Origin of the sequence: Microbispora sp. CA-135349 (genome assembly GCF_050947365.1) — a bacterium.
GTDB lineage: Bacteria > Actinomycetota > Actinomycetes > Streptosporangiales > Streptosporangiaceae > Microbispora.
The window spans coordinates 3,869,062-3,924,390 of record NZ_CP192001.1 but is presented as its reverse complement, the minus strand read 5'-3'; the positions used below and the strand labels follow the sequence as shown (position 1 = coordinate 3,924,390).

Annotated in this window: 52 protein-coding genes and 4 pseudogenes (1 of these 56 only partly in view); 20 read left to right on the top strand and 36 right to left on the bottom strand. The window is 71.3% G+C overall.

Going from position 1 to position 55,329, the window contains the following annotated elements:
* Together ACQPZZ_RS18225 and ACQPZZ_RS18220 are read right to left on the bottom strand one after the other, a co-directional pair.
* Positions 1 to 735, bottom strand: the 5' end (the start) of a protein-coding gene (locus tag ACQPZZ_RS18225) for a hypothetical protein (RefSeq protein WP_432933555.1). The gene continues 1,374 nt to the left of window position 1, outside the view; only the first 735 of its 2,109 coding nucleotides appear in the window; it begins with the start codon at positions 733 to 735; the stop codon falls past the left edge of the window.
* 94 nt (positions 736 to 829) lie between these two features.
* Positions 830 to 1,369 (bottom strand): RNA 2'-phosphotransferase, encoded by a 540-nt coding sequence (locus tag ACQPZZ_RS18220; protein ID WP_432933553.1) that lies wholly within the window; start codon positions 1,367 to 1,369, stop codon positions 830 to 832.
* A gap of 112 nt (positions 1,370 to 1,481) precedes the next feature.
* On the opposite strand from ACQPZZ_RS18220, the pseudogene ACQPZZ_RS18215 reads away from it, so the two are divergent.
* Together ACQPZZ_RS18215 and ACQPZZ_RS18210 are read left to right on the top strand one after the other, a co-directional pair.
* Positions 1,482 to 2,096 (top strand): annotated as a pseudogene (locus ACQPZZ_RS18215) (phosphorothioated DNA-binding restriction endonuclease); the annotation flags it as partial.
* Between the two features lie 118 nt (positions 2,097 to 2,214).
* On the top strand, positions 2,215 to 2,952 hold the full coding sequence (locus ACQPZZ_RS18210) for a helix-turn-helix domain-containing protein (protein WP_432933551.1): 738 nt from the start codon (positions 2,215 to 2,217) through the stop codon (positions 2,950 to 2,952).
* A gap of 21 nt (positions 2,953 to 2,973) precedes the next feature.
* Here the strand turns inward: ACQPZZ_RS18210 and ACQPZZ_RS18205 are convergent, their stop codons facing one another.
* A complete protein-coding gene (locus ACQPZZ_RS18205; protein ID WP_432933549.1) occupies positions 2,974 to 5,307 on the bottom strand; it encodes an SCO7613 C-terminal domain-containing membrane protein in 2,334 nt (777 codons plus the stop codon).
* Between the two features lie 250 nt (positions 5,308 to 5,557).
* Between ACQPZZ_RS18205 and ACQPZZ_RS18200 the strand changes: the two genes are divergently transcribed.
* Positions 5,558 to 5,935, top strand: a complete 378-nt coding sequence (locus ACQPZZ_RS18200; protein ID WP_363637338.1) for a helix-turn-helix domain-containing protein — start codon at positions 5,558 to 5,560, stop codon at positions 5,933 to 5,935.
* 3 nt (positions 5,936 to 5,938) lie between these two features.
* Here ACQPZZ_RS18200 and ACQPZZ_RS18195 read toward each other — a convergent pair whose 3' ends face one another.
* Entirely contained in the window at positions 5,939 to 6,535 is a 597-nt protein-coding gene (locus ACQPZZ_RS18195; RefSeq protein WP_363637336.1) for a ClpP family protease, read from the bottom strand.
* Positions 6,532 to 7,140: a ClpP family protease gene (locus tag ACQPZZ_RS18190; protein WP_432933546.1), complete on the bottom strand. Its 609-nt coding sequence runs from the start codon at positions 7,138 to 7,140 to the stop codon at positions 6,532 to 6,534. Before ACQPZZ_RS18190 ends, ACQPZZ_RS18195 begins: the two co-directional genes overlap by 4 nt.
* A gap of 214 nt (positions 7,141 to 7,354) precedes the next feature.
* Between ACQPZZ_RS18190 and ACQPZZ_RS18185 the strand changes: the two genes are divergently transcribed.
* The 4 genes from ACQPZZ_RS18185 (at position 7,355) to ACQPZZ_RS18170 (ending at position 11,007) form a co-directional block, all read left to right on the top strand.
* On the top strand, positions 7,355 to 7,630 hold the full coding sequence (locus ACQPZZ_RS18185; RefSeq protein WP_363637332.1) for a StsA-related sactipeptide RiPP: 276 nt from the start codon (positions 7,355 to 7,357) through the stop codon (positions 7,628 to 7,630).
* 83 nt (positions 7,631 to 7,713) lie between these two features.
* Entirely contained in the window at positions 7,714 to 9,177 is a 1,464-nt protein-coding gene (gene stsB / locus ACQPZZ_RS18180) for a StsB family radical SAM/SPASM domain sactipeptide maturase (protein WP_432933543.1), read from the top strand.
* Positions 9,178 to 9,188: 11 nt separating this feature from the next.
* Positions 9,189 to 9,500, top strand: a complete 312-nt coding sequence (locus tag ACQPZZ_RS18175) for a PqqD family protein (RefSeq protein ID WP_432933541.1) — start codon at positions 9,189 to 9,191, stop codon at positions 9,498 to 9,500.
* Positions 9,501 to 9,522: 22 nt separating this feature from the next.
* Complete coding sequence (locus ACQPZZ_RS18170; RefSeq protein ID WP_432933539.1) at positions 9,523 to 11,007, top strand: NAD(P)/FAD-dependent oxidoreductase; 1,485 nt, start codon at positions 9,523 to 9,525, stop codon at positions 11,005 to 11,007.
* Between the two features lie 120 nt (positions 11,008 to 11,127).
* Here the strand turns inward: ACQPZZ_RS18170 and ACQPZZ_RS18165 are convergent, their stop codons facing one another.
* The gene (locus ACQPZZ_RS18165) at positions 11,128 to 11,463 is read right to left on the bottom strand and encodes an EthD domain-containing protein (protein WP_204052833.1); all 336 of its coding nucleotides are present in this window, start codon (positions 11,461 to 11,463) and stop codon (positions 11,128 to 11,130) included.
* A gap of 140 nt (positions 11,464 to 11,603) precedes the next feature.
* Between ACQPZZ_RS18165 and ACQPZZ_RS18160 the strand changes: the two genes are divergently transcribed.
* Positions 11,604 to 11,975 carry a MerR family transcriptional regulator gene (locus ACQPZZ_RS18160; RefSeq protein WP_432933537.1) on the top strand — a complete coding sequence of 124 codons (372 nt, stop codon included), beginning with the start codon at positions 11,604 to 11,606 and terminating at the stop codon, positions 11,973 to 11,975.
* A gap of 185 nt (positions 11,976 to 12,160) precedes the next feature.
* Here ACQPZZ_RS18160 and ACQPZZ_RS18155 read toward each other — a convergent pair whose 3' ends face one another.
* Positions 12,161 to 13,240, bottom strand: a complete 1,080-nt coding sequence (locus tag ACQPZZ_RS18155) for an amidohydrolase family protein (RefSeq protein ID WP_432933535.1) — start codon at positions 13,238 to 13,240, stop codon at positions 12,161 to 12,163.
* A gap of 114 nt (positions 13,241 to 13,354) precedes the next feature.
* Between ACQPZZ_RS18155 and ACQPZZ_RS18150 the strand changes: the two genes are divergently transcribed.
* Positions 13,355 to 13,933 carry a TetR/AcrR family transcriptional regulator gene (locus tag ACQPZZ_RS18150; protein WP_432933533.1) on the top strand — a complete coding sequence of 193 codons (579 nt, stop codon included), beginning with the start codon at positions 13,355 to 13,357 and terminating at the stop codon, positions 13,931 to 13,933.
* A gap of 505 nt (positions 13,934 to 14,438) precedes the next feature.
* Here the strand turns inward: ACQPZZ_RS18150 and ACQPZZ_RS18145 are convergent.
* The 6 genes from ACQPZZ_RS18145 to ACQPZZ_RS18120 form a co-directional block, all read right to left on the bottom strand.
* Positions 14,439 to 15,434: a methyltransferase gene (locus tag ACQPZZ_RS18145; RefSeq protein WP_432933531.1), complete on the bottom strand. Its 996-nt coding sequence runs from the start codon at positions 15,432 to 15,434 to the stop codon at positions 14,439 to 14,441.
* 46 nt (positions 15,435 to 15,480) lie between these two features.
* On the bottom strand, positions 15,481 to 16,746 hold the full coding sequence (locus ACQPZZ_RS18140; protein ID WP_432933529.1) for a cytochrome P450 family protein: 1,266 nt from the start codon (positions 16,744 to 16,746) through the stop codon (positions 15,481 to 15,483).
* A 10-nt stretch (positions 16,747 to 16,756) separates the two neighbouring features.
* Positions 16,757 to 18,085, bottom strand: coding sequence for a TfuA-like protein (locus ACQPZZ_RS18135; RefSeq protein WP_432933527.1), 1,329 nt, complete (start codon positions 18,083 to 18,085; stop codon positions 16,757 to 16,759).
* Positions 18,086 to 18,137: 52 nt separating this feature from the next.
* Positions 18,138 to 19,301: a YcaO-like family protein gene (locus ACQPZZ_RS18130; protein WP_432933525.1), complete on the bottom strand. Its 1,164-nt coding sequence runs from the start codon at positions 19,299 to 19,301 to the stop codon at positions 18,138 to 18,140.
* 132 nt (positions 19,302 to 19,433) lie between these two features.
* Positions 19,434 to 20,246 carry an ABC transporter permease gene (locus ACQPZZ_RS18125; RefSeq protein ID WP_363637310.1) on the bottom strand — a complete coding sequence of 271 codons (813 nt, stop codon included), beginning with the start codon at positions 20,244 to 20,246 and terminating at the stop codon, positions 19,434 to 19,436.
* A 2-nt stretch (positions 20,247 to 20,248) separates the two neighbouring features.
* A complete protein-coding gene (locus ACQPZZ_RS18120) occupies positions 20,249 to 21,190 on the bottom strand; it encodes an ABC transporter ATP-binding protein (RefSeq protein WP_432933523.1) in 942 nt (313 codons plus the stop codon).
* Positions 21,191 to 21,475: 285 nt separating this feature from the next.
* Between ACQPZZ_RS18120 and ACQPZZ_RS18115 the strand changes: the two genes are divergently transcribed.
* The gene (locus ACQPZZ_RS18115; RefSeq protein WP_363637306.1) at positions 21,476 to 21,727 is read left to right on the top strand and encodes a LuxR C-terminal-related transcriptional regulator; all 252 of its coding nucleotides are present in this window, start codon (positions 21,476 to 21,478) and stop codon (positions 21,725 to 21,727) included.
* A gap of 78 nt (positions 21,728 to 21,805) precedes the next feature.
* On the opposite strand, the gene ACQPZZ_RS18110 is transcribed toward ACQPZZ_RS18115, so the two are convergent.
* Positions 21,806 to 22,120, bottom strand: a complete 315-nt coding sequence (locus ACQPZZ_RS18110) for a hypothetical protein (RefSeq protein ID WP_432933520.1) — start codon at positions 22,118 to 22,120, stop codon at positions 21,806 to 21,808.
* A gap of 112 nt (positions 22,121 to 22,232) precedes the next feature.
* On the bottom strand, positions 22,233 to 23,084 hold the full coding sequence (locus ACQPZZ_RS18105) for a siderophore-interacting protein (RefSeq protein WP_432933518.1): 852 nt from the start codon (positions 23,082 to 23,084) through the stop codon (positions 22,233 to 22,235).
* 175 nt (positions 23,085 to 23,259) lie between these two features.
* Here ACQPZZ_RS18105 and ACQPZZ_RS18100 point away from each other — a divergent pair, with 175 nt between their 5' ends.
* The 3 genes from ACQPZZ_RS18100 to ACQPZZ_RS18090 all read left to right on the top strand — a co-directional run bounded on the left by ACQPZZ_RS18100 (position 23,260) and on the right by ACQPZZ_RS18090 (position 26,805).
* A complete protein-coding gene (locus ACQPZZ_RS18100; RefSeq protein WP_432933516.1) occupies positions 23,260 to 23,925 on the top strand; it encodes a GntR family transcriptional regulator in 666 nt (221 codons plus the stop codon).
* 47 nt (positions 23,926 to 23,972) lie between these two features.
* The gene (locus ACQPZZ_RS18095) at positions 23,973 to 25,235 is read left to right on the top strand and encodes an MFS transporter (protein WP_432933514.1); all 1,263 of its coding nucleotides are present in this window, start codon (positions 23,973 to 23,975) and stop codon (positions 25,233 to 25,235) included.
* 247 nt (positions 25,236 to 25,482) lie between these two features.
* Positions 25,483 to 26,805, top strand: coding sequence for a glycoside hydrolase family 6 protein (locus ACQPZZ_RS18090; protein WP_432933512.1), 1,323 nt, complete (start codon positions 25,483 to 25,485; stop codon positions 26,803 to 26,805).
* A 90-nt stretch (positions 26,806 to 26,895) separates the two neighbouring features.
* On the opposite strand, the gene ACQPZZ_RS18085 is transcribed toward ACQPZZ_RS18090, so the two are convergent.
* Positions 26,896 to 27,504: a TetR/AcrR family transcriptional regulator gene (locus tag ACQPZZ_RS18085; protein WP_432933510.1), complete on the bottom strand. Its 609-nt coding sequence runs from the start codon at positions 27,502 to 27,504 to the stop codon at positions 26,896 to 26,898.
* Positions 27,505 to 27,730: 226 nt separating this feature from the next.
* Between ACQPZZ_RS18085 and ACQPZZ_RS18080 the strand changes: the two genes are divergently transcribed.
* On the top strand, positions 27,731 to 28,291 hold the full coding sequence (locus ACQPZZ_RS18080; protein WP_432933508.1) for a hypothetical protein: 561 nt from the start codon (positions 27,731 to 27,733) through the stop codon (positions 28,289 to 28,291).
* A 156-nt stretch (positions 28,292 to 28,447) separates the two neighbouring features.
* Here the strand turns inward: ACQPZZ_RS18080 and ACQPZZ_RS18075 are convergent, their stop codons facing one another.
* The 8 genes from ACQPZZ_RS18075 to ACQPZZ_RS18040 form a co-directional block, all read right to left on the bottom strand.
* On the bottom strand, positions 28,448 to 28,576 hold the full coding sequence (locus tag ACQPZZ_RS18075) for a hypothetical protein (RefSeq protein ID WP_432933506.1): 129 nt from the start codon (positions 28,574 to 28,576) through the stop codon (positions 28,448 to 28,450).
* A 48-nt stretch (positions 28,577 to 28,624) separates the two neighbouring features.
* Positions 28,625 to 29,593, bottom strand: a complete 969-nt coding sequence (locus ACQPZZ_RS18070; protein ID WP_432933504.1) for a hypothetical protein — start codon at positions 29,591 to 29,593, stop codon at positions 28,625 to 28,627.
* Positions 29,594 to 29,608: 15 nt separating this feature from the next.
* Positions 29,609 to 30,103, bottom strand: coding sequence for a hypothetical protein (locus ACQPZZ_RS18065; protein WP_432933502.1), 495 nt, complete (start codon positions 30,101 to 30,103; stop codon positions 29,609 to 29,611).
* 85 nt (positions 30,104 to 30,188) lie between these two features.
* A complete protein-coding gene (locus tag ACQPZZ_RS18060; RefSeq protein WP_432933500.1) occupies positions 30,189 to 30,917 on the bottom strand; it encodes a hypothetical protein in 729 nt (242 codons plus the stop codon).
* On the bottom strand, positions 30,914 to 31,246 hold the full coding sequence (locus ACQPZZ_RS18055) for a hypothetical protein (protein WP_432933498.1): 333 nt from the start codon (positions 31,244 to 31,246) through the stop codon (positions 30,914 to 30,916). Before ACQPZZ_RS18055 ends, ACQPZZ_RS18060 begins: the two co-directional genes overlap by 4 nt.
* A 182-nt stretch (positions 31,247 to 31,428) precedes the next feature.
* The gene (locus ACQPZZ_RS18050; protein WP_432933497.1) at positions 31,429 to 31,797 is read right to left on the bottom strand and encodes an MmcQ/YjbR family DNA-binding protein; all 369 of its coding nucleotides are present in this window, start codon (positions 31,795 to 31,797) and stop codon (positions 31,429 to 31,431) included.
* Between the two features lie 21 nt (positions 31,798 to 31,818).
* Positions 31,819 to 33,234, bottom strand: a complete 1,416-nt coding sequence (locus tag ACQPZZ_RS18045; protein ID WP_432933495.1) for an MFS transporter — start codon at positions 33,232 to 33,234, stop codon at positions 31,819 to 31,821.
* 151 nt (positions 33,235 to 33,385) lie between these two features.
* A complete protein-coding gene (locus ACQPZZ_RS18040) occupies positions 33,386 to 33,688 on the bottom strand; it encodes a hypothetical protein (RefSeq protein ID WP_363637288.1) in 303 nt (100 codons plus the stop codon).
* A gap of 224 nt (positions 33,689 to 33,912) precedes the next feature.
* On the opposite strand from ACQPZZ_RS18040, the gene ACQPZZ_RS18035 reads away from it, so the two are divergent.
* The gene (locus tag ACQPZZ_RS18035; protein WP_363637286.1) at positions 33,913 to 34,350 is read left to right on the top strand and encodes a Fur family transcriptional regulator; all 438 of its coding nucleotides are present in this window, start codon (positions 33,913 to 33,915) and stop codon (positions 34,348 to 34,350) included.
* Positions 34,351 to 34,383: 33 nt separating this feature from the next.
* Positions 34,384 to 36,615, top strand: coding sequence for a catalase/peroxidase HPI (gene katG, locus ACQPZZ_RS18030; RefSeq protein ID WP_432933492.1), 2,232 nt, complete (start codon positions 34,384 to 34,386; stop codon positions 36,613 to 36,615).
* Positions 36,616 to 36,682: 67 nt separating this feature from the next.
* On the opposite strand, the gene ACQPZZ_RS18025 is transcribed toward katG, so the two are convergent.
* From ACQPZZ_RS18025 to ACQPZZ_RS18010, 4 genes are all read right to left on the bottom strand, one after another.
* Positions 36,683 to 37,669: an alpha/beta fold hydrolase gene (locus tag ACQPZZ_RS18025; protein WP_432933490.1), complete on the bottom strand. Its 987-nt coding sequence runs from the start codon at positions 37,667 to 37,669 to the stop codon at positions 36,683 to 36,685.
* A gap of 248 nt (positions 37,670 to 37,917) precedes the next feature.
* Complete coding sequence (locus ACQPZZ_RS18020; RefSeq protein WP_432933488.1) at positions 37,918 to 39,918, bottom strand: erythromycin esterase family protein; 2,001 nt, start codon at positions 39,916 to 39,918, stop codon at positions 37,918 to 37,920.
* A gap of 210 nt (positions 39,919 to 40,128) precedes the next feature.
* Entirely contained in the window at positions 40,129 to 41,685 is a 1,557-nt protein-coding gene (locus tag ACQPZZ_RS18015; RefSeq protein WP_432933486.1) for a serine/threonine protein kinase, read from the bottom strand.
* Positions 41,686 to 41,994: 309 nt separating this feature from the next.
* On the bottom strand, positions 41,995 to 44,355 hold the full coding sequence (locus ACQPZZ_RS18010) for an extracellular catalytic domain type 1 short-chain-length polyhydroxyalkanoate depolymerase (RefSeq protein ID WP_432933484.1): 2,361 nt from the start codon (positions 44,353 to 44,355) through the stop codon (positions 41,995 to 41,997).
* A gap of 415 nt (positions 44,356 to 44,770) precedes the next feature.
* On the opposite strand from ACQPZZ_RS18010, the gene ACQPZZ_RS18005 reads away from it, so the two are divergent.
* Entirely contained in the window at positions 44,771 to 45,478 is a 708-nt protein-coding gene (locus ACQPZZ_RS18005; RefSeq protein WP_432933482.1) for a sulfotransferase family protein, read from the top strand.
* 46 nt (positions 45,479 to 45,524) lie between these two features.
* On the opposite strand, the gene ACQPZZ_RS18000 is transcribed toward ACQPZZ_RS18005, so the two are convergent.
* The 5 genes and pseudogenes from ACQPZZ_RS18000 to ACQPZZ_RS17980 all read right to left on the bottom strand — a co-directional run.
* Positions 45,525 to 45,893 carry a cupin domain-containing protein gene (locus ACQPZZ_RS18000; protein WP_432933480.1) on the bottom strand — a complete coding sequence of 123 codons (369 nt, stop codon included), beginning with the start codon at positions 45,891 to 45,893 and terminating at the stop codon, positions 45,525 to 45,527.
* A 111-nt stretch (positions 45,894 to 46,004) separates the two neighbouring features.
* Complete coding sequence (locus ACQPZZ_RS17995) at positions 46,005 to 46,859, bottom strand: ABC transporter permease subunit (RefSeq protein ID WP_432933478.1); 855 nt, start codon at positions 46,857 to 46,859, stop codon at positions 46,005 to 46,007.
* A complete protein-coding gene (locus ACQPZZ_RS17990) occupies positions 46,856 to 47,599 on the bottom strand; it encodes an ATP-binding cassette domain-containing protein (RefSeq protein WP_432933476.1) in 744 nt (247 codons plus the stop codon). The genes ACQPZZ_RS17995 and ACQPZZ_RS17990 overlap by 4 nt, the downstream gene beginning before the upstream one ends.
* Before the next feature lie 109 nt (positions 47,600 to 47,708).
* Positions 47,709 to 48,020 (bottom strand): RNA-guided endonuclease InsQ/TnpB family protein, encoded by a 312-nt coding sequence (locus ACQPZZ_RS17985; protein ID WP_432933474.1) that lies wholly within the window; start codon positions 48,018 to 48,020, stop codon positions 47,709 to 47,711.
* Between the two features lie 406 nt (positions 48,021 to 48,426).
* Positions 48,427 to 48,495 (bottom strand): annotated as a pseudogene (locus ACQPZZ_RS17980) (helix-turn-helix domain-containing protein); the annotation flags it as partial.
* A gap of 53 nt (positions 48,496 to 48,548) precedes the next feature.
* Here ACQPZZ_RS17980 and ACQPZZ_RS17975 point away from each other — a divergent pair.
* Positions 48,549 to 48,701: pseudogene (locus ACQPZZ_RS17975) on the top strand (transposase); the annotation flags it as partial.
* 107 nt (positions 48,702 to 48,808) lie between these two features.
* Here the strand turns inward: ACQPZZ_RS17975 and ACQPZZ_RS17970 are convergent.
* Positions 48,809 to 49,006, bottom strand: a pseudogene (locus tag ACQPZZ_RS17970) (ATP-binding cassette domain-containing protein); the annotation flags it as partial.
* Positions 49,007 to 49,698: 692 nt separating this feature from the next.
* Here ACQPZZ_RS17970 and ACQPZZ_RS17965 point away from each other — a divergent pair.
* Complete coding sequence (locus tag ACQPZZ_RS17965) at positions 49,699 to 50,820, top strand: FAD-dependent monooxygenase (protein WP_432933472.1); 1,122 nt, start codon at positions 49,699 to 49,701, stop codon at positions 50,818 to 50,820.
* A 134-nt stretch (positions 50,821 to 50,954) separates the two neighbouring features.
* Here ACQPZZ_RS17965 and ACQPZZ_RS17960 read toward each other — a convergent pair whose 3' ends face one another.
* Positions 50,955 to 53,078, bottom strand: coding sequence for a S8 family peptidase (locus ACQPZZ_RS17960; protein ID WP_432933470.1), 2,124 nt, complete (start codon positions 53,076 to 53,078; stop codon positions 50,955 to 50,957).
* A 578-nt stretch (positions 53,079 to 53,656) separates the two neighbouring features.
* On the opposite strand from ACQPZZ_RS17960, the gene ACQPZZ_RS17955 reads away from it, so the two are divergent.
* On the top strand, positions 53,657 to 54,130 hold the full coding sequence (locus tag ACQPZZ_RS17955) for a TIGR00725 family protein (protein WP_432933469.1): 474 nt from the start codon (positions 53,657 to 53,659) through the stop codon (positions 54,128 to 54,130).
* A 48-nt stretch (positions 54,131 to 54,178) separates the two neighbouring features.
* Here the strand turns inward: ACQPZZ_RS17955 and ACQPZZ_RS17950 are convergent, their stop codons facing one another.
* The gene (locus ACQPZZ_RS17950; RefSeq protein WP_432933467.1) at positions 54,179 to 54,985 is read right to left on the bottom strand and encodes an SAM-dependent methyltransferase; all 807 of its coding nucleotides are present in this window, start codon (positions 54,983 to 54,985) and stop codon (positions 54,179 to 54,181) included.
* Positions 54,986 to 55,329 lie beyond the last annotated feature (344 nt).

Here is a 55,329-nt window from a genome sequence, read left to right as displayed (position 1 = left end):
GCCGTCGGAGCAGAGCGCGGCCAGCCGGAGCACGTCTGTCACGGTGTCGACGAGCAGCGACTGCCCGGCGGCCAGCCGCACCTCGTTGATGACGGCCCGGTTCTCTCGTACCGGGACGTGCCCGGGCTGGTCGTCGGCGTGCAGGTCGGCGCAGAAGGCGGCCAGCGCGCGCAGGGCGGCCAGGTCCTCGGCGGCGAGCGGGACCTCGGAGCCGGCCAGCGAGAGGTAGAGGTCTCGCGCTTCGTCCCGCAGGCTCCCGCCCAGCTGCAGCACTGTCACCCGGTCTTTCGCCAGGGGGACCAACTCGGCGTGCGCGGTCAGCAGGTCGGCGTAGGTGTGCTGGTAGCTGCCGTATCGCGGCAGGTCCAGCAGGTTGACGATGCCCGGCTGGATCCGGGCGGCGGCGACCGGGTCGAGCATGGCCTCGCGTAGCAGCCCCGCCCAGAACTCCAGAGTGTCCGGAACGTTTTTCGGAAAGTCGATGAAGTAGGCGTTGTGTTCGACGTGGTCGCCGACCAGGCGGCGTACCGCGGCCAGGACGCGCACGCCGAGGTCGATCACCTGCTCGCCGGGCAGCCCCGCCAGGCGGTCGAGCAACGCCGGCGAGCACGTGAAGCCGACGCTGAGCAGCGCCGCGTCGAGCTGCCGGGCGGCCACCCCGCCCCACCCGGCCGCGTCCTCCCCCAGAGCGTCGACGGGAACGCGCAGGCGCCGGGCGATGATGAGATCTTCCACGCAGGCACGATAGGGATGGATATGCCCGGCTCGCCACCGAAAAAGAGGCGCCTGCCGATGATTCTCACGGGCAGGCAGCCGTCCGCCGGCTGCCTCATCGCCAGCGGATGAAGCCGGGCGGGACGTGGTCCACCAGCCAGACACCGTTGGCGCTCACCCGGAAGTGATGCCCGGCCGCGTGCATCGCGCCCGCGTCCACTGCGAGCACGACCGGCTTCCCTCTGCGCGCGCCGACGCGGGCGGCGGTTTCCCGGTCCGGCGACAGATGGACGTGATGACGTGCCATCGGCCGCAGCCCTTCCGCGCGGATCGCGTCCAGGGCCCGGGCGACCGTACCGTGATAGAGGTACGGGGGCGGCTCGACCACCGGCAGGTCGAGGTCGACAGGCACCGAGTGCCCCTGGCTGGCCCGGATCCGATCGCCGTCGATCACGTACCGCCGCTTGTCGTTGTCGGCGACCACCTGCTCCAGCTCGGCGCGCGAGATCGGGAACCCGTGCGCGGCCGCCGCCGTCAGCAGCACGCCGACATCCACCCAGCCATGCGGATCGAGCTCGACGCCGATGCGCTCGGGCTGATGCCGCAGATGCTTGGCCAGGTATTTCGAGACCCGCACCAACCGCCGTTCGTCCATCGGTCTCCTCCAGTGCCCGCCGCCTCGCCGTTGAACCGGCTCGCATCCGATCCGGCACCCGCGCAGGAGAAGTGAGCCGCGTCGAGGTGAAGATCACTCTATTGTGCCGGTCATGGACTGGGTCGAGCGTGTCGCGAACATCCGGCGCTGGACGCGGCAGGGCGAACGGGCACCGCACAAGCCGCTTCTGCTGCTCTACGCCCTCGGCCGCTTCCAGCGCGAAGGCGGCCGGCCGATCCCGTTCGGCTCCGCCGAGGCGGACCTCAAGGCACTGCTCAAGGAGTTCGGGCCGCCGCGGGACACCAGCCCGGGTTACCCGTTCCATCACCTCACCAGCGACGGCGTCTGGCTCGTCGACACCGTGCACGGACCGGGCAGCCCCGGCTCCGAACTCGGCCGCCTCCGGGAGGCCCAGGCCGCCGGGCGGCTCCACCCCGACCTGCTGCGTGCCCTGACCGACGACTCCCACCTCGTCGTACGGCTCGCGCGGCACCTTCTGGACGCCAACTTCGAGCCGTCCCTGCACCCCGACATCTGCCGTTTCGTCGGCCTCGATCTGCACGACCAGGTCACCGCCGCCGAACAGCTCGTGCCGTCCCCCAGGCCCGGCCGGGATCCGGCGTTCCGGGAGAGCGTGCTCGTGGCGTACGAATACTGTTGCGCCTTCTGCGCCTACGACGGGTGGCTGGACGGCATGGCGGTCGGTCTGGACGCCGCGCATGATCGCCTGGCACGGCCGTCAGGTCTTCCGCGCCCCCGCCCGGCAGGGGCAGCACGTGCAGGGCCAGCACGTGTAGGGGCAGCGCGCCGTCCCCTGGTCCATGAGCCGATAGGCTTCCGGGCCTATGGACAGTTCGATCTTGGAGAAGGTCCGCGAGCTCCGCGGACAGGGCCACTCCCCCAAGCAGATCGCCCGCGCGCTGGGCATGTCGCCTGCGGCGGTCGCGCCGTACGTCCGGGCGGTGGCCGAGCAGACGAGCACGAAGGCATCGGAGCCCGAGCTCGCCGGGTGCTGGATCAACGCCGGCTGGAGCGAAGGGCTGGGCGTCCCGGGCACGGACGGCTGGGGGGACGACGTTCCGGACGGCCAGCAGACCGCGGGCACGGTGAGCGTGGTGGTGGCGCGCAGGCACGGCTGGGACAAGCTGTCGGTCTGCGCCTACCTCGTCGACGTCTACTGCCTGGGCGTCAAGCACACCCGCGGACCCGACGTGATGAGCGAGGTGGAGCTGCACCGCTTCCTCCCCAAGTGGTTCAGGATCTACGCGCACGGGTGGCGGGAGGCGCCGCTCGACCTGGTCCGGCACCTCGTCTTCGGCGCGGTCGACTACGCGCGCGACCTCGGCTTCGAGCCGGCCACGGACTTGGCCGGGGCGGCCGACCACCTCGGGGCGTGGGAGGACAAGTCGGCCATCGTCTTCGGCAAGGACGGCAGGCCCCTCTACCTCGCGGGCCCGAACGAGGACGTCCGGCACGTGGTGAAGACCCTGGAACGGCGGGTCGGGCCGCCGCCCAACTTCGACTTCTTCGCTCCCGTGCCCGAGACGCAGATCTCCCTGGGCGGCCACCGGCTCGCGCCCTGACGCCGACGGCCTGCGGCGCCGCTATCGCAAACCCCGGAAGCCGTCGCGCATCCGGCGGACGTCCTGCAGCCGTGCCTCGTAGGTGGCCCCGATCAGGACCAGCGCCATGCCTCCCGCCGCCACCGGAACCCAGCGAGGCACGGCCGTCACAAGCTGCGCGATCCATGGCGCGAGCTCGTGCACGGCGACCGCGGCCAGCGTGAACCCGCCGAGCGCCACGGGCGCCTGGAGCCGTGATCTCGCGCCGAGCAACAGGACCACGAACGAGGCGGCTCCCAGTGTCAAAGGGCGAATCCAGCCCCCGAGCTGCGCGTAGACCGCCAGGAGGCTCGGCAGGAGGGAGAAGGACAGGCCCGCGCCGTAGGCCGGCCACGACGACGACTCTCGTGCCCGCCGCCGGCCGATCGCGAGCAGCACCAGGGAGAACGGCACCGTGTAGGCCTCCACCAGCTCGACCCGCTCGGCCAGGAGCCGAGTCCAGCCGGCCAACAGCAGGAAGGCGGTTCCGACGTATCCGGCCACCCGCCGGTCCGGCCGTAGAGCCGTACCGATCGCCAGGACGCCGGCCGCAGCGCAGGCCAGGCTGAACATCGGCAGATCCACAGCCAGGAGCAGACCGGCCGACACGAGCGCGTACGCCGTGATCTCCACCGCCACCCGAGGCCCCGCCTTGAGCAGGGCGGCCTTGGGCGGCGCCGCGACGACCATGGCTACGGCGGCCACTCCGAGGAGGACGAAGGTGACGAAGCGCGGCTGAAGGCCGGCAGCGATCCACAGCGCGACCGCTTCACCACCGAACAGCAGCGTCGCCATCACGGCGGCCCCGGTGCGTACGGCCGGCGTACGGGCGACGGGGACGGTCACCGCGGCCGTGACGGCGAGGACCCCCAGCACGACCAACGTGGCCGGCTCGGACACCAGCGCCCACGCGCACACCTCCAGCGCGGCCGCGAGCGCCAGAACGCTCACCAGGGCGGTCCTGGCCGACATCGCGGCGAGGCTGACAGCGAGCGCGAGTTGCACGGCTATCGCCGCCGGGTACGGCAGGCCGAGCGCGACAGGACAGACGGCCACGGTCACCGAGGCGAACGCCAGCCCGGCAACGATCAGCGTACGTTGCCGGGCGCGCGAAACGGCGTCGTCCGTCCTGCCGTGCCGGGCGACGAAGAGCGCGAGCACCGCACAGACGAGTGCGAGCGCCGCGAGCACGACCAGGTCGGGCGGCCCGATGCCGCTCCAGACCCCGCCCCGGTCCGGTGGTCCGGCCATCGGCCCAGCCAGTGTGACGATCACCGGCATCGCCACCGGTGTCGAGAGCAGAGCTGTGGCGATCGCGGCCGTGACCGCCGCAGTGACCGCCGCGGTGACCACTGACGCAGTACGGGAGGCCAGCACGGCGAGCACGGTCACGGCCAGCCCGGCGAGAGGCGCGGGCGCGACGGCCCAAGGGCCCTCCAGCACCACGCGCGCGGGGACCGCGAGCGCCGTGATCAGCGTGATCGCCGAGATGGCGGTGAGCGCTACCGACCACGGCCTCGTCGCGCGGACGGCGACGACCAGCCCCGCCACCACGGCGACGATCAGCGCTCCGGAAAGCGGCCAGGCACTACGCGGTTCGTACGTGTCCACTGCCTCCGCGAGCCCGATAACCACGCCGAGCGGCCACGTGCACCCGAAGCAGACAGCCACCATCCTCCACCGCCCGGCCAGCCAGACCGTCGCGTCGGCGCAAGCGGTGGCGAGCAGGGCCGCGACGAGCCAGAAGACTCCCTCGTCGAACGCCGGCACCGCGAGCGGAAGTTGCATCAGCCCGACAGCCACGGGGATCGGCAACCTGAGCCGGGCAAGCCGGCCATAGATCGCGAAGGCCACGGCGACGACCCCGATGAGTCCGGCCGTGTAAGGCTGTGGACGGATCGCGTCGAGACCGGCCAGCCCGACCTGCCAGGCGGCGTAGCCGTCGAGGAACAGCAGCGCCAGGCCGAGCATGGCCAGGGTCTCCGCCGTCGCGGCCAGGCCACGTCGCCGCAACGGGATCGGGGCCGCGAGGACGAGCCCGGTCAACCCGAGCAGAATCGCCGCCCGACCCCCGATGCCGAGGTGCCCCCAGCTCACCGCCGTGAACACGATCGCGGAGACGACCAGCAGGAGCCCGCCGAGTGCCAGCAGCAGGTTCTGTACCGCTTTCCCCGACAGATCCCTCGGCCGTCCAAGGCTCGGCGCCGGTGACGACAGGGCGCCGGAGTGGCCCTCTGCCCGGTTAGTCCCGGTACGGGCGGTCCGCAACGCCGCGACAAGTTCGTTCCGCCTGGCCGTCAGCTGCGCCTCACGCGTCCTGAGGTCCGCGAGCGCCATGTCGACCCGCCATAGTTCGCCGGCGACAGCGCCTCGCAACGGCAGCGCGCAGGCCGGGCAGACCGCGGGGGGACCGGTGAGAGGCTCACCGCAGTCCGGACAACGGGGATGTGCGCCGGGTTGCATTCCACCAGGATTCCCGAGTCCGATCATCGCCGCCATGCGCCGGACCACTCAGTTACTCATTGGTAACGAACGCTGTCCGCGAACACGCGGTCTGCCCGAGATCCGGACGTGCCAGACTGCGAGCATGACAGTCTCGGGCCGATCGGTGGTCATCGACATTCGGACGCGCCGGGCCGCCAAGGAGCGCGACCCGGCGATCCCCGACGGCCCTGACCCGTTGCTGCGGACGGTGTACGGCGAGATCCTGCGCGACGAGCGGCTGGACCAGGACCGCACGCTCGACGACGTGGCGCGTGCGGTGGGCATGTCGAAGCAGTATCTGTCGGAGGTCGAGCGCGGCCGCAAAGAGCCGTCGTCGGAGATGTTGCATTCGGTGTGCGACGCGCTCGGGTTGCCGATCGAGCAGCTGCTCACCCGTGCCGTCCGGCGGATCAGCGCGTCGCGCCGGCTCGCGACGCGCGGGTCGTCCCGTACGCCACGGGTGGAGCTGCTGGCGGCGTGAGCGCTACGGCGCCTCTCGGGTGAAGATCAGCTCGTCGGCGAGGCCGTACTCGACGGCCTCGCGAGCGCCGAAGATGCGGTCCCGGGCGGTGTCCTCGCGCAGCCGGGCGACGTCGACCCCGGTGTGACGGCTGAGGATCTCCTCCGTCTGCGCGCGCATGCGCATCACCTCGGCCGCCTGCAGGGTCAGGTCGGAGATGGTGCCCTGCCCCTGCGTGGACGGCTGGTGCAGCAGCACGCGGGAGTGGCCGAGCATGAACCGCCGTCCGGGGGCGCCGGCGGCGAACAGCACCGCGGCCGCGGAGGCCGCCTGGCCCATGCAGTACGTCGCGACCTTCGCGCGGATGAACTGCATGGTGTCGTAGATCGCGAGCATCGCGGTCGACGAGCCGCCCGGGGAGTTGATGTACAGATTGATCTCCTGGTCCGGGCTCTCCGCCTCCAGGTGCAGCAACTGTGCCATCACGACGTTGGCGACGCCGTCGTCGATCTCCGTGCCGAGGAAGATGATCCGCTCGTTGAGCAGCCGGCTGAAGATGTCGAACGACCGCTCCCCCACCGGGGTCTTCTCGATGACATACGGGATCGTGTACTGGCTCATGACGAGAACCCCATCCGGTTGGGAGCGGCGTACGGCGCGATGGCGTGGAAGGAGTCGACGATCTCGTCGATCATTCCGTAGTCGCGGGCCTGTTCGGGGGTGAACCAGCGGTCCCTGTCACTGTCGGCGGCGATCTCCTCGACCGTGCGTCCGGTCTCCGCGGCGAGGATCTCCTCGGACTGCCGCTTCATGTACTTGAGGTTCTCCGCCTGGATCGAGATGTCGATCGCCGTGCCGCCGATGCCGGCCGACGGCTGGTGCATCATGATCCGGCTGTGTGCGAGGCTGATCCGCTTGCCGTGGGTGCCGGACGCCAGCAGCACCTGACCCATGCTCGCCGCCATCCCCAGGGCGACGGTGACCACGTCGTTCGGCACCAGCTTCATCGTGTCGTAGATCGCCAGCCCGGCCAGCACCGACCCTCCCGGCGAATTGATGTACAGGATGATGTCCCGCTCGGAATCCGCCGAGGCCAGCAACACCATCTCGGCGCACACCCGCTCGGCCATCTCGTCGTCGACCTCTCCGGTCAACATCAGGGTCCGTTGATGGAACAGCTTCTCGTTCAGCCGGTCCCGGTAACTCCCGCTCGGTGAAACACTCATGACGCTTTTCTATTCGCCGTGACCCCGCGACCTGCCGATGTGTCTGCCGAGGGCAGACACATCCGGGCACACGCCCACCGGCCCTTGGCGGTCACGCGACGCCCATAACCCAGCGGCATCGCGGCTAGCCCACGTTTGTGGGGTTGTCTCACCCACTTCCCACCTGCACATACTCGACGTACACCGCATTCCCGTCAGACAGAGAGGTGAAGGCATGGCCTTCGATCCGAGGGAAGCTCTGCGTGAAGCCGGCATTCTGAACAGCCCGCTGGCCGCCGAGGTCGAGGAGGCGTTCGCCACCTTGACCCGGGAGGAAGTCGACCTGCTCATCTCGCTCAAGGACAAGCTCCCCACCGCGCTGCCCGGTGTGCTGGCGCACGCCGGCACCGGCGGCGAGTGGTCCCGGCCCGAGGTGGAGGCCCACACCGTTCCGGTCGAGAGCAAGTGCCTGTGCGGGGCCTGGTCGGGCTCCGGGTCCGGGGCGAACTAGTCAGGAGGTTCGCGGGTGCGGCTCCGGCCGCGCGTCGCCCACAGAATCTGGGGCCGCACCTGCGGCTGGGAGCGCAAAGGGGAATGATGCCTGGACAACTCGCCCGGAACCGCTCGTTGATCGACGTACCGGCGGACCTGACCTACTTCGTGCACGACGAGAGGTACCTGGTCGTCAACCCGCAGGTGGGCGGCCGATGCGTCCTCGACGCGCGCGAGTTCGCCGTCCTGGCGGCCCTGTCCCGCCCGGGGGCGGGCGGGGAGCCGGCCCCCCTCGACGAGACCGACGAGACCGATCGGGCCCTCGCCAAGCTCATCCTGAACTGCATCGTCTACTACAACGGGAACCGTCCGAGGCTCAGCGTCAAGGAGCCGGCGCTCCTCCAGGTGTATTACGCGATCACCGACGGGTGCAACCTCCGCTGCCCGTACTGCTACGCCTCATCGGAGAAGTGCCTCCCCGGGGAGCTCAGCACCGCCGAGTCGCTCGACCTGGTCTCCCAGGTCGCCGCCATCGGGGCCACGACCATGATCTTCACCGGCGGCGAGCCCATGCTCCGCAAGGACCTGTTCCGGATCGTGGAGCACGCCAACGACAGCGGGCTGACGTCGAACATCGTCACCAACGCCACGATGATCAGGACGCCCGCGCAGGCCAGGCGCTTCGCCGAGCTTTTCGGCATGGTCACGGTGAGCGTCGACGGCGGCACGGCCGAGACCCACGACCGCACCCGCGGCGCCGGCTCCTTCGCCCGGACCCACCGCGCCCTGCGGCTGCTCAACGACGCCGGTGTGGTGCCGCGCATCAACCACATCGTCACCTCAGACAACGTGGACGAGCTGGAGGACTTCGCGAGGTTCGCCGAGGGGCTCGACGTCCACAGCATCCGGTTGATGTACCACAACGACCTGGGCCGGGGCGAGACCGACGAGTACGACTTCGGCTGGGAAGACCACATGCGGATCCAGCGGATCACCTGGACGTCTCCGGCCGCCGGCAAGCTGCTGCCGGACGGCCCGAGGCCGATCACGCCGTGCTCGGTGAAGGCCAACTGCGGGATGGGCGGCAACGAGATCTACGTCAACTCGCTGGGCGACGTGTATCCGTGCAAGCTCGTCACCGGACGGTCACACCACGCGGGCAACGTACGGCGGCAGCCGCTGTCGGAGATCTTCGCCGGGCCGCTCCTGCGCGGGATGCGCACCAGCACGGTGCTCGGCGGCGACTACCACGCCGACTGCGCGAAGTGCTACATCAAGGCGTCCTGCGGCGGCGGATGCCGGGCGGCGCACATGGCCGAGTCCAAAGACCTGCGGCGCAACAGCCGCCACCAGTGCCGGATCCTGCGGCACGGCATCGCCACGCAGCTGTGGCTGGAGGCCGGTGTCAGCCCGTCGGAGCTCGCCGCCGACGACCGCGCGATGACGACACCCCGCCTGGTCGTCAACGGCGACGTCCACCCCGTCTTCGACGACTGGAAGACCTACGTTCCCCCCTCGCGCGGCACCGTCAGGGTCGGCGAGTTGCTTCCCATCACGCCGATATAGAGGAGGTCAGTGTGTCACTGCGGATCAGCGAGGCCGTGATCTGGCAGGAGACCGGGGAAGGCGTCTCGCTCTACAACACCGAGACGGGCGACTTCCACAGCCTCAACGACACCGGCTCCCGGATATGGAAGCTGGTCGCGAGCGACGGCGAACGGGAGCCGGTCATGTTCAGGCTCTCCCGCGAGTTCGCCGGCAGCAACTCCGCGATGAGCAGGCGCATCCTGGCCGACGTCGAGGAGTTCATCGGCTCCATGATCGAGCAGGGCCTCATCGAGGAGATCCCCGCCGAGGAGCCCGCGGCAGGGGAAGAGTCACCGTCGTGACGCGTTCGCCGGGCCTCGTGCCGTGAGCAGGGCGGTCGTCCTCGGGGGTGGCCTCGCGGGCGTGCTCGCCGCCACCGTGCTCGCCGGGCACGCGGACGAGGTGATCCTGATCGAGGGCGACCGTTATCCGTCCGGTCCGCGCCCGCGGCGGGGGCTGCCGCAGTCGCACCACAGCCACGTACTCGTGGCCGGCGGGGCGCGAGCGCTGGACGCGTTGCTGCCCGGAACGGTCGACGCCCTGCTCGCGAGCGGCGCGAACCTGCGGGACCTCCCCGGCGACGCCCTCATCTACTCCGCCGACGGCTGGTTCCGCCGTCTCCACACCGGTGCCCACCTGATCTCCTGCACTCGAGGGCTGCTGGACCAGGTGGTGCGGCGGCGTGCGCTCGGCGGCGGCGATGTCGAGGTCTGGGACGACACGCGGGCGCTCGGGCTCACCGGGGACACGGCCAGGATCACCGGTGTCTCGGTCAGCCGGCGGGGCGCCCCGCCCGGGACCGTACGCGCGGACCTCGTCGTCGACGCGACGGGACGCCGGTCGCGGTCACCCCGGTGGCTCGCCGAGATCGGTGCCGGGGACATCGAGGAGGTGTCGGTCGCGACCGGGCTGGCCTACGCCACGCGCCTCTACCGGGCGCCCGGCGACCTGGCCGCCACGATTCCGGCCATCATGCTGCACCCCGGGGCGGAGAAAGGGCGGCCGGCTCGGGGGGCGACGTTGTTCCCTGTCGAGGACGGCCGGTGGATCGTCACGCTGACCGGCACCAGGGGCGGCGAGCCGCCGACGGACGAGCATGGCTTCGCGGCCTTCGCGCGCTCGCTGCGGCACCCGATCGTGGCGGACCTCATGGGGAAGGCCACTCCCCTCGGCGCCGTCCGGCCCTACCGCGACACCGCCAACAGGAGGCGGTTCTTCGAACGGGCGCCCCTGCCCGCCGGTCTCGCCGTCGTCGGCGACGCGGCCGTCGCGGTGAACCCCGTGCACTCGCACGGGATGTCGGTCGCCGCGCTGGGCGCGCTCAGGCTGCGCGAGGAACTGGCACGGCACGGGATGGAGCCGTCCCTGTTCGCCGGGCTGCAGGCCGCCCTCGCGGCGGAGGCGGAGCAGTCATGGCGCATGGCGATCGAGGCAGACGGTGAACGGGCCGGCGCAGGGGCCGGCGCAAGGGCTCGCGCAGGGGCCGGTGAACGGGCGGGGCTCGACGGGACTCCGCGACGTGAGCCGAACACCTTCGAACGCGAGATCCGCACCCGCCTGGCCCAGGCGAAGCTGAGCAGCCCGAAACTCGCCGCCGAGTTCTTCGGCCTCCAGACGTTGCTTTCCCCCGCTACCGCGCCGGACAGGTCGGAGATCGCCCGCGTGCTGATCGGGCGGGCGGAGCCCCTCCTCACCGGCGAGGAGGCGATCGGGCAGTATCCCGCCCTGGCCGCGTGGCTGCGCTCGCGGTACGCCACCACGCTGAGCGGTACGCCCAGCCGAGATTCGGCGGGACGTGCAACAGGCTGACCACCGGAATCACCAAGACGATCACGCAGATAAGTAGCATGACGGTCGCGTCCTGAGCCGTTCGCTGCGGAGCTGGACGACAGGCTCCGCCTCGTCGTCCAGCTCCGCCTGCAGCGCGTATCAGATCACGACCTTTTCTTCGGTGACCATGACCACCACCGAATCCAAATCGATGAACTTGCTTTCGTCCGGGTTCAGCAGCTCCTTGTAATTCTTCGATCCGAAGAAGGCGTCATGGTCCGCCCAGGTTTCGAACCAGATCTCAGTGAGGCCGTCGTAGCCGGGGCTCGGGTAGCCGTCGGCGGGGACCGGGTGAGAGACGGTGTACTTCTTCACATACCGTCGCGCCTCCGGGATGGAGGCGAACAATGGGGCGTGGTGGTTTCGGTGGTAATCAACGAATTCCTCGAGGGTCATTCCCCCGACACGGTTGATCATGTAGGCGAACTTGATCATGCTTTGCTTCCTTCGTCCTCGCGGCACGGGGGAGGCGACCGCCTGCCCCGGCGCCGGGTTGCGAGCTACGGGATTACGCTAAACACTCACATCGATGTCATGGGCAAGGCATTGTGACGCAATGCACACGAGGAGTTGAGATGCGGATCGGTGAGCTGTCGGCCCGGACAGGAGCAAGCCGTCGATCGCTGCGCTATTACGAGCAGCAGGGCCTGCTGGTCAGCACGAGATCGCCCAGTGGCCAGCGGTGCTACAACGACGATCACGTCGAGCGGGTGGCGCTGATTCAGACATTCCTGGCCGCCGGCATGTCCACCATGAGCATCGCTCAGATGGTCCCCTGCATGTCGGAGCCCACCACGGCCAAGGCCCTGCATGCCTTGGCCGTCATGAACCATGAGCGAACCCGCCTCACCTCGACGATCGACAGCCTCATGGCCGCCAGGGAAGCGCTTGATCACCTGATCGAGATCAACCGGTCCTTCCTGGCGAATGCAGCGGATGCTGGTTGAGTGACGGTGGGCGGTAGTGGTGACATGGCCTTCAGGAAACCGGTCGATCCGTTCCGTCGAGGTCGACCGGAACGTCGAGCGCCGTTGTCGACTGCGGGGGCCGTCGCCGGCGTGTGGCGGTACTGCCTCGATCCGCTCGACGCCGCTGCGGTTACGGAACCTCCGTTCGTGCAGCCGCTCAGGGTTCAGGGTTCGCGAGCGGTGGCCGGAGTGACGGGGTGACCGGCGCACCAGACGGCGCGGATGTCGCGGGTGGCCGTGATGTCCCGGGTCGGGTCGCCGTTGACCAGCAACAGGTCGGCCCGCATGCCCGGCCGGACGGCGCCCCGGTCGGCCAGGCCGAAGGCGCGGGCGGGCAGCACGGTCGCCGAGCGCAGGATCTCCACCGGCGTCATTCCGGCCCGCGCCATCAGCTCGAACTCGTGATGCAGGCTCTCGCCGTGGGGCACGGGCAGCGGTGCGGACGACTCAGCGTTCGCGTCCGTCCCGGCGAGGATCTCAACACCGGCCCGGTGCAGACGGCCGACGTCGCCCAGCACCTCCCCCAGGTGGTCGGCACGCCCAGGCGGCGGGCCGGAGGTCACGAAGGCGGTGAGCAACGCCTCCATCATGGTGATCGTCGGGATGGACCTCTGGCCGGCGGTCCTCATCGCGGCCACGTCGTGCGCCCTGATCCCGCCGGCGATCGGCGTGTGCGTGACGAACTCCGCTCCCGACTCCACTGCCATCGTGTAGGCGCCCGGAGTGGCGGCGTGCACGATCGTCTTGAGCCCGTACTCGCACGCCGCCTCCACCAGCGCGCGCAGCGCGTCCGCGGGCGGCCCGCCCTCGCCGGGAGCCTCGGCGACGCCCTTGATGTAGTCGGCACCTTCCGCCGCCCGCGCCTCGACGTGCCGCCGCGCATCGGCTGCCGTCAGGATGACGGCTTCCGGCGGCATTCCCGGCATGCGGGCGTGGTGGCCGCCCGGCCCGATCGCGGGCAGACCGGCAGTACGGAAGTCGGCCGCTCCCTCGGTCTCGCGCAGCGAGGCCACCCGCTCGGTAGGCCAGCAGGCCATGTCGAGTCCGGTCGTCACTCCCCAGGCGGCCAGGGCGGCCAGGTTCCCGGGGTCGTGCAGGTGGACATGCGCGTCGATCAGCCCGGGCAGCAGCGCCGCCCCCGCCGCGTCGATCTCCTCCGCCCCTGCGGGATCGTCGCCGATCAGCGCACCGTCGATGACGACGGTGCGGGGCTCGCCGAGCCGCTCGCCATCGAAGACCCGCACATTGCGTAAGGCTGTCCTGCCATCACTGGACATGGGTCACCCACCTCTAATAAGGAACAACTTTGTTCACTAATGGAGGCTAGCACGGCGAAGTAGCGTGATATATCCGTCCTCATGAGTCCCACCCGCCGCCGCGGAGACGCGCTCACCACCGCGATCTTCCAGGCCGTCCTGAGCGAACTGGCCGGGAGCAGCTTCGAGGAGCTGACGTTCGACAAGATCGCCTCCGCGGCCGGGACCGGGAAAGCGGCCTTGTACCGGCGCTGGTCCACCCCGGCCGAACTCGTCCTCGCCGCGCTGAGCGACCCCGCGACCGGCTTCGGCGACCCGCCGGCGCCGCCCGGCACGGGCGTGCTGCGCGATGACCTGATCACCCTGCTCGAGCACTTCGTACGGGCGCTCGACGAGCCGCGCGGCCGCGCGCTGCTCCCGCTCATCGCCCACCGCCACCGCCATCCCGAGCTGTTCGAGCAGGTCCACCGGCTGGTGATCCGCCCGCACCAGGAAGTACTGCTGTCCGTCCTGCGCCAGGCGGTCGAACGCGGCGAAGCCGCACCCCGCAGCCTCACCCCGCGCATTGTCTCAGTCGGGCCACGCGTGATCCTCCTCCAGGCATGGGAGGGCGGTCTCGTGGACTCCGGCGAGATCGCCTCCATCGTCGATGAGGTGCTCATTCCGCTGACCAGGCCATGACCCCCTGGCCGGCATCCCGCAGGGCGGCAGTGCGAGATGAACGGTGCACGTTGTGAGTGGATCACGTTTGAACCACTCCGACTTTCGTGCAGGTGATGTTCACCGGCTTTCGTGGAGTCATTTTGGATGACTTGCATGCCTGAACCCCGAGAGGTCAGCATGCCGAGGAGCTATCCCCCGAGTGCCGTCGCAAAGTCCTGGACCTGCTGCAGTTCGGCCGCACCGTGCGGCAGGTGGCCGCCCGGCGTCGGATCGCCGACCTGGAGACCGAGCTGGCGGTGACGTGGCGGGCCAGTGAGCAGCTGCGAGAGGCGGTATCCCCAAAAGGCGGTCGATGCCATCGCGGTGATAGCCGAAGAAGGGCTGCCGGTGCAGGTGTGCTGCCATGTCACGGGCGTGCCGGAGTCGCGCGGGCATCAAGGGGCTGCCCGCTGGGAGTGTCTGACAAATGCTGCCCGCCACGCGCAGCAGGACGAATCCCCGGAGCTTCCGCGGGCAGCGGAGCTCAGGCCGGTATCGCGACGAGAGCCCGGATCGCCGAGCCCCCCAGCGGGGCAGTCACCTCGGCCAGGCCGAAGCCGGCCGCGGCGAACAGGTCCCGGAACTCGGTCATCCCGCGTTCCCTGCCGCCGGTGTAGACGAGCATGGCGATGTCGCTCATTACGGCTCCTGCCGCCTCCGGCGTGCCGAGGCCTGACGGCATCACCGGCTCGAGCACGAGCAGGCGGCCGTCCGCCGCGATCGACCTGCGGCAACTGTGCAGAAGGGCGACGCAGCGCCGGTCGTCCCAGTCGTGCAGGACGCCCTTCACCAGCATGACGTCGCCCTCGGGCACGGCCTCGAAGAAGTCGCCGGTCTCGATGGAGCATCGGTCGGCCAGCCCCGCCCGCCGGAGCTCCTCCGCGGCGCCCGTCACCCCCTCGGCGGTGTCGAACAGGATTCCCTTGAGGCCCGGGGTCGCGGCCAGCACCGCGGCCAGCAGCGAGCCGTTCCCGCCGCCGACGTCGACCACGGTCTGGGCGCCGGTGAAGTCGTACGCCATGGGGAGCGCGGGCGCGATCCGTTCGGTGCCCTCGCGCATCGCCCTGTTGAACACCGCCGACAGTTCCGGGTGGCGGGCGAGATGGGCGAACAGCGGACTGCCGTGCACGTGGTCCCACGCCGCCTCACCGGTCCGCACGCTGTGGGTCAGCGCCCCCCATGCCCGCCAGGTGTCGGGGTCGCCGAGCAGCAGGAGACTGGAGCGCATCGACCACGGATGGTCGGCGCGCAGCGGCTGCCCCTGCTCCGTCAGCCCGAACCACCCGGGCTCGCCCTCCTCCGCCACGCCCAGCACCACCAGCGCGCGGAGCAGCCGGTACAGCGCGTGCCGGTCGGATCCGGTCGACTCCGCGAGCCGTGTCACCGGTGCGGGTCCCTCCGCCAGCAGGTCCGGCACTCCGAGCCGGACGGCCGCGTAGAGGATCTGCGAGGACGCGTACCCGAAGGCCTTCCGGGACAAATTCGCGTATCCCGCGAGGCCTCGCGGTCGGTCGCTCGGCGGTCGGTCACTCATTGGCCGGTTCCTCTCGGCGTCCGACGGGTGTCTGGTGAGCGCGTAGCCGCAGCGGCAGGCGGCGTACGCCGTGCAGGAACAGGTCGGGCGTCCACTCCAGGCCGGCGGGGTCGACCGCCAGGGCGATCCCGGGAAAGCGGCGCACCAGCGCGCCGACGGCGGCGGTGGCCTGCAGCCGCGCCAGCGCCGCGCCGAGACAGAAGTGGGCGCCGTGACCGAAGCCCAGGTGACGGTTCGGGCTGCGGCCGATGTCGAAGACGTCCGGCCGGGGAAAGACCGCCGGGTCGCGGTTGGCCGCCAGCAGCACCGGCACGACGATGTCCCCACGGGGGATCACGGTGCCGCCGATCTCGACGTCGGCGAGGGCGTACAGCGGCCGGGAGTGCCCGACCGGGCCGTTGTACCGCAGCGCCTCCTCGACCATCGAACCGATCAGCTCCGGGCGCGCGCGCAGCCGCTCCAGCTCGCGGGGGTGCCGCAGCAGCTCCAGCACGCCGTTCCCGATCAGGTTGACCGTCGTCTCGTCTCCGGCGAGCAGCAGCTGGAACACGCTGGAGATCAGTTCGACGCGGCCGATCGCGCCCGTCCGCTCCGCCTCGGCGAGCCGGGACAGCAGGTCCTCCCCCGGATGCGCCCGCCGCTCGTCGATCCTCTCGTTGGCGTACGCCATGAACTCCACGCCGGCGCGGCGCACCCGGAGCGGGTCTCCGCTGCCCACGATCTCGTCGCTCCACCCGCGCAGCCGGGCGCGGTCCTCGAAGGGCAGGCCGAGCAGCTCGGCGACGACCAGGATCGGCAGCGGCAGCGCCAGGTCCCCGATCAGGTCGGCCTCGCCTCCGGCGGCCGCCATGCCGTCCACCAGCTCGCCGGCGACCCGGTGGACGTGCCGCTCCAGCGCGGCCACCGTACGGGCGCCGAAGGCCGGCGCCATCAGCCGGCGTATGCGGGTGTGGTCGGGCGGATCGAGATGGAACACGTTGCGCCGCAGCATGGCCAGCGGGTCACGGCTCTCCGCCCGGCGGTGCGGCGCGGCGAGATCGGGGGGCAGCCGGTCGAGCTGGCGCCCGACGTCCGGGTCGAGCAGCGCGCGCTGCACGTCGGCGTACCGCGTCAGGTACCACAGCACCCGGCCGCTCGCCGGGCTCACGTACCGGTAGACCGGCGCGTGCTCGCGCATGCGGTGGAACAACGGGTGGGGGTTCGGACGATGCCGCGCGGCCGCCGGGTCGAACGGCTGCTCGAGCGTGGTCGCTGTCATGCCCCTCTCCTCACGGGGCACGCCGGCGGTTCTCGACGTCGAGGGCGAAGAACCTCCTGACGGTGTGTCCCAGCTCCTGCATGCCGGTGAAGCCCCGCCGGGCCAGCTCCACCTTCGCCGGGGTCCCCTCGCGGTGCCAGTGGCGGAGGAAGATCTTCGCGCAGATCTCCGGCGGCGGGACGGCGAGCCTGCCGCGGGTCCGCTCCGCGGCCTCGTCGGCTCGGGCGACGATCTCGGACCACTCGCGCCAGTCGTCCGACTCCCTGACCCGTTCCAGGACCACCGGCCTCCAGTCTTCCGACTGCCAGCTCGGCCAGACCCGCACCATGACCAGCCGGAGCCGGTCGGCGGCCGGCAGAACGGCGAGCTCCGTTTCCGTGAGCCACGACGCGAGGACGGGCGGCAGGGCGGCGGGCTCGGCGACCCCGAGCCTCGCGCGGGCGTACGCCTCCAGGCCGAGGCCTTCCGCTGCGGCGAAATCCGTCAGCAGGCCGGTCAGCGTCTCCTCGTGCAGGCGGGGATAGTCGTCGCCGAACAACCGCCCGGCGTTCACGACGTCGAGGTCGGTCATCCACCTGCCCGGCGCGTACTCACGCCTCGACCGCCATTTGAGCGCCTCGTAGTGGGTGATCCCCGTCAGCACCGTGCCGGCCGCCCAGTCCGCGGACCTCTGGCCAGGCCCCTCGCCGGGGCGCTCGCCGACCGCCCGCAGCGCCGCCATCGCGTCCAGCCGCTTGACGTCCCACTCGCCCGTGCCGATCAGCCGCTCCAGCGTCGCGAGGCAGGGGCGGTCGCCGGAGTCCACCGCCGCGTCCAGCTCGCGCCAGGTCCGCCGCATGAAGGGCAGCGCCTTCGCGGCCCGCACGATCCGCTCCCCGGCCGCCGCCGGGATCTGGCCGGTCCGCGCGCCCTCGCGACAGCCGTACCGGATGTTGACCAGCGCCGCCGTCCCGGCGGGGTATCCGCGGTCGGCTGGTCCGTGCACCACGGCGACCTCGTCGTCGCCGTCGACCTCGCCGAGCGCGTACATGTCGAAGACGGTCCCGGCGCCGCTCATTCCGTACGGGCTCAGCTCCGCCGCGCGCAACGCGCCCATGCTGGCCGCCCCGATGACGTGGACGCCCTCGTCGAGCAGCCAGAGGATCTCCTTGTGGCCCACCGACAGCCGTTCACGGTAGTAGCCGTCGATGATGACGGCGGTGTCGTCGGGGCTCCAGGTCTCGGCGAGGAGGTCGCCCCGGGCCACGGGCGGCCGCACCCGCGCGTGCGGCACGACGCTCAGGACCTCGTCACGGGAGATCGTCGGGCCGGCGTAGACGACCACGTTGTGCGAGCTCATCAGGACACCCTCACTCTCCGGAAAGCCCCGCTCATCGGGAAACCCCTGCTCATCAGAAGATCTCCGCGCAGACGCGACTCCCCGGCGCGAGCACCCTGACGACGGGAACTGCGACGTCCTCCCTCGTCAGGTCGACGACGAGGGGTGCGTGGCAGAAGGCGACCGCGGCCCGCTTCACCACGTCCTCCAGGTCGTCGACCAGGCTCTCGTGCGCGTGCATGGGCGATATCGGCGCACCGGCCTCCCCCACCGGCTCCGGCCGGCGCTTGGCGCCCAGGTCGTCCTGGATGTCGGGCCGCAGGTCGTCGCGCGCGCCCGAGACGTAGCCCAGCCTGGCCTGCGCGGCCTCGGTGAGGGCGCGGCTGAGCGCGATCTCCGAGCTCAGGTGGCAGCCGAAGCCCATGAACGGCGGAGGATAGTCGTCGCAGGTGATCCGGGCGACGAAGCACGGCAGCCCGGTCGGGGAGGTGAGGGACCTCGCCTCCAGGCGGATCCCGGCCTGCTCCATCGTCACGCACAGGTCGTCGACGACCGGCGACCCGAGCGAGCGCGGGTCGACCTGGACGCCCGGGTCGCCGCCGGTGACGAAGGCCGTCACCGCGTCCCGCTCGATCACCTCGTACAACGCGTGCAGGACGGCCTCCGCCCGCGTGTTCCCGCTGGCCAAGCCGTTGGTCGAGGAGAAGAACGCCGGCGGGTTCCAGCCCGTCCTGCGGACGAGGGTGAACTCCACCACGTCCCTCGGGACGAGGCTCCGCGACCCGTCGGCGAGCGACCTGGCGGCGACCCAGTCCACCGGCAGGCCGTCGTGCAGCAGGGCCGGCGTGCACAGCGGCAGAGCGTGGACGTCGTAGCCCAGTTCCCCGGCCACCTCGCGGGGAGAGGCCGTGGTGACCGGCCGCATGGGCTGCTCCGCGTGCCAGAGCTCTATGGCCTCCATCATGGCGGACAGCTTCGCCAGGTCGGGGGTGGCGCCCTTCCCCTGGGAGACGGCGAGGGTCCGGGCGGTGGGCCGTATCGCCTGGAACGTCGGGATGCCGATCGTGTCGAGCATCGTGATGTCCGCGACCCGGGTGACGCCGGCTCTGCGCGCCGCACGGCCGGCCATCTCCAGCGAGGCGGCCGGGTCCCTGGCCCGGTCCGTCCCCGGCAACCGGACCTTCGACTGGTCGGAGAGGGAGAGGATCCATGAGTGGGAGGAGGTGTCTGTCCGCATCGTCCCCTTGCCCTGAACGAAGTGACTGCCGAAGTGGTGCCGGGATCGAGCCGGCGGGGTCGGATGGTGCGGGCTCGGACGTGGCCGGCTCGGTTGTTGCGGGCCCAGGTGGTGCGGGCCCAGGTGGTGGGGTCAGATGTTGCCGGCGCGCTTGAGCAGGGCCCGGCCGCCCACGGCGTAGCCGACGGCCGCCATGACCGCGAGCACGAGCAGGTCCACCCATGCCTCGCCGAAGCCGAAGACCGCGGCGTCCCGCATGCCGTTGATGGCGTACGTCAGCGGGTTGACCACGGAGATCCACTGCAGCACGGTGGGCATGCTCTCGGTGGTGTACATCGAGGGGGCGCTGAAGACGAGAACGGGCATCGACACGTTCGACAGCACCATGAAGGCCTGGTAGTCCGTGATCGTGATCGCGGCCGCCAGGTACAGCCCGTTGAGCGCCAGGGCCGAAAGCGTGAGCGCCGTCAGCAGCCCGAGCCAGTTCTCCGCGCCGAACGGGAGGTCGAACATGATCGCCGCGACGGCGAGGCCCAGCAGGGTCTGCCCCAGCACGAGCGACACTCCGGCGATCATCTTGCCGAGCAGGAAGCGCGACCTGCGCATGGGGTAGGACCACAGCTGCGTGGCCACCCCGCTCATCTCCTCCTGGAACACGGCCATGGCGGACGTGCCCGCCGCGCTGACGACCGACATCGCCAGCGTCATGGGGAGCAGGAAGACCGCGAACCCGACGCTGACGCCCTTGTAGTCGACGACCCTGACGAGGTTGCTCAGCGAGGTGTTCACGAGCAGCAGGTACACCAGCATCGGCGTCAGGCCGAGGATGAGGTAGACCCGGTTGCGGGCGAGCAGCGCGTACTCCCGGTAGAGCACCGCGGACAGGTCCGCCGCCCTCGCGGTGCGGGCGGGGGGCGCGGTGTGGAAGTGCAGCCCGGCGGCCATCGTCACCCCTCGTTCCCGGTCATCCGGAGGAAGACCTCCTCGAGCGAGTCCACGGCGGTCGACACTCCGGTGATCGCGATCCCGTGGTCCTGACAGTATCGGGACAACTCCGGCAGCACGTCTCGCACGTTCGCGTCGTCGATGCGCACCTCGTCGTCCTCGGCCTTCGCCCTGAGCCCGGCGGACTCCGCCCAGGCGGCCACCAGTGCGCCCGCGGCGGGGTCCTCGACGGTCACCAGCAGGTGGGTGCTGCCGAACTCCTCCACGAGTTCGCGTGGCTTGGCGAAGCGCAGCACCTTGCCCCGGTCGACGACCAGGACGCGCTGGCTGTTGCGCTCGAGTTCGTCGATGTGGTGGCTGGTCCACAGCACGGTCACACCGTGCTCCTCGCGCAGCCACGTCACGAAGCGCTCGATATGGCGCCGTCCCGCGACGTCCAGGCCGGCGGAGGGCTCGTCGAGGATGAGCAACTGCGGGATGGTGAGCAGCGCCCGCACCAGCTGCAACCGCTGCCGCTGACCTCCCGACATCTGGAAGACCAGGCGCTGCATCGCACCGGTGAGGCCGAGGAAGTCGGCCACCTCCGACGCCCACGGCCGCACGTCGCGCCACCGCAGCCCACGGAACCTGGCGGCGATCCGCAAATTGTCGAGCGCCGGCAGCATCATGTCGAACGGGCCGGTCTGGTGCATCGCGCCAATGCCGCTCTTCGCGAGGACGGGCTGGCGCACCGGATCGGCGTCGAAGACCCGGATCTCACCGGAGGTGGGGGTGGTGACTCCGCAGATCATCTTGATCAGTGTCGTCTTGCCGGCGCCGTTGGGGCCCAGGAGTCCGACGGTCTCTCCCTGGGCGATCTCGAAGGAGACGCCGTCCACGGCCGGTTTCTCGCTGCCCCGATAGCGTTTGGTCAGCCCCACGGCCGTCACGACATCTCGCAACACAGCCTGCCCTTCACTTCGCCCTCCCGCTGTCGGTGTGCTCCTGAGCGATGTGAGCGGCTCTCCGCTCGTCCCCGGCCTCGCCGTAACGCGTCGCAGGTCGAGTATGAGCCGGGGACGAGCAGGTAACACAACCCCACAAACGTGGGCTACCGACGCGGCCGGGAGGGCCGTAACCGGGGCCATGGTCAGGCCATACCGATCGTTAAGCGCCCCTTTCTAGGGTCGCCGCAAAGGGACCCGACCAGGCTCTCTTTCATCGAACGGCGATCCGACCCGGGACTGCACATGGACCCTGTTTCCGACGGCCTGATAAATGATCGCGACAGATGGCTGATCGTCATGCTGGCCAGGGGCTACACGACGACGAGGATCGCCCGTGAGATGCACCTGAGCCGATACACCGTGGCGGAGCGGATCAGCAAGCTGCTCGTCCAGTTCGCCTGCAGCAACCGCAGTCAGCTCGTGGCCTACTTCTACGCGCACCGGCTCCTGAACGTCGGCATCTGGCCGCCCAGCGTTTCCGGGGTCGTCGGATAGGCCGGGCGCGGCGGACCCCGTCCTGCCGGGGTGAACCGCCGCCCGGCCACCGTGCCTGACCCGGCCCTCCGGGCCCCGTCAGCGGCTGGACGCCGTCGCCTCGGGTGACGCGCCGGCGGACGTCGACGCGGGCGACGCGGGCGCAGACGGCGTGGCCGAGGGTTTGACGGGTCCCGCCGTCGACACCGGCGGCGAGGTGTTCGCCGCGGGCGTGGCCGTGTTCGTCGCGCCGACAGAGGTGAACACCAGCACCCCGGTCGCCACGGCCACCACCGCCACGACGGCGGCGGCGGCGTACGTGATCCTGCGCACCAGCCGCCTGCGCTCCTCGCGCCGTCTGGCCTCCTCGCGCCGCATGGCGGCGCGCATGCGCTTCACCTTCCGCTGTGACATGAGCACTCCCGAGAACGCTCACCGAGACATCGTCGGGCGTCACCATAGCCGCGAGCGCATAACGGGGATCTAAAACGGCCCGCACCCGGCGGGCCGGCGCGGACGCCCCGGGTCAGCCGCCGAGGGCGGCGGACTCCTCCTCCTCGATGCCGCGGTTCCACTCCCTCTTGGAGGACTGCCAGCCGTCCTCGTCACGGCCCCGCCGCCAGTAGCCGGAGATCGACAGCTGCTCCAGGGGAAGGCCGCGTTCCACGCGCAGGTATCGCCGCAACTCCTTGACGAAGTTCGCCTCACCGTGGACGAATGCGTGCACGACGCCCGCGGGGAACTCCAGCTCCCGCACCGCCCGCACCAGCGCCTCGCCCACCTGCCCGCCTCGGCGGTGCAGCCACACGATCTCCGCGTCGCCCTCCGTCGGCAGCTTCTGCTCCTCCTCCGGGTCCTCCACCTCCAGGAACACCCGGGCGGGGGCCTCGGCCGGGAGCCGCTCCAGGGCGGCGCCGATCGCCGGAAGCGCGCTCTCGTCCCCTGCCAGCAGGTGCCAGTCCGCCTCCGCGCTCGGCGCGTACGCCCCGCCGGGGCCCAGGAAACGGATCACGTCACCCGGCCGGGCCCGCAGCGCCCAGGGGCCGGCCAGTCCCTCGTCGCCGTGGTAGACGAAGTCGACGGTCAGCTCCCGCGCACCGGGGTCCCAGGCCCGCACGGTGTAGGTCCGCGTCTTCGGCCACTGGTCGCGCGGCAGCTCGGCACGGATCACGGCCATGTCGAACGGCTCCGGGTAGGCCACTCCCGGCAGCGGGAACAGCAGCTTCACGTAGTGGTCGGTGAACTCGCCCGCACCGAACCCGGCGAGCCCCTCACCGCCGAGCACCACGCGGATCATGTGCGGGGTCAGCCGCTCGGTACGCACCACCACGCCCGTGGTCACGGGGGGCGTGCGCCGCACCGGTTCGGTCGTCGCCATCGGAAATCCCTTCGTCAGATTCTTAGGTAAGCCTAACTTCTCCGGAGGACGCCGTCACCGCGCCGCCCTGGCCGGTGCGGGGCCGGACGCCGGGAACGGGGACCGTCCGCGGCGCGTCCGCCCGGCGCACACCCTCATAGATACAAGCTTGTATCCATACTGCTAGGCTCCTCACATGGCCGATCCCGCGAAACGCCCGTCCGCCGCCCACACCGCGTACGCCGTGACCAAGGAGCTGATCCTCTCCGGCGAACTGCCCGGCGGCAGCCTCATCAGCGAGGGTGAGATCGCCGAGCGGGTACGCGTGAGCAGGACGCCTGTCCGGGAGGCCTTCCTGCGGCTGGAGTCGGAGGAGCTGCTGGCGCTTCACCCCAAGCGCGGCGCGGTGGTGGTGCCGGTGCCGCCTGGAGAGGCGGCGGACGTGCTGGAGCTGCGGCTGGCGCTCGAACGGTCCGCCGCGGAGCGCATCGCGCGAGACGGCCTGCCGGATGAACACCACACGAAGATGCGAGAGCTGCTGCGGCGTCAGCGGGCCCTGGCCGAGGCCGCGGACATCGGCCGATTCGCCGAGGCGGACGAGTCGTTCCACCGCTGCATCGTCGAAGCGTCCGGAAACCGGCTGGCCAGCCGGTTCTACGCCACGCTCGGCGACAGGCAGCGGCGGATGAGCATCTCCGCGCTGCGCCCGCGGCCGCAGCGGCTGTCCCTGCTGGCCGACGAGCACGAGGCCCTCCTCGAGCACCTCCTCGGCGGCGACGCCGCCGCCTTCGCCTCGGCCCTGCTCGGTCATCTCACCGCGACACACGGCTCGCCGTACACGGCGGGCCGCGACGACCGCTGAGACGCGTCCTCCTCACGCACGATCCCTGTGAAGGTCCGACCCTCCCCATGCACGAAACCCAGCAGGCCGTATCGCCGCCTGCCTCCGCGCCCACGTCAGACTCCTGGCGGGCCGTCGCCGTCGCGATGTTCGCCTGTGGCTGGGGCGGCAACCAGTTCACCCCGCTGCTGCTGATGTACCGCCGGCTGGGCGGCTACTCCACGCTCAGCGTCGACGCCTTCCTCGGCGCGTACGTCATCGGGCTCGTGCCGGGGCTCCTGCTCGCCGGGCCCGTCTCCGACCGGCGCGGGCGACGTCCCGTGCTCGCGGCCGGCGCCGTCGCCTCCGCCGTGGCGAGCCTGGTGCTCTGCTTCGGCGGGCAGAGCGCCTGGCCCATCTACGCGGGCAGGCTGATCACCGGCCTCGCGGTCGGCATCGCCATGTCGGTGGGCAGCAGCTGGGTGAAGGAGCTGTCGGCCGGGGCGGACGGTGGGCTCGCCGCACGCCGCGCCGCACTGTGCCAGACGGCCGGATTCGGGCTCGGCGCCGGTGTCGCGGGGGTGCTGGCCCAGTGGGGGCCGTGGCCCATGGTGAGCCCGTACGCCGTCCACCTTCTGCTCACCGTGGCGATACCCGTGCTGCTTCTGCGGGTGCCCGAGACACGGCCGCCGCTCTCGCACGGGACGGGTTCGGTCCGGCGGCTCCTCGCGACGCTGGTGAACGATCTGCGTGTCCCCGCACCGGCACGCAAGCGGTTCCGGCTCGTGGTCCTGCCGATGGCGCCGTGGGTGTTCGGCGCGGCCGGACTCGCGTACGCGGTCATGCCCCAGCTGGTCGGCTTCCGCGTCGGTGACTGGGGACTCGCGTACGCGACCGGACTGACCGTGCTGACCCTGGGCACGGGGGCGGCCGTGCAGCCCGTGGCCAGGAAATTGCAGGGCGAGGCCGGATCGCGCGCGGGACGGGCTCCGGTGGCGGCGATGGCGGTGATGCTCCTCGGCGCGGCGCTGTGCGCGGCGAACGCGGTGCTGCTGTCGCCGTGGCTCGCGGCCGTCGCGGCGGCCGCCCTGGGGGCCGGCTACGGCATCGCCGTGGTGTCCGGGCTGCTGGAGATCCAGCGCATGGCCGGCCCGGACGACCTGGCCGGCCTGACCGGTGTCTACTACACGCTCGCCTACGCGGGCTTCCTGCTCCCCACCGGGCTGGCGACCCTGTCGGCGTGGCTCTCCTATCCGGTCATGCTGACGGCGGTGGCCGCCGTGGCCCTGGTCTGCCTGGGCCTCGTCATGACCGGCGCCCGCGTCACGAAGCCGGCCGCCCCGATGCCATGAGGACCGAGGCCATGAGGACCGAGGCCATCCTGAGGACGGCACGCCGCCACGCGTGAAGCTTTCATGAGGCGGGACGCGGCGGCATCGGGCGGCGCGGACGTTCGCCGAGATCAGAACGGGTGACCGCTCCCGGGCGCTCACCCGCGCGCGGCGGACGGTCCGATCGAACGCTGTACGCGCCCGCCCGGCGAGTGGATCGTGCGTGGTGACGAAGTCACTCACACGTCACCGGACGAGGAGGCACGGCGTGGCGGTGCGTCTGGGAACGCGTCTCATGGCGACGATCGCGGCGGCGATCCTCCTGCCGGTCCTCACGTCGGTCCCGGCGACGGCGGACGTCCGCGTCGACAATCCCTACGCGGCCGCCCGCGGCTACGTCGATCCCTGGTGGTACGCGTGGGCCAGGGCCCAGCCCGGCGGGGCGCCGGTGGCGACCAGTTCGACCGGTGTCTGGCTCGACCGGGTCTCCTCCATCGAGGGAACCGCCTCCTTCCCCGGGCTACGCGCGCATCTGAACCAGGCCGTCCTGCAGGCCGGCGGCTCGGGGCCGCTCACGATCCAGATCGTGCTGAACGACCTGCCGGACCGCAACTGCACCCACCTGGTGTCCAACGGGGACTTCAGCCTGGCGTCCGACGGCCTGAACCGTTACCGGAACGAGTACGTCGACCCGATCGCCGGGATCCTGGCCGACCCGGCCTACCAGCGGCTGCGCATCGTGGCGATCGTCGAGCCCGACTTCCTGCCCGGTCTGCTCGCGCCCGCCACCACCAGCCGCTGCGCCGCCGTACAGGCGAGCGGCGCCTACCCCGAGGCGCTGCGGTACGCGGTGAACCGGCTGCACGCCATCCCCAACGTGTACGTCTACCTCGACGCCTCCCATCACGGCGTCGTCGGCCATCCGGACAACTTCGGCCGGGCCGCGGGCCTGCTCGCGAGCATCGTGGGCGCGACCGGAGGAGCGCCTTCACCCGTGCACGGCTTCACGGTGAACGTCGCCGGCTACGGCGCCCTGGTCGAGCCGTACTACAACACCCACATGGGCCTGCCGGTGAAGACCTCACGGTGGGTCGCCGGGAACGATTACGTGGACGAGCTCTCGTTCGCCCAGGCGTTCCGGCAGCGGCTCATCGCGGCCGGCTTCGCTTCCGACATCGGCATGGTGATCGACACCTCGCGCAACGGCTGGGGCGGCCGGCGCCGCCCGGTCCACACCAGCACCTCCGTCGACGTGAACCGGTTCGTGGACGAATCCCGCACGGACCGCCGCCACAGCGTCGGCAACTGGTGCAACCAGGCCGGCGCCGGGCTCGGCGAGCGACCCCGTGCCATCCCCGCCTCCGGCATCGACGCGTACGCCTGGATCAAGCCGCCGGGTGTCTCCGACGGCTCCAGCATGAACGTCACGGCTCCGGACGGCACCCGGCACGACCCGATGTGCGACCCCGCATACCTCCAGGTGAACAACGGAAACGTGCCCGGCGGGGCGCTCCCGGACGCCCCGGCGGCGGGGCAGTGGTTCGAGGCGCAGTTCCAGGAACTTCTCACCAACGCCTACCCGCCGCTGTGAGACACCGGCCTGAGGGAAAGACCGCCGCCGCGCCGTCCGGCCGGCGGCCGCGGGCAGGGCTCGGCCGCTCCTGAGCGGAGGCCTGCGGCTTCAGGCGCCCTCCGGTCCGTCGTAGTCGGTGGCGGCATAGACCTGCAGGAGCCTCTCGACCCCGCGAAGGAAGGTCTCGCAGACCAGCACCGGGTCGAACAGGCAACCGGCGGCCATGGCGCCGTCGCGCATCATCACGAAGTGGCGGGCAGCGGCCTCGGCGCCGGTCTCCTGGATCTTCGCGAGCAGTTCCGTGACGGTTTCCAGGAACCAGTGGCGGTGGGCGAGCACGGCCTTGTGCACCGGCGACTCCGGGTCGGGATACTCGGCGGCGGCGTTGAGGAAGGCGCATCCCCGGAAGCCGGGGGACCGGATGCCCTGGGCGATGGACTCGCTGAGGGCCCGGATGGTGCCGGCGGCCGGTAGTCCGGCGGCGACGGCCTCGTCCGCCTGACCCCGCACTGCTCGGTCGACCTCGTCCAGATAGGCGAGGACGAGGTCTTCCTTGCCCGGGAAGTGCCGGTAGAGAGTGGCCCGCGTCACCTGCGCTTCGGCGACGATGCGATCGATGCCGACGGCATGGATGCCCTCGGCGTAGAAGAGGCGGGTGGCCGTGGTGAGCAGCCGGGACCGCGCTTCGGACGGCCGGCCTTCGGATTGGCTGGGCATACCACCACCTTAGCGGATAGAACGTTCGGTCTTGACAGTCTGCGCGACAGGTTGCCATGCTGTGCCCAAGACAGAACGATCGGTCTAGCTAGGGCGGTCCGGCAGCGGCTCGTCGTGCTGACGTACGCATCAGTGGCCGGCGTGACCAGGGGCGTCGCATCGAGAGGACCGACCGCGAGCTGCGCCGAACCGCTTTCCGCATCGCTCATCCACCGAAAGGATCACCATGAGCACTATCACTGCTTCGCCCGGTATTTCCGCGACCGCGTCCGCACTGCGGCGGCTGTACTTCGTCCGGTTCGCGTTCGCCATCGTCTGGGCCCTCGTGATGTTCACGACCGCCTCGAACCTGGGTGCGCTCGCGGTCACTCTGCTCGTGCTCTACCCGCTGTTCGACGTGGCCGCCGCCATCGCCGACGCCCGCGCGTCGCGCACCACCGGATCACCCGCCCTGCTGTACGTGAACATCGCGGTCAGTCTGATCACCGCCGTCGGCGTGGCCGTCGCCTGCGCGTCCGGTATCCCGGCGGTGCTGCGGGTGTGGGGTGCCTGGGCGGTCGTGGCCGGACTGGTCCAGCTGATCGTCGGTGTCACTCGCCGCACGATGGGCGGCCAGTGGCCGATGATCATCAGCGGCGGCATCTCCGTACTCGCCGGCGCGTCGTTCGTCGTCGGCGCCTCCGCGGACAGCCCGACGCTGATCAACGCGGCGGGGTACGCCATCCCCGGCGGCGTCTTCTTCCTCATCTCGGCCTTCCGTCTTGGCCGCGCCGTGAAGGGAAACTGACGTAACCGGTGTCGGAACGAGCTCGCGCTCCCCCAGGTGCGCGGCATCCACGATCAGTGACGTCAGGCTGAAGGTCATGGTTTTCTCTGCAGATCGCGTACGGGGGGTGCGGCTCAGTGCAGGGGATGCCGCGGGTGCGCGCCGGCCGACATGACCTCACCACGTGCAGGCCGGAACCGCGGGCGGTGCGGTGCCCATGTACTGCCGCCACTGCTCCGTGGTGATGTCACGCCCGGCCGAGTCGCAGGCGATCCGCAGCAGCTGCTTCTCGTCGACGAAGGACAACAGAGGCCTGTACGCGTCCTTCACCATGATCGCCCGGCCGCCCGCCGGTCAGGTCGAGCAGCACGAGCTGAGGGGAAACGGAGGTCGTCCGCGTTGCCGGCGAAGACGGCCACGAACCGCCCCGACGGCGAGACGGCCACACCCGTCGGCTTGTATCCGTCCCGCCTGCCTGCAGACCGCGTACGAAGTGGGGGCTGGCCGACACCGCGTGGAACAGGGCGGCTCGGGTCTGCGGGTCGCGTCGTAGTGATACGCCTCGGCCGCGAACAACTGCGCCAGCCCGACGTCACGGTCCAGCAGAGTGCGCGAGACCTCACTGAGGCGCGTGGCCGTGTGCCTGCGCTCAGCGGCGGCGGCGTCGACCTTCGCGACGACCACGCCGGTGGCCCCGGCCACGGCGAGCACCATGGCTGCCGTGGCCAGACGGCCGACGCGCCACTGCCGCGCGTACCGGTCGGCCTGCCTCAGGTTCACGGCGAACCTGACCGCGGCCGGACGACCGGGGACGTCGCCCCGGTTCTCCTCGGGGACGACGAGCCGCCAGTGTTTGCTCTGTGCCACCCGCAGTTTGGCGCTCAGCCCGCTGACGTGCCGCAACGTGCCGGTCTCTTCGACACGGCCGGTCACGGCGGTTCTGGAGCGCAGGCCGTACACCAGACCGCGCAGCGCCGCCGCGCCGGGGCGGCGGGCACGGGGATGCCGGAACAACTCCCGCAGGCCCAGGGCGAAGGCCGCGCCAAGTGAGCCGCCGCTGATGCGGAGCGCCCGCGTCGCATGATCGTGGACGGCGACGCGCCAGAGCACACATCTGCCCCTGTCCCGCCAAGGCGAGGCGTGCCAGGCGTTGGCCAGCGACGCCGCGAAGGCCGGGCCGTTGCCGCACGCTCCTGCCATGGCCTGCGGATCCGGAAACAGCCCGACCGGCCCGGCCGGAGATTCGCGGAGCTCCAGCACGCCCGCGACGCCTTCCTCCTGATCACTGCCGTGGCGGGTGGCACGGTCGAAGACAACGGCCACCCGTACGACGGGGTGTCATCGCCGCTCGGCTCCCGCGAGCAGCAGGGCGGTGAGGCCGACCATGATCTGCGCGGGCCCGTTCGCCTCGTCCAGCACGGACGTGAGCCGGCTCCGGACGCCTTCGGGAGCATCGGGCACCGCTTCGGCCGGCGGTGCGAAGTCACCGAACGGCGGGAGAGAGGGCAGCAGCCCGCTGTCGTCCCATGCCTCAGCCGTCCGGTGCAGCGCGCCGAGGTGCTCGGGGCAGGGGCCGTACGGACAACTGAGGACCCGGGCCACCAAATAGGCGGGATCGGCGGGATCGCGGCCGGTCGGTCCGCCGTCCGGCGCGTTCATGTTGATCCAGGTGCGCCAGCGCTCGGCCTGTTCCTGGAAGAGCCAGCCGGGATCTTCGCGCACCGCCTCCTGGCAGCACCTCCACCACAGACCCTCGCGGCCCACAAGACGGTCGAGGAGCCGTCCGCTACTCGCCCCCCGCCGCGTCTCCAGGGCGTCGAACTGCTCCTGCACGGCGGTTCTGCATCGCAGACGCCCGCCGTCGGCCGTGGAGCGCCCGCCGGGCGACCTGACGGCGCCGGGATCCGCGAGGGGGACGTCACGGCATGGCCTCGTCGACCACCCGCCCCAGGTCCTCGGGAAGGAGGTCCCGCACCCGGCGCCAGGAATCGCGGGTCGCCTCGTTCACCGCCGCGGCCACCGACGCGGCCACCGACGCGGCGTCCCAGCCGCCCATGACGCTGACCAAGACCACTGGAGCGGATGCCCACCAGGCACCGTCCCCGGTGAACCCGGGAAGCTCGATCTGGCCCGTGGTGGGCACGATGTCCTGCCTCGTCATGGGAAGCAGTAGTTCCTGCTCGCTACCTCCGGCACGTTCGTAGCGGACAGTGATCACGGCCGGCAACTCGTCGAAGTCCCGCAGGGTCACATCGAGCGCGTAGTCCGCTTCGGCCGCGTCGCGGCGACGTACGTGAAACTCAGCCCGGCCGTCCGGCGAGACGGCCTCGGCGACGACGGCGTCGTCGCCGGCGGCCAGCAGCCCGGCCGGTTCGGGCAGGCGCGGGAGCACGAACCAGCGCGCGTCCGGTGATCCGGTGGCAGGGGCACCGTGGAACGGGCGCGAAGTCTCCTCCGGAGTGGTGACGCCGCCGCTGAGGTCGACACGGGCGCCTGTCCGGTCTCGCAGGTCGATCCCCAGGAGTCCGGCCCAGTAGCGGTGCGGGAACGTGTGCCCGCGCCATGCGCGCGGGGCAGGCGGTGCGAGGCGAGGCCCGCCGAGGTCCGTCAGCGACCTCCAGTAACGGCGTAGAAAGGACGTGCTCATTCGAGCTCCTCGGCGTTCGGCGGGTTGTCGTCGCCGGTGCTCCGGGCCGCCCTGCCGATGCTCGCGAGCAGAGCCGGTGCGGCGGCACCCACGGCGACCGCCGCGTAGGAGCCGCTGATCTGCCCGTGCGGCAGCGCGCCTGCCGCGCATCCGAGCGCCGCGCGGGTGCAGGCGACCGCCGTATCGGCCGGCAGGTCGATGAAATCCCGTAAGGCGGGTCGCCGTTTCCGCTTCGATCGTGCCAGAAGACGCGCGTCCCGCCAGGCGCTCAGATGGTTCCAGGCGGCAATGGCTTCCACGATCAACCCGCCGACGGCGCCATACGCCATCGCAGCGGACCAAGACAGGGTGCCGACCCCTGTCCTTGCGGCTGGGTGAGGATCGCACCATTCGCCGAATGCATCGCGGCGTCCCGTGGATTCGTTACCGTCAGTCGCCGTTCTGCGACTGAACATCGCCCGGTCCGAATACAGGTCGCTCGCGCCTGCGGGGGGTGCGGGGCCGCCGATGGTCAGGCGTTCGCCGGCGGTTCGCCGAGGAGCCGGACCAGGCGTTTCGGAGCGATCAGCCGATAGCTGTCCTCGATCAGCCCGGCGATCTCGTCCCAGTCCTGCTCGGCGTCCAGGCGCGCGCCCACCCAGCCGTTGCGGCCGACGTACGGCGGGACGAAGAAACGCTCCGGATCCGAGGTCACGAGTGCCTCCTGCACCCCCGGCCCGGCCTTGAACGTCAGCGACCGCCCGTCCTCACCGGTCATCGCGAACAACCTGTCGCCGACCCGGTACGAGGGCGCGGTGTGGCCCCCGAACGGCTTCTCCACGGCCTCCGGCAGGCTCAGGCAGATCTCCCGGAGCCGGGCCGCCACATCCTCATCGCTCACGCGGGCCCCTTCGCACAATCGTCATGACCGACCAGGGTAGGGGCCGCCCCCAGGCCCCACCACCCGGCTCGAAGCGGTGAGGGCGGCGAGCAGCGCCACCGCCGCCAGGATGGCCGCCGCGGCGCGGCCGCCCGCCTCGTGGGAGACTCCCGCGAGATGCAGGGCCAGGGTCACCGCGGCGATGCCGAGCGCCGTGCCGATGCCCCGGGCCATGTTCACCATGCCGCCGGCTGTGGCCGACACCCGTTCGGGGACTGCGGCCATGACGGCGGTGTTGTTGGCGGGCACGAACAGGCCGAGACCGGCGCCTGTCAGCGCCAGGCAGGCCCCGGCCCAGCCCTCGGCGGCGGGATCCGCGGCCAGCAGCGCGCAGCCGGCGGCCGCCGCCACGGCGCCGACGACGCACCTGCGCCGGTCGCCCCAGACACGGGGCAACAGGTGGTCGCCCATCAGGGCGCTCGCCGCGAAGCCCCCGGGCAGCGCCGTCAGGACCAGGCCGGCGACCAGCTCGCCGGTCCCACCGGCCACGAGGACCTGCGGGATCGACACCAGCGGGCCGAACAGCACCAGGTAGCCGCCCAGCGCACCGGCGAGCCCCGCCGTGACGACGCGGCCGCGGAGCAGGACGGTGTCGATGAGCGCGGACGGGACCCGCGCCTCCCACCGCCAGAAGCCGATCGCGGCCCCGGCGGCGGCGGTGAGCAGGACGGGCACCGACCAGGACGGCAGGTCCAGGCCCGAGAGCACGGAGGCGGCGAGCAGCAGGGCGCTGGTGGAGGCCGCGAGCAGGACCAGTCCCGGCCAGTCGAAGCGGCCGCCCCTCCCCCGTTGCCGCGTGCGCGGCAGCAGGTAACGTCCGGCGATCACGGCCGCGCAGCCGACCGGCACGTTGATCCAGAACACCCACCGCCATCCCGCCGTGGCGACCAGCACCCCGCCGAGGGCAGGCCCCAGGGCCAGTCCGAGTGCCTGGGCCGCCGCCTGCATGCCCAGGCCGGTCCGCATCCGCGCCCGGGGGACGCTCGACACGACCAGGGCCACACTGTTGGCCTGAAGCATCGCCGCGCCCGCCGCCTGCACCAGCCGGCCGGCCACCAGCACCGCCAGGGACGGCGCCAGCCCGCAGGCGGCCGAGGCGGCGGTGAACACGACGAAGCCGTAGAGGTAGACCAGCTTGCGGCCGGCCACGTCGGCGAGCCTTCCGGCCCCGGCCAGCAACGCGACCAGCACCAGCAGATAGCCCAGGGACACCCACTGCACGGCCGCCAGCGAGGCGCCGAACTCCCGTTCCAGCGCCGGGAAGGCCAGGGTGACGATGCTCGCGTCCAGCTGTCCCATGAACGCGCCGATGCACACCGCGCCTACCGCGAACCAGGGGGCGTACGGATGCTCGCGCACGCGGTGGGGGCGGCGCGATTCCCGCAGCAGACCACGCATCCTCCGACCCCTGCACCCAGCCTATCCCCGCAGGTGGGGACCGCATGGGACGGCTCAGCCGGCACTGCCCCGCCCGAACGGCAGGCGGAGCCGCGAACACCGGCCGCGTCGTCCGCTCTTCGCGGGGAAGCCCCGGCCGGAGAGTGTTCGCCTAGTGGTCGTCCCAGTGACCGTCGTGGTGCATGTGGTGGTGCCCGTCGTGGATGTAGTCGACGTGGTCGCCGTGCGGCACGGCCACGTGCCCGCACCCCGGCCCGTGCTCGTGGTCGTGCGCGTCGTGGACGACGTGCCCGCTCACCTCGCATTCGTCGACATGGTTCTCGTGAACCCGGTGCAGGTGGCCGTCGTGGACGTAGTCCACGTGGTCGCCGTGCGGCACCGCGACATGGCCGCATTCGGCCCCATGATGATGATCGTGTTCCGTGTGCGGGTGGTGCTTGATCGTTGTGGACATGGGGGGATTCCCCTTTCCGAGAACCGCGGACTGGTGCGTAGGTACCCTCACGCGTACGCCGGAGGCGGTACCTCGACCGGCTTTTGCGCAAGCCGACGGGAGGATCTACCCGGGCGCGGCACGCCGGACCGCCGCGAGCCGGACGGTCGTTACCTGAGGCGGCCATAAGCTTGGTTCATTCACTCTCTTGAATCAATCGTGTTTATGGCTGTATGGTGAACGCCATGATCGCGCCCAGGACCCCGACCACCGCCGAGGAACTGCGCGGGGCCGGCCTTCGGGTGACGGCCGCCCGCGTCGCACTGCTCGAGACCGTCCGCAGCGGTGACCACCTCGACGTCGAGACGATCGCCTCCGGGGTGCGCGATCGCGTGGGCCATGTCTCCCTGCAAGCCGTGTATGAGGCTCTCCACGCCCTCACCGCGGCGGGACTCGTACGCCGCCTCGAACCGGCCGGCAGCCCGGCCCGGTACGAGGGCCGTGTCGGCGACAACCACCACCACGTCGTGTGCCGATCGTGTGGTCTCGTCGCCGACGTCGACTGTTCGGTCGGTGAGGCGCCGTGCCTGACCGCGTCCGACGACCACGGCTTCACGATCGACGAGGCCGACGTCATCTACTGGGGCCTGTGCCCCGGCTGTTCGAACGCCCGCACTACCTGAGCCCCATGATCCGCCTAGTGCAGAAGGATTGCCTTGACTGAGAACCACGACGCAATCGTTGTCGACCCGAAGACGGAGGGCGAAGGCGGCTGCCCGGTCGCGCACACGCGCGCCCCGCATCCGACTCAGGGCAGCGCCAACCACCAGTGGTGGCCGGAGCGCCTCAACCTGAAGATCCTCGCCAAGAACCCCGCCGTGGCCAACCCCCTCGGTGAGGACTTCGACTACGCCGAGGCGTTCTCGTCCCTCGACCTCTCGGCGGTCAAGCGGGACATCGCGGAGGTGCTGACGACCTCGCAGGACTGGTGGCCCGCCGACTTCGGCCACTACGGCCCGCTCATGATCCGCATGGCGTGGCACAGCGCGGGCACCTACCGCATCAGCGACGGCCGCGGCGGCGCCGGCTCGGGCCAGCAGCGCTTCGCCCCGCTCAACAGCTGGCCGGACAACGGGAACCTCGACAAGGCCCGCCGCCTGCTGTGGCCGGTCAAGAAGAAGTACGGCAAGAAGATCTCCTGGGCCGACCTCCTGATCCTCACCGGCAACGTCGCCCTGGAGTCGATGGGCTTCAAGACCTTCGGCTTCGCCGGCGGCCGGGTGGACGCCTGGGAGCCCGACGACGACGTCTACTGGGGCCCGGAGACCACCTGGCTCGGCGACGAGCGCTACAGCGGCGACCGTGAGCTGGAGAACCCACTCGCCGCGGTCCAGATGGGCCTCATCTACGTCAACCCGGAGGGCCCGAACGGCAACCCGGACCCGATCGCCGCGGCCCGCGACATCCGTGAGACGTTCCGCCGCATGGCGATGAACGACGAGGAGACCGTCGCCCTGATCGCGGGTGGTCACACCTTCGGCAAGACCCACGGCGCGGGTCCCGCCGACAACGTCGGCCCCGACCCCGAGGCCGCCCCCATCGAGCAGCAGGGCCTGGGCTGGAAGAACAGCTACGGCACCGGCAAGGGCGGCGACACGATCACCAGCGGTCTCGAGGTCACCTGGACGCCCACCCCGACCACGTGGGACAACACCTTCTTCGAGGTCCTCTTCGGCTACGAGTGGGAGCTGTTCAAGAGCCCCGCCGGCGCCAACCAGTGGCGGCCGAAGGACGGCGCCGGGGCGGGCACCGTCCCCGACGCCCACGACCCGTCGAAGCGTCACGCCCCGACGATGCTGACGACCGACCTCGCGCTCCGGTTCGACCCGATTTACGAGCAGATCTCGCGGCGCTTCCTCGAGAACCCCGACGAGTTCGCGGACGCCTTCGCCCGTGCGTGGTTCAAGCTGACCCACCGCGACATGGGCCCGGTCGCGCGCTACCTCGGCCCGGAGGTCCCCTCCGAGGTGCTGCTGTGGCAGGACCCGCTGCCGGAGCGGACGTACGAGCTCGTCGACGCCGGCGACATCGCCGCCCTCAAGGGCAAGATCCTCGACTCGGGCCTGTCGGTCTCCCAGCTCGTGTCGACCGCGTGGGCGTCGGCCGCGTCCTTCCGCGGCAGCGACAAGCGCGGCGGCGCCAACGGCGCGCGCATCCGTCTGCAGCCGCAGATCGGGTGGGAGGTCAACGACCCCGACCAGCTCGCGACCGTGCTGCGCACCCTGGAGGGCGTCCAGCAGTCGTTCAACGCCGCCCAGACCGGTGGCAAGCAGGTCTCCCTCGCCGACGTGATCGTGCTCGGCGGGTGCGCCGCCGTCGAGAAGGCCGCCAAGGACGCGGGCGTCGACGTGGAGGTCCCCTTCACGCCGGGTCGCGTGGACGCGTCGCAGGAGCAGACGGACGTCGAGTCGTTCGCCGCGCTCGAGCCGACCGTCGACGGGTTCCGCAACTACTACGGGAAGGGCAACCGCCTGCCGGCCGAATACCTGCTGGTCGACCGGGCGAACCTGCTGAACCTCAGCGCCCCGGAGATGACGGTCCTCGTCGGCGGCCTGCGCGTCCTGGGCGCCAACCACCAGCAGTCGAAGCTCGGCGTCTTCACCGAGACCCCCGAGGTCCTGACCAACGACTTCTTCGTCAACCTGCTCGACCTGGGCACGGAGTGGAAGTCGACCTCGGAGGACCAGAGCACGTTCGAGGGCCGCGACGCCGCCACGGGCGAGGTCAAGTGGACCGGCAGCCGGGCCGACCTCGTCTTCGGGGCGAACTCCGAGCTGCGCGCGGTCGCGGAGGTCTACGCCAGCGACGACGCCAAGGAGAAGTTCGTGCAGGACTTCGTCAAGGCGTGGGACAAGGTGATGAACCTCGACCGGTTCGACCTGGTCTGAGCATGACATGACGTCCGGGCCGGCCCACACGGGCCGGCCCGGACGTTCGCCTTTTCAGGCGGCCCACTCACGCATGCAGGGAGGCGAGCCAGCCGGTCAGGATGTCGTTGACCTCGTCTCGGCGTTCCTGCTGGATCCAGTGGCCGCAGCCGTCGAGTACGCGCGAGGAGACCAGGCCCGGCAGCGTGACCGGGTAGGCCGCGACGGCGTCGGCCATCCAGGTGGTGGAGGCGTCCAGCGCGCCGCCGATGAACAGCGACGGCTGTGTGATGGGGGCACCGTCGAAACCGGCGAGGTCCTCCCAGTCCCGGTCCATGTTCCGGTAGCGGTTCAGCGCCCCGGTCATGCCGGTCCGTTCGAACTCCGCCGCGTACGTGTCGAGATCGTCCGCGCCGAGCCAGGCGGGCAGCCGGCCGGAGGGGAAGCGGTCGCGCAGCCTTCCGCCCCGGGACACGAAGTGCGGGTCCGGGGCACCGGCGGAGGGCATGGTGTCGGCGGACAGGGCGGCGTAGAAGCCGGCGAGCCAGCCGCGGACGTCCGGCTCGATTTCGCTCTCGGCCCGGCCGGGCTCCTGGAAGTAGCCGACGTAGAACTCCTCCTCCCCGCCCATCCGCGCGAACACCTCGCTGGGCCGCGGCCCGCCGCGCGGAGCGTACGGCACGCTCAGCAAACCGACCGCGCGGAAGATCTCGGGCCTCACGAGGGCGGAGTTCGCGGCGATGGTCGCGCCCCAGTCGTGGCCCACGATCACCGCGGTCCGCTCGCCCAGGGCGTGCACGACCGCGACGTTGTCCTCGACCAGCTCCAGCATCCGGTACGCGGTCACGTCCCCGGGCTTGGAGGAGCGGCCATAACCCCTGACGTCCAGGGCGACGGCCCGGTAACCGGCCGCGGCCAGCACCGGCAGTTGGTGGCGCCACGAATACCAGGACTCGGGAAACCCGTGCACCAGCAGCACCAGCGGTCCGGAGCCCTGCTCCACCACGTGGATGCGACCGGCGGGAGACGAGACCAGACGATGTGTGACCGCCGCGGCGGGAGCGGGCTGCGCCATCGATCCTCCAAAGTTCCTGGTGGTTCCTGTGAGGATCATCCGCCGGACCGTGGCGCCGCCGCGAATCGTGTTGCCGGTCCGGCAAATCGCTCCCGGCGCCACGTCAGGGGGCCGGTCGAGGCGACCGGCCCCCTGAAGGTTCGCCGAGCCGGCCGCACGGCGACCACACAGGGGACTCGGGAACAGGTTCTCCGGCCGGAAGGAGTCGCTCCGCGTGCCGTCGCTCCTCCGCCCCCGCCGTCCGGGTCTCAGACCGCCACCGGGTAGGTCTCGGGGACCTCTCCGCGCTCCCAGCGGGCCGTACGCTCCAGCGGCTCCAGCGCGCCGGTCTCGTCGATGTGGATCACCGCGTCGAACTGGTCGGGCAGGCGGGTCTGGAAGTAGTGGCTCTGCCGCTCCGTGCCGGGACGGTAGACGACGCCGATGGCCCGTTCGAGCAGCGCCCTGCGCAGCAGGTCGGCCGCGCCGGCCGCACGCGCGAGGTCGACCACGAACTCCTTGTGCCCGACCTCGTGGAACAGCTCCTCGACCGAGCCCGGCAGCGCCGGCCGCACGTTCTTCCGCTCGGCCGGGCGGCCCCAGTCGTCGGCCGCCGTGACGGTGCCGGTGTAGGTGGTGAAGCCGATGAGCCGGCAGTCCTCCGGGTTGTGCTCGCGCACCAGCCGGCCGAGGTTGAGCTCGCCGCGCGCGCCCATCTCCGTCGCCCGCGCGTCGCCGAGATGGGAGTTGTGCGCCCACACCACGATCCTCGCCGGCTCGCCGCGCTGCCAGCCGAGGTGCTCGGCCAGCGCGAACAGGGTGTCGGCCATGTGCCGGTCGCGCAGGTTCCACGACGACACCCGGCCGCCGAACATCGTGCGGTAGTACCGCTCCGCGGCCGCCACCACCGCGGCGTTCCGCTCGGCGTGGAAGAACTCGTCCTCGCCGAGCAGTCCCTGTGCCCGCTGGTAGCGCAGCGCGTTGCGCTGGAGGTCGACGAGCTGGTCGATCACCCGCCGCTCGCACGACTCCCCGGCGCCGTAGGCCGCGGCGAAGCCGTACGCCTGCCCGTCGTCTCCGTCGCTGTGGTCGAAACAGGAGTAGCGTTCGCGGGCCCGTTCCGCCGCGCCCGGGTCCACCTCCTCCAGGTACGCGACGACCTCGTCGGCCGACCGGTGCAGGCTGTAGAGGTCGAGCCCGTAGAACCCGGCCCGCGCCCGCTCGCCGAGCCGCTCGTTGTGCTCGCGCAGCCACCCGGCGAACTCCAGCACGTCCGCGTTCCGCCACATCCACGCGGGGAAGCGCCGGAAGCCGCGCAGCGCCTCCTCGGCGGTCGCGTCGTCGCCGCGCCCGCGGACGTACCGGTTCACCCGGTACGCGTCGGGCCAGTCGGCCTCCACCGCCACGGCGACGAAGCCCTTCTCCTCGATGAGCCGCCGCGTCATCCGGGCACGCGCGGCGTAGAACTCGTGGGTGCCGTGCGACGCCTCGCCGATGAGCACGAACCGCGCGTCGCCGACGATGCCGAACAGCACCTCGTCCGGCGGGACGCCGTCCTGCGCGGGCGCGAGCACCGAGCGGAGGATCGCGAGGTCGGTCCTGGCGGGCGGGGCTCCGGCCCGCGCCGAGGCCGCCGTGCGGAGGAGTCTGCGCACCTCCTCGTCGGCGGTCTGGGTGAAGTGCCAATACGACTCCCCCACCGAGAAGAACGGCGTGGGCGTGGTCGCGCAGACGACCTCGTCCACCAGAGCGGACAGCTCCTGGCAGGTGGACTCGGGCGCGGCGGGCACGGCGACCACGATCCGGGCCGGCTCCCGCCGCCGGACCCCGCGGACGGCGGCGCGCATGCTCGCCCCGGTCGCGAGACCGTCGTCGACCACGATGACGATCTTGCCGCGCAGATCCGTGGCCGGCGTGTCGCCCCGGTAGCTCCGCTCCCGCCTCGCCAGCTCGCGGGCCTCCCGTTCGGCGACCTGCCGGACGGTGTCGGACCGGAGACCGAGCCCGCGCACGACGTCCTCGTCGAGCACGATCACTCCGCCACCGGCGATCGCTCCCATCGCGAGCTCCTCGCGCCCGGGCGTGCCGAGCTTGCGCACCAGGAACACGTCGAGCGGGTGGCCCAGTGCGGTCGCCACCTCGTACGCCACCGGCACGCCGTCGCGCGGCAGACCGAGAACGACGACGCCGGGCAGCCCACGGTAGTGGTTGAGGAGTCCCGCGAGCACCCGGCCCGCGTCCCGGCGATCCGAAAACAGGCGATCAGTCATGAGCCTCGCCTCCCGGTCGCGCAGCCGCATACCCCCGTCCGACCGGCGCAAACACGACGTGATCACTCGTCGTCGCTCGAGCTCCGAAGCTCCTCGTCCATGTCCCTGCACTGCTTCGTCCGCATGTCGTCCGGGGTGCACACCCGCAGGCACGGGTTTGCGGCTCTGCCCCCGCCTCGCGTAGTGCCGCGAGGCGGGGCCGGCCGGCGGTCAGCGGTACGTGTAGCAGTAGTTCGACTTGCCCTTGAACCGGTGGAAGGCCCGCTGGTCGTGGTATCGCCAGCGGCAGCCGGCGTCACGCTGCCCCTGGCTGAGATACATCGTGTCGCCCTTCCGCTTGACGCAGTACGCGCCGGGCGCGGGCGTCTCGCGGTATTCGACCCACTCCCAGCCGAGGCTCACGCAATAGTCGGTGAAGTGTCCGGGGCCCAACTCCGCGAGCCGCCTGGCCGGCGTGGGCGAGGGCTTCGCCGGCTTCGACGCCGGAGAGTCCGCCGGGACCGGCGCGGTCGTCTTCGAGCGGCGGACGGTCGGCCGTGCGGTGACCGTCCTCGTCGGGGCCGGCCGGGTGGTGTCCGGCCTGGCCGTGGACGGGCTCACCCGCGGCCGGTGCGAGGAGGCGGGTGACGCGGATCGCGAGGCGGCGGTGGGCGACGGGGCACCCGACGGAACGGAGGCGTCGTCGGCGGCCGGGGAGGTGGCCGGGGAGGCGGCCGGGGCCGTGCCCGCCGCCGCCGCTCGCTCCGTCGCGGCGGCGCCGCTCCCCCCGGTCGGCAGACGCACGGACGGCAGCAGCGCCACGGCGGCGGCCGCCGTGACCGCCACTGCCAAGACCACCGCGGCGACCGCCGCCCGGACCCGGCGGCGCCGGCCGCCACCCGGCACGGTGACCGGGCCCGGCCCGCGGGACGGCCCCGCAGGACCGGCGGGTGCGACCGGCGCCGCCGCCGCGGCCCGCGGATCGTGATGTGGACGGACGAGGCGGTCGAGGATCTCCCGGGCGGTCGGGCGCCGTCCCGGGTCCTTGGCGAGGCACCCGGCGAGCAGGTCGCGCAGCGGCGCCTCTATCCCCTCCAGGTCGGGTTCCCGGTGCAGGATCCTGTTGATGATGGCGGGGATCGCGTCGGCGCCGAACGGCGCGCGGCCGGTGGCGGCGAACACGATGGTGGACGCCCAGGCGAACACGTCGAGGGCGAAACCGAGCTCGCCCGCGGTGAACTGCTCGGGCGCCATGTAGGCGGGCGTTCCGACGACCTGGCTGGTCATCGTGCTCGTGGCGGCGAGGGCACGGGAGATCCCGAAGTCGATGACCCGCGGCCCGTCCGGTCCGATGAGCACGTTCTGCGGCTTGAAGTCCCGGTGGAGGACCCCGGCGTCGTGCAGGGAGACCAGAGCGGTGGCCGTGGCGATGGCGAGCCGTTCGAGCGCGCCGCCCGACAACGGCCCCCGCGCGGCCACCACCTGGTTCAGCGCGGGCCCCTGGACGTACTCGCTCACGATGTACGGCCGGCCGCCCTCCATGCCGGACTCCAGCACCTGGGCCGTGCAGAACCGGGCCACTCGGCGGGCGACCTCCACCTCGCGGGAGAAGCTCTCGAGGGCCGGGGCGTCCCGGCCGAGCCGCGTGTGGAAGAGCTTGACGGCGACGAGCTCGCCCGATTCCGACTCGCCGAGGTAGACGACGCCCTGTCCTCCCTCGCCGATCCTGCCGGTGATGCGGTAGGAGCCCAGGCGTGCGGGGTCGCTCGGCTCCAGCGGCTGGGGCATGACTCTCCGGGGGGCGGGGACACGTACGGGACTTCCAGTATCCCGCTGGAGATCGACGACCTGACCGGGTTCGGAGTGATGCCCGGAAACCGTGGCAGAACGGGTTCGTGTGAAGCGCGGTGGACCGGACGGGCCGGCGGTCGCGATCGTGGCGGAGGTGCCACACAGGCGGCACAGGCCGGAGAACGGCCGCGGCCCGCGAACCGGCCGCCGCCGGTCGCGGTCTCGTCTGCGGGGCACCCCCGCGGGTGGCGGGGGTGCCCCTGCACGCTCCTCCTGGTCAGGAGCGCGTCATCGCGGTTCCACCGGTCAGGAGGCGCCGCACGTCAGGGTCGGCGTCTCCGCGCTGCCGTTGGCGACGAAGCCGAAGGTGGTGGTGCCGTTGGCGGCCAGCGTGCCGTTCCACGACTCGTTGCGCACGGAGACCGAGGCGCCGGATCCGGACTTGAGGCCGCCCCACAACTGGGTGATGGACGGGGAGCCGGACCAGCTCCAGTTCACCGTCCAGCCGCTGACCGCCGAGCCGCCGGCGCGGACCGTGACCTCGGACTGGAATCCGCCCGGCCAGGAGTTCACCGTACGGATCGTCGCACTGCATCCGCCCGGCTCCGGCGAGTTCTCGGGCGACGGGCTCACCGGCGGGGTCGGGCTCGGGCTCACCGGCGGGGTGGGACTCGGGCTGACCGGGGGGTTCGGGCTCGGGCTGACCGGTGGGGTGGGGCTGGGCGAGGTGTTCGGCGTGGCGGCGTTGAGGGCGTTCAGCACCGAGGTGTAGGCGGCCTTCTTGTTGCCGTTGCCGTCGAACAGCAGCGGGGTCTGGTTCGATCGCCAGGAGTCGCTGTCGCGTACTCCCCACACGGTGATGCCGACGCAGCGGGAGACCGCCAGGCAGTCGTTGACGATGTTGGCGTAGGTGGTGGCCGAGGCGCCCTCGACGTCCAGCTCGGTGATCGCCACATCGACGCCGAGCGCGGCGAAGCTGGAGATGGTGGTGCGGTAGTTGCTGTTGTAGGCGCTGCCGCTGTTGAAGTGGCCCTGGAGTCCGACGCAGTCGATGGGCACGCCGCGGGCCTTGAAGTCCTTGACCATGTTGTAGACGCCCTGCGTCTTGGCCCAGGACCAGTTGTCGATGTTGTAGTCGTTGTAGCACAGCTTGGCCGCGGGGTCGGCGGCCCGCGCGGTGCGGAAGGCGACCTCGATCCAGTCGTTGCCGGTGCGCTGGAGGTTGGAGTCGCGGCGGCCGCCGGTGTTGTCGTCGAAGGCCTCGTTGACCACGTCCCAGTAGGGGATCTTGCCCTTGTAGTGGGACAGGACGCCGTTGATGTGGCTGATCATCGCCTGGCGCAGCGAGCTGCCCGACAGCTGCCCCCAAAAGCTCGGCTGCTGCTGATGCCAGGCCAGGGTGTGGCCGCGGACCTGCTTGCCGTTCTGGACGGCCCAGTTGTAGATCCGGTCGGCGTTGGTGAAGTTGAACTGCCCCGGCTGCGGCTCGGTGGCGTCGGGCTTCATCTCGTTCTCAGCCGTGATCATGTTGAACTCACGGTTCGCGATCGTGGTGTAGTTCGAGTCGCCCAGCTTGTTCGCGCTGATCGCCGTACCGAAATAACGGCCGCTGCGGGCCGCGGCCGCGCCGAGGGTCGAGGCCGGCGGGCCGCCGGTCGGGCCTGCCGACGGGCTCGGGGACGGGCTCGGCGACGGGTTGTCCGGAGGCGAGGGCGACGGCGACGGCGAGGGCGGCGTGGTGTTGTTGAGACCGAGGAAGTCGATCGCATAGGAGATCATGCCGTTGAGCGGCAGCGAGTGGCCCTGTCCGGAGACGCTGACGCCCTCGACCGGCGGCTGGGTGCCGGTGCTGCCGTACCGGCTGCGGGTCCAGCCCGACGAGGGACTGTCGGTGGACGCCGGCGTCTGGCTGACGCCGTGGAGGTTGGTCCACTGCTTGATCTCTTCGCCGAAGTTGGGATAGGCGAGCGTGGTGTCGGTGGTGCCGTGCCACAACTGCATGCGCGGGTAGGAGCCGCTGTAGCCGGAGTACATCGAACGGGCCAGGTCACCCCACTGCTGGGCGGACTTGATGCTCTGCCCGCCGGAGCACTGGCTGTTCCAGGTGGAGCCGTCGGTGGTGGCGAAGCAGCCCGCCGGGACGCCCATGAAGGCCGAGCCCGCCGCGAAGACGTCCGGATATTCGGCCGCAAGCACGTTCGTCATCATCGCGCCTGAGGAGACGCCGCTGACGTAGACGCGGCCGGGGTCCACGTTGTACCGCGACTTGGCGTAGTCGACCATCGACATGATGCCGACCGGGTCGCTGCCGCCGCCCCGCTTCAGCGCCTGCGGCGAGTACACGTCGAAGCACTGACCGCTGCGCGTGGCCTCCGGGAACACGATGATGAACCCGTACTGGTCGGCCGCGGTGACGTAGTCGCGGAAGTATCCGCCGAAAAGCGCCGACGCGGTGCCCGTGCAGTAGTGGACGGCGACCAGCAGCGCGGGCCGGGCGGCCACCCGGTCCGGCACGTAGATGTACATGTTCAGGTTGCTCGGGTTGTTGCCGAAGCCGGTCACCCGGGTCAGCGAGGCCGCGGCGGCCGGTTGGGTGACCAGCAACGTGGTCGCCGCGACCACGGGCATCAGCACGGCGGCCAGTAAGGCCACGATGCGTCGTCTCACGTGAGCTGTCCTTCCTCCGGTTGCGCCGATCCGGACGTGTGGCCATGCCACCCGAGATCGGGCTCCCCGTACCGCTCCGACATCCCGGACATCGGCCGCGCCCGGATCCGGCGCGTTTAATGTTTTCGAAGAGTGCCTGAAACTTTTCAGCCCCTCAAGCCACAGGTGTACGGGGAATCCACCCGGCGACGGAGAGGCAGGTCAGAAGCACCACCCAGCAGTCCGAGATGCCGAGAGCTGGAAAGTTTCATAGAAAAGCCGAAAGGTTGCAGTCGCTCGGAGGGGCGGCACACCGTGAAAACGGCCCCCGGGCGGGCATGTTCCGCGGAGCCCGGTCCGGCCGGCGCGCGGGCCGGACCGGCGGGGACCACGCGGGCCGCGCCGGCGCGGCCGCGGCGACGACGGGAGCCTGGACATGCTGGAGGTCATCGGCGCGGGACTGCCGCGCACCGGGACGACATCGACGAAGGCGGCCCTGGAACGGCTCGGCTTCGGGCCCTGCTACCACACCTTCGAGATCCTGCGTCACCCGGAGCTCGCCGAGCGGTGGCTGCCGGCCGGCTCGGGCGGGCCGCTCAGCTGGGAACGGGTCTTCGCGGGCTTCCGGTCCTGCGTGGACTGGCCCGCCAGTTTCTTCTGGCGGGAGCTGGCGGGGGCCTACCCGGGCGCCAAGGTCGTCCTCACGGTCCGCGACCCGGACAGCTGGTATGCCAGCTTCCGGGTGCTGGGTTCGCTCAGTGCCCGCGGGCCGATGCGGGAGGACGATGCGCCCGAGGCCGTCCGTCCCGTCGTCGCCGCGATGACACGCCTCCGGCCGCTCTTCGAGCGGATCGGCAGGTCGGTCTTCGAGGAAGACTGGCGGCCCGGTCGCGTACCGGACGAGGACCGGGCGGTCGCGGCCTATCACCGGCACGTCGCCGCGGTGCGTGCCGCTCTTCCCGCCGAACGGCTCCTGGTCTTCGACGTGCGCGAGGGATGGGGACCGCTGTGCGCCTTCCTCGGCGTCGCCGCTCCCCCGGACGGCCCGTTCCCGCATCTCAACGACGCCGCGTCGATGCGCAGGATGTTCGAGCTCATGCACACCGAGGGCCGCGTCCACGTGCCCTTCCCGCCCGGAGGCTGACGACCGGCCGACGCGCGTCCTTCGCGGCCGGGACGCCGTGCGGTGGTCAGGTGCGCACCGCGTACACCTTGCGGAGGGTCTCGTGCACCGTCCACACGGTGCGTGCGCCGGCGGGCATCAGGACGACGTCCCCGGGGCCCACGTCGAGCACCGGCCCGTCCTCGACCTCGATCGTCGCGCTGCCGCCGAGCACGACGAAGACCTCGTCCGCCTCGGTGTCGGTGCTCACGCCCGGCCCGTGCTGCCAGACGCCCACCGCCAGGTCCGTGCCCGACGCCAGCTCCAGATGACGGACCTCCGGAGCGCCGGACACGATCTGGGCGGGGTCGAGCGGGTCCGCGTCGAGGTCGGCGTCGGCCAGGGCCGCCGCGTGCACCACACGCGGGGTTCCAATGAACGATTTGTCGCTTTTCATCTGCGGAAGTGTAGGGCCGGGGCAGGTGCGCGCCTCCATCGGCTCACCCCGACGCTCTCCGCCGGCCGGCGCCGTCGCGATCCGCGCGTACGCCCCGGCCCGAGCGGCCGGTCAGGCGTCGCGGCGCTTCAGCAGGACCGCAGCGACGGCGATCGTGGCCGCGGCGTAGCCGCAGAAGACCGCGAACCCGGTCCACGGCGCCAGGTCGCCGGGCGCCGGATGCACGGACATGATCACCTGACCGGCGTTGGGCGGCAGATAGGGCACGACGTGCCTGGCCCAGCCGGTCGGCAGCACCTCGCCGAGGGTCGGCAGCACCAGCAGCAACCCGAACAGCGTGGCGACGGCGCCCGCAGTGTTGCGGAGGATGAAGCCGAGCCCCACCCCGAGCAGCCCCACGACCGTCAGGTACAGCCCGGCCCCGGCGACGGCGCGGGCGACGCCGTCCGCCGCGAGAGTGGTGCCCCGCTCCCCCAGGACCGCCTGGCCGCACAGGAAGGCCGCCGCCGACGCCGCGATCATCAGGACGGCCGCGACGACGCCGAACACGCCCGCCTTGGCCCACAGGACCGGGAGCCTGCGAGGCACCGCGGACAGCGTGGCGCGGATCATGCCGGTGGAGTACTCGGCGGTGACCAGCAGTACGCCGAGCACGCCGACGGCGAGCTGGGCGAGGGACACTCCGCGCAGACTGGCGCCCGCCGGATCGAACAGGGCGTCGTGCCGCGAACCGGGCAGTGCCGCCTGACCCGCCAGGAACGCACAGAGCAGGATTCCCGCCCCGATCGTCGTCCCGACCGCCGCGACGAGGGTGTACACGGTCGACCGCAGCGACCACAGCTTGATCCACTCGGACCGCAGGACCCGGCCCTGCGTGACCCGGTGGCGGTCCACCGCCGGCCCGGCCGTACCCCGGGGCCCGGTGACGTTCACAGCGACGTTCGCAGTGACGTTCGCGGCGCTCATGCCGCACTCCTTTCCGCACCGGCCGGGCCGTGGCCGGTGACGCCGTGATACTCGACCGCGTCGCGGGTCAGCTCCATGAACGCCTCCTCCAGCGACACGTGCACCGGGGTCAGCTCGTACAGGGTCACGCCGTGCCGCGCGGCGATCCGCCCGACGGCCTCGCCGCCGAGGCCGTGCACGTCGAGGACGCCGGTCCCGTCGCCGGTGACCGTCACGTCAGGACCGGCCAGCAGGTCGCGCAGCCGGTCGGCCTGTGGAGACCGGACGCGCGTTGTCGGGCGGGAGGAGCCGCGGACGACGTCCGCCACCGGAACGTCGGCGATCAGCCGCCCCCGGCCGACGATGATCAGTTGCTCCGCCGTCAGCGCCATCTCGCTCATCAGGTGCGACGACACGAAGACCGTGCGTCCCTCGGCGGCCAGCCTCCTGAGCAAGGTGCGGATCCACAGGATGCCCTCGGGGTCGAGGCCGTTGACGGGCTCGTCGAGGATCAGCGTCGCCGGGTCGCCGAGCAGCGCGGACGCGATGCCCAGCCGCTGGCCCATGCCGAGCGAGAAACCGCCGACCCTTTTGTGCGCCACCTCACCCAGACCCACCAGGTCGATCACCTCGTCGACGCGCCGCCGCGAGATGCCGGTGGTGGCGGCCAGGGCGCGCAGGTGGTCGTAGCCCGACCTTCCGGGGTGGACCGCCCTGGCCTCCAGCAGCGCGCCGACCTCGTGGAGCGGTGCCGCGTGCAAGGTTTGACGCGCTCCCCGGCCTGAAGGCCGGGGATTCAGCCCGTGCCGCATCATGCGGCACCTCTGAGGCTTCCTGCTTCCTCGCGCTGTGCCAGGCCGGGGCCTGGTCTTACCCGCGCTCCACAGGCGTTGAGCCTGTCCGCCCGTCCAGCGGCTGGCGGGCCACCGCCAGGCGTGCCTTGGCCCGGTTGTTCGACCCCTTGGCCGTGCGCGACAGCGCCCGCTGGAGCCGCTTGAGCTTCTTGTCGGCCCGGCGCAGGAAACGCGGCGAGTCGATCTTCCGCCCGTCCGACAGGACGGCGAAGGCCGACAGCCCCAGGTCGATCCCCGTCTCGGACTCGACCGGCGGCAGGGGCCGCTCGGCGACCTCGACCACGAACGAGGCGAAGTACCGCCCGGCCCCGTCCTTGACCACCGTCACCGACGGATGGTTCGGCGGGCAGGCACCTGGACCAGCGAACCGGCACCTCGCCGATCTTCGGCAGGCGCAGCCTCCCGCCCGTGGTGATGCAGAACCGGGCGTTGCGGGTAAAGCGAATCGCCTGCCGAGTGTCCTCGCGGGACCGGAACCGGGGCGGGGCCACCTTCGGCCCCCTCCGCTTCCCCCCGATCGAGGCGAAGAAGTTCCGGTAGGCGGAGTTCAGGTCCGCCAGCGCCTGCTGCAACACCACAGCCGACACCTCGCCCAGCCACGAGCGTTCCGAGGTCTTCTTCGCCTGCGTGATGACCCGCGTGGACAACTCCCCGTCGCAGATGTACGGCAACCCGGCGGCGTGGCCTTCCCGCCGCAGGCGCAGCCCGTCGTTGAACACCACCCGCGCGCACCCGAACGCCCGGGCCAGCGCGACCTGCTGGGCGGGGGCCGGAGAGAGGCGGAAGTTGTACCGAAGCCGCACACCAAGGTTTCACCATCCGTTGATGGGCGCGTACGGAGAGTCAGGGCACGCAGGGACGGCGTTTGCGGACCGAGTTCCCCGAACTGGCCCGCCACTACTACCGGGCGAACACGCTGTGGTCGGGCTCCCACTTCGCCGGGAGCGTGGGCGGCGCACCGATCAGCGTCCTGCGCCAGTACACCGAGCACCACAACCGCCCGGTCTGATCCGCTAAGACGCCGATCCGCCTGACGGCGAATCGGCTTTCCCTGCCCCGCTACGCGGGACAGTCCGCTTCACCCCCGGCCTGAAGGCCGGAGCACTGCGGACGAATCCGGTAGCGGCGGCCGTTGACGGTGGCCTGCCCGGCGCTGGGGGCGTCCAGGCCGAGGATCATCCGCATCGTGGTCGACTTGCCGGCTCCGTTCGGGCCGAGGAAGCCGGTGACGACGCCGGGCCTGACGGTGAAACTCAGGTTGTCGACGGCGACCTTGCCACCGTAGCGCTTGGTCGGCCCGTGCGCTTCGATCATGAGGAACCTTCTCGCTGCGAGTGTGCCGGTGTGCCGCGGCCCCCGCGGGGCCGCGGCTTGACACTCGCAACCGGGACTGTCCCCTCGCTGCCCGTTCGCTGGCCGGCGGCTGTCCGCCCGGCAGGGGGGCGGTGCAGGGTGGACTTCACAGGAAGGGGTGGCTGTAGCGGCCCTCCTTCACGCGGTCGTAGACCGCGCGCAGCCACGGCTCGCGAACCTCCGGCAGCCGTACCAGCGTGTCCCAGTCGGGCCGTACGGCAGCAAAGGCCCGGCCCGCGGTCGGGCGCCCGGGTCGAGGTGCCCGGCGATGTGGACACCCCGGCCAAGCCGCCGGATCTCATCGGCCGAAGCCCGTTCCGGCCCGGCGGTGACCGGAAACGAGGAGAGCCGGCGGAGGGGCGGGCGCGGCCGCGAGCGAACGCTCACGCGAAGCGGAAACATTGCCGAATGTGATCACGATTCCTATACTGGACCGCACGCCGATGAGTCAACGCCCATTGTCAACGGCGAGCGCCCCTTTACCAGTCATCATTGATTACCGATAACGGTCGTCCGAATATCGCTATCGGCATTCACCCGTCCGACTCGTGTCGCCGGATCGCCGAGATACGCCCACGTAGATGACGCCGAGGCGCCACCGACCGGCCGTCCTCCGTGATCGGGTGCGTCTCTCACCATCGGATAGGACCCCCATGTCAGCAGTAGGCACCGTTCTGATCGTCGGTGGCGGCATCGCCGGATCGGCCCTGGCGATCCCGCTCGCCCGCGCCGGCGTCACCGTGGACATCGCGGAGATCCAGCCCGGGATCACCACGCTCGGCTCGGGCATCAGCCTGCAGGGCAACGCCCTGCGGGTGCTGCGCGATCTCGGTGTCTGGGACCGGGTCGCCGCCGCGGGCTTCCCGTTCGACTCGGTGGGGCTGCGCGCCCCGGACGGGACGCTGCTCGCGGAGATACCCGACGCGCGCACCGGCGGCCCCGGCCTGCCTTCCGCGCTCGGCATCAACCGCCCGGAACTGGCGGCCGTCCTCGCCGGCGCCGTACGCGAGGCCGGGGCGCGGACCCTGTTCGGAGTGACCGCCGAGGCGCTGACCGACACCGGCGACGCCGTCGTCGTGCGTTTCTCCGACGGCACCACCGGCACGTACGACCTGGTCGTGGGCGCGGACGGCATCCGCTCCGCGGTGCGCGGGCTGATCGGGATCGACACCGCTCCGCGGCCGACCGGCATGGGCATCTGGCGGGTCCACACCCGCCGTCCCGCGGAAATCGAGCGCACCGACCTCATCTACGGCGGTCCCTGCTTCACCGCGGGCTACTGCCCGACCGGCCCGGACAGCATGTACGCCTACCTTGTGGAAAAGGCCCGGCCACGGGAGGCCGTCGGCGACAAGGTCGCGCACATGCGGGCCCTCGCCGAGGGGTACGGCGGGCCCTGGGACGAGATCCGCGAGGACATCACCGACCCGGAGCGCATCAACTACACGTGGTTCGAGTCGCTGCTGGTGGACCGGCCGTGGAACCGCGGCCGCGTCGTGCTCATCGGCGACGCCGCGCACGCCTGCCCGCCCACCCTCGCGCAGGGGGCGGCCCAGTGCCTGGAGGACGCCGCCGTCCTGGCCGAGCTGCTGCTGGCCGCCGACCGGCTCGACCAGCGGCTGTTCGACGCGTTCATGGACCGCCGCCACGAACGGGCGAAGGCGGTGGTCGAGGCGTCAGTGCGACTCGCCTGCTGGCAGCTCGACCCGGCGCCGGACGCCGACGTGCCCGGCCTGGTCGGCCGGATCACCGCGCTCGTGGCGGAGCGGCCCTGAGCCGGCGCCCTCCTCGACGGGCGGCGACCACGCGGTGTGTCGCGGCGGCGAGTTCGTCGCGGCGGCGCCGCGCGGCCTGTGAACACGAAGACCCCCGGCGGGGCGGGACGCCCGGCCGGGGGTTCCTCAGTCTCTTACGGGAAGCTGGGGTACACGTCGTAGGTCTGCCCGCCGACGCCGCGGTAGTTGGCACCGGCGGCCCAGAGGCCGTCGTTGATCAGGGGCTTGTAGTAGAACTGCTGCCCGATGGGGACGTTGATCCCGCACTCCCACAGGCCGGCCGACCTGCTGACGCAGTTCTGCCCGCCGGTCCAGCTCAGCGGCGCGTCCCCGCGCAGGGTGATCCGGTTGCCGGCGCCCGGGTCGTAGTGGACGCGGACCGTGGTCGTGAAGGTGGAGGTCGCCTCGATGTGCCCGCCGAGCGAAGTGCGCACCGAGGCGCCGCCGGACGACGTGGCGGTCAGCACACCGCCGTAGAGGCTGTTCGCGGCGTCGACCTGATGCAGGGTGACGGTGACCTGCGCGGTGCCGTTGGCGGGCACCGTGACCTGGTCGGCGCTCAGGGTGAACAGGCCGGCCGGGGCGGGCGCCGTTCCCGTGGAGCCGGTGGCGGACACGGCCAGGCCCAGCGTGACGGGTGTGGCGGCGTCGTTGGTGTAGGTCACGATCTGCGTGGCCGTGGGCTGGGCGGCGGTGACCGACAGGGCCGCGCTCGGCGGGTTCGCCGTGACCTGCTGGCTCACCGCGCGGGCCGCGTCGACCCGGCCGGTGCCGTACGCGTAGGGGCTGGAGCCGGCCGCGGCCGCGGTCGTGCCCATGAGGGCGTCCTTGAGTCGCTGCGCGCCCCAGGCGGGGTGGCGCTGCTTGACGAGCGCGGCCGTCCCGGCGACGTGCGGGGTCGCCATCGAGCATCCGTCCTTCGCGCCGTAGCCGCCACCGGGCACGGCCGCGGTGATGTTCACGCCGGGCGCGGTCATGTCCGGCTTCAGCCCCTGCTCGCCGACGGGGCCTCGGCTGGAGAAGTCCGCCACGGTGTCGTTCAGGTCCACCGCGCCCACGGTCAGCGCCTTGTCGGCGACGCCGATGGAGCTGATGGTGGACGTGCCGGGCCCGGAGTTGCCCGAGCAGACCACGAACAGCGCGTCGTGCTCCGCGGTCAGGCTGTTGATCGCCGCCGCGATCGGGTGGTCGGCGCGCGCGGGATCGCTCACGATGCTCATGCTGACGATCTTGGCGTCCTGCTCGCCGACCGCCCAGTTCATCCCCGCGATGATCCAGGAGTCGTAGCCCGAGTTCCCGTCGTCGAGGACCTTGCCGACGACCAGGTCCGCGCCGGGGGCGACCCCCTTGTAGCGGCCCCCGGAGGCGGCGCCGGTCCCGGCGACGGTGGAGGCGGTGTGCGTGCCGTGTGAGTTGCCGTCCTCGACGCCGTTCGCGTTGCCGGTGAAGTCGGCGGAGGCGACGACCTTGTTCTGCAGGTCGGGGTGGTCGGTGTCGTAGCCGCTGTCCAGCACCGCGACCTTGACGCCGCTGCCGTCGTACCCGCTCGCCCACGCGGTCGGCGCGCCGATGTGCGGGACGCTCCGGTCGAGCCCGGCCGTCACCCTGCCGTCGAGCCACAGCTTGGTGACGCCGCCCTGCAGGCCGGTGGGCTTGGCGGAGCCGCCGGTGAGGCCGCGCCAGCCCTCGTGCGCGGACTTCTTCCCGATGGCGAACGCGCTGATGCCCAGGCGGGGGAACACGTGGCGGCGCTTGGCCGCGCCGCCGAAGACGGCACGGGCCCGCTCGGCGTTCTCCGAGGTCGCGCTCTTGCGGTAGGTGGTCATGACCGGGACGGCCTGGCTGTGCTCGTCGTCGTAGCCGTCCGCGATCAGCGTGCCCACCTCGAAGAGCTGGGGGTCGAGCCGCCCCGCCCGGATGAGGGAGGCCGCGTCCGACGGGATCACCGAGACCTGGTCGCCGCGATCGGTGACGGCGAAGGTGACGCCGGTGCGGCCCTCGCCCGGCTCGACCGACAGGACGCGCAGGTCGTGGCGCTCCAGCCGGGCACGCACCCTGTCGCCGGTGACGAGGGTGACGGTGTGGTCACCGGCCGCCGGCGCCGCGGCGGCTCCCGTCGCCGCGGAAGAACCGGAGGTCCCGGAGGAGGCCGAAGGAGTCGAGGGGCTTGGAGGTGCGGTCTGCGCCGCTGCGGACGCGGCGAGCGGGCCGAGGAGGGCGGCCGCCGTGAGGGCGGCGGCCACGGATGAACTTCGCAAGGGTTGTCTCCCGAGTGGTCGAGATGATCACTACGCAAAACAGGCTAGGTTTTTCCGCGAAGTTCTGAAATTTGCGGAATCCGTGTTGTTCGACAGAGTCCGCGATCGGAAAATCGGCGTGTCGCGCGCCGATGAAAGCGGTTTCACGACTATCGCCCCGGCTGCGCCACGAGATCGGCAGATATGCGCGGCCATGTGGCTTCGATCACATCGACCGCTGTTGTTTCCGCAGCTGACCCTGCTGTACAGGGCCATGGCAACGCACTGCCAGAGGACCGGAAGCGTTATCCGCCGCACGGCAAGCAGAGATTTCAACCGGCCGAACAATGCGTGAAACAAATGTAACGGACTTTTGTTCCGTGAACTTTCTACTACTTAACGAGGGTGCGGATGGTGATATAGATCACGCGCACATTCCATCGGAATGCGAGAAAGTGATTCAGGTCACGCGAATCCGGGAACCGGCGTCACGCCGGGGACCGTGCTCCGCACCGTCGCGAGGCGGTCGACCCCCGGGCTCGCGACGGCTCCGGGGAGTCCCGGCCGCCGGCGTCGGCCACGGATGATTTGATCGCGAAGTGGCGATTCAGGTAGCGGTGTGCGGACCCCGCGACTGCACGGCCGAGGACGAGCGCGACGCGCGCGAGGTCGGCCGGCTGCTGGCCGAGCGCGGCGCGGTGGTGATCTGCGGCGGTTACACCGGAGTGATGGCCGCGGTGGCGGCCGGGGCGCGCTCCGCCGGCGGGATCGTGGTCGGCATCCTGTCCCGCGCGGACCGCGAGCACGCCAACCCCGATCTGAACATCGTGATCCCCACCGGAGCCGGCGAGGCGCGCAACACCGTCATCGTGAACTCCGGAGAGGCCGTGATCGTCGTCGGCGGCTCCTGGGGCACCCTCTCCGAGCTCGCCCTCGCCATGCGCCGGGGCCGGGTTCCCGTCGTACAGCTCGGCGGCTGGCGGATCCTCGACCAGCGGGGAGATCCCGTCCCGGGCGTACGGCACGCCGCCTCACCCGCGGAGGCGCTGGAGCTGACAGGGCTGTGGCCCTGACCACGCCGCGCGGCCGCCTCCGGGGCATCGCCGCGCCCCGATGCGGCGTCAGCGGACGCGGCCCACTCCGCCGAGCGCGCCTGCCTTGCCTTCCCGCACCAAGGGGTAGTCGGTGTCGGGCCGCCACTCGTGCAGCGGCACCACGCCCGGCTCGACCAGGTCGAGCCCGTCGAAGAACGCGCGGATCTGGTCGTGCGACCGGGAGGTGGTGCCGGGAACGGAGGTACGGCTGAAGATCTGGCGGCCCTCCTCCTCCTGGTCCTCGCTCAACTCCCCGAGGGAGCCATGTGACACGACCAGGTAACTGTCCGGCACGAGCGGGTCCCGGAGCGCTGTGACGATCTTCATGGCCTCGTCGTCGTCCGGGATGAAGTGCAGCACGCCGAGCAGGAGGACGGCGAGAGGCTGGGAGAAGTCGATGTGCTCCCGGACCTCCGGATGCCGCAGCAGCGCCTCGGGATCGCGCATGTCCGCGTCGACCGCGCGCACCCGCTCGTTCTCGGCGAGGATGGCACGCGCGTGCACGAGGACGATGGGGTCGTTGTCCACGTAGACGATCCGGGACTCCGGGGCCAGCTCCTGCGCGACCTGGTGGACGTTGCGCTGCGTCGGGAGCCCGGCGCCGACGTCGAGGAACTGCCGGATGCCCTGCCGTGAGAGGTAGGTGACGGTCCGGATCAGGAACTCGCGGTTCTCCCGGGCGATGTCGCGGAGGTTGGGCAGGATCTCGATGATCTTCTGGGCGGCCTCGCGATCCACCGCGAAGTTGTCCTTGCCGCCCAGGTAGTAGTCATACATCCGGGCAACGCTGGGCGTGAACGGGTCGATGCCCGCCGGCGCCTTACGCTCGTCCACAAAACTCCCCTTCGTCGTACATCAAGGATGGTACGGCCTTGATCACTATCAGGGAGAGTTGCGTCACCAGATTGTCATCGAACACCACAAAACGGCATGAACGGGCTCCCATGCCGCCACCGTCGATCGACGACCTCGCGGACCCTCATGGCCGCCCACGTACCGCCCGACAGGATCCGGATTTACGGACAGCCCATTACTCATCTCGATGCACGTCTCACAGTCTTGACAGTGCGGGTCGTCCCGCCTACGGTCACGACAACACCCGATGTGCACCCCCACCAAAAATGTTAGCGCTAACACCATGAGGAGCCCCCCACTCATGAGAGCGGTCCCCCCTGTCA

Bases quoted from the DNA above. Each gene is read 5' to 3' on its own strand.
- ACQPZZ_RS18130 (WP_432933525.1), bottom strand. From the start codon at position 19,301: ATGCGGACAGACACCTCCTCCCACTCATGGATCCTCTCCCTCTCCGAC.
- ACQPZZ_RS18115 (WP_363637306.1), top strand. From the start codon at position 21,476: ATGGACCCTGTTTCCGACGGCCTGATAAATGATCGCGACAGATGGCTG.
- ACQPZZ_RS18005 (WP_432933482.1), top strand. From the start codon at position 44,771: ATGCTGGAGGTCATCGGCGCGGGACTGCCGCGCACCGGGACGACATCG.
- ACQPZZ_RS18140 (WP_432933529.1), bottom strand. From the start codon at position 16,746: ATGACAGCGACCACGCTCGAGCAGCCGTTCGACCCGGCGGCCGCGCGG.
- ACQPZZ_RS18205 (WP_432933549.1), bottom strand. From the start codon at position 5,307: ATGGCGCTCGCGGACCTCAGGACGCGTGAGGCGCAGCTGACGGCCAGG.
- ACQPZZ_RS18135 (WP_432933527.1), bottom strand. From the start codon at position 18,085: ATGAGCTCGCACAACGTGGTCGTCTACGCCGGCCCGACGATCTCCCGT.
- ACQPZZ_RS18035 (WP_363637286.1), top strand. From the start codon at position 33,913: ATGATCGCGCCCAGGACCCCGACCACCGCCGAGGAACTGCGCGGGGCC.
- ACQPZZ_RS18100 (WP_432933516.1), top strand. From the start codon at position 23,260: ATGGCCGATCCCGCGAAACGCCCGTCCGCCGCCCACACCGCGTACGCC.
- ACQPZZ_RS18025 (WP_432933490.1), bottom strand. From the start codon at position 37,669: ATGGCGCAGCCCGCTCCCGCCGCGGCGGTCACACATCGTCTGGTCTCG.
- ACQPZZ_RS18015 (WP_432933486.1), bottom strand. From the start codon at position 41,685: ATGCCCCAGCCGCTGGAGCCGAGCGACCCCGCACGCCTGGGCTCCTAC.
- ACQPZZ_RS17995 (WP_432933478.1), bottom strand. From the start codon at position 46,859: ATGAGCGCCGCGAACGTCACTGCGAACGTCGCTGTGAACGTCACCGGG.
- ACQPZZ_RS18105 (WP_432933518.1), bottom strand. From the start codon at position 23,084: ATGGCGACGACCGAACCGGTGCGGCGCACGCCCCCCGTGACCACGGGC.
- ACQPZZ_RS18110 (WP_432933520.1), bottom strand. From the start codon at position 22,120: ATGTCACAGCGGAAGGTGAAGCGCATGCGCGCCGCCATGCGGCGCGAG.
- ACQPZZ_RS18160 (WP_432933537.1), top strand. From the start codon at position 11,604: ATGCGGATCGGTGAGCTGTCGGCCCGGACAGGAGCAAGCCGTCGATCG.
- ACQPZZ_RS18220 (WP_432933553.1), bottom strand. From the start codon at position 1,369: ATGGACGAACGGCGGTTGGTGCGGGTCTCGAAATACCTGGCCAAGCAT.
- ACQPZZ_RS18020 (WP_432933488.1), bottom strand. From the start codon at position 39,918: ATGACTGATCGCCTGTTTTCGGATCGCCGGGACGCGGGCCGGGTGCTC.
- ACQPZZ_RS18125 (WP_363637310.1), bottom strand. From the start codon at position 20,246: ATGGCCGCCGGGCTGCACTTCCACACCGCGCCCCCCGCCCGCACCGCG.
- stsB (WP_432933543.1), top strand. From the start codon at position 7,714: ATGATGCCTGGACAACTCGCCCGGAACCGCTCGTTGATCGACGTACCG.
- ACQPZZ_RS18165 (WP_204052833.1), bottom strand. From the start codon at position 11,463: ATGATCAAGTTCGCCTACATGATCAACCGTGTCGGGGGAATGACCCTC.
- ACQPZZ_RS18060 (WP_432933500.1), bottom strand. From the start codon at position 30,917: ATGAGCACGTCCTTTCTACGCCGTTACTGGAGGTCGCTGACGGACCTC.
- ACQPZZ_RS18080 (WP_432933508.1), top strand. From the start codon at position 27,731: ATGAGCACTATCACTGCTTCGCCCGGTATTTCCGCGACCGCGTCCGCA.
- ACQPZZ_RS18210 (WP_432933551.1), top strand. From the start codon at position 2,215: ATGGACAGTTCGATCTTGGAGAAGGTCCGCGAGCTCCGCGGACAGGGC.
- ACQPZZ_RS18200 (WP_363637338.1), top strand. From the start codon at position 5,558: ATGACAGTCTCGGGCCGATCGGTGGTCATCGACATTCGGACGCGCCGG.
- ACQPZZ_RS18190 (WP_432933546.1), bottom strand. From the start codon at position 7,140: ATGAGTGTTTCACCGAGCGGGAGTTACCGGGACCGGCTGAACGAGAAG.
- ACQPZZ_RS17965 (WP_432933472.1), top strand. From the start codon at position 49,699: ATGTCAGCAGTAGGCACCGTTCTGATCGTCGGTGGCGGCATCGCCGGA.
- ACQPZZ_RS18085 (WP_432933510.1), bottom strand. From the start codon at position 27,504: ATGCCCAGCCAATCCGAAGGCCGGCCGTCCGAAGCGCGGTCCCGGCTG.
- ACQPZZ_RS18040 (WP_363637288.1), bottom strand. From the start codon at position 33,688: ATGTCCACAACGATCAAGCACCACCCGCACACGGAACACGATCATCAT.
- ACQPZZ_RS18045 (WP_432933495.1), bottom strand. From the start codon at position 33,234: ATGCGTGGTCTGCTGCGGGAATCGCGCCGCCCCCACCGCGTGCGCGAG.
- ACQPZZ_RS18150 (WP_432933533.1), top strand. From the start codon at position 13,355: ATGAGTCCCACCCGCCGCCGCGGAGACGCGCTCACCACCGCGATCTTC.
- ACQPZZ_RS18055 (WP_432933498.1), bottom strand. From the start codon at position 31,246: ATGGCGTATGGCGCCGTCGGCGGGTTGATCGTGGAAGCCATTGCCGCC.
- ACQPZZ_RS18095 (WP_432933514.1), top strand. From the start codon at position 23,973: ATGCACGAAACCCAGCAGGCCGTATCGCCGCCTGCCTCCGCGCCCACG.
- ACQPZZ_RS18000 (WP_432933480.1), bottom strand. From the start codon at position 45,893: ATGAAAAGCGACAAATCGTTCATTGGAACCCCGCGTGTGGTGCACGCG.
- ACQPZZ_RS18195 (WP_363637336.1), bottom strand. From the start codon at position 6,535: ATGAGCCAGTACACGATCCCGTATGTCATCGAGAAGACCCCGGTGGGG.
- ACQPZZ_RS18185 (WP_363637332.1), top strand. From the start codon at position 7,355: ATGGCCTTCGATCCGAGGGAAGCTCTGCGTGAAGCCGGCATTCTGAAC.